This is a genomic window from Limnohabitans sp. (genome assembly GCF_031539105.1).
GTDB lineage: Bacteria > Pseudomonadota > Gammaproteobacteria > Burkholderiales > Burkholderiaceae_C > Limnohabitans.
The window spans coordinates 57,672-114,369 of the sequence record NZ_JAVKLM010000022.1 but is presented as its reverse complement, the minus strand read 5'-3'; the positions used below and the strand labels follow the sequence as shown (position 1 = coordinate 114,369).

The following is a 56,698-nucleotide window of genomic DNA, read 5'->3' as shown; positions in this document are numbered from 1 at the left end:
GCCAAACCCACAACTGCGCCGACTCGCTGCGCATGCTGCGCCAGCTGGTGATGGAACGCTTGGTGGTGCTGGACTGCGAACAAGGTGCCAGCCTCGATGTGATCACCCGCGCGGTGACCAAGCTGGGTGAGTTCACCCTCGACATCGCCTTTCGCGAAGCCCAAGCTCAGCTGGACGTCAGCTTCGGCTCGCCCACCACACCCAGCGGCGAACGGGCGGTGCTGTGGATCATCGGCATGGGCAAATTTGGCGCGCGCGAGCTGAATGTGTCCAGCGACATCGACCTCATTTATGTGTACGACGAAGACGGCGACACCACGGGCCTGCCCGATGGGCGCGGACGCATCAGCAACCACGACTACTTTGCCAAAGCCGTCAAACTGATTTACGCGCTGATTGGCGACACCACAGACCACGGCTTTGTGTTTCGCATGGACTTGGCATTGCGCCCCAACGGCAATTCGGGCCCGAGCGTGGTGTCGCGCCAGGCGTTGGAAGAATATTTTTTGGTTCAGGGGCGCGAATGGGAACGCTTTGCGTGGCTCAAGAGCCGTGTGGTTGCACCCTTCAGCGCGAAGGCCCATGCGTTCGAGTTGCGTGACACCATATTGCCCTTTGTGTTTCGCCGCTATTTGGATTACAGCGTGTTCGAGTCCTTGCGCGGACTGCACCAGCAAATTCGCAAACACTCGGCCTCGCGCAGCGCGGGCCGCCCCGAGCGTGCCAACGATGTGAAGCTGTCGCGCGGTGGCATCCGTGAAATTGAGTTCACGGTGCAGCTGCTGCAAGTGGTGCGTGGTGGCCACTTTCCCGAGCTGCGCACGCGCCCCACCTTGGCCGCTTTGCAGCGCTTGAGCCAAGCCAACCTCATGCCCGCGGCCACCGCCGATGCGCTGGCCAAGGCCTATGTGTTTTTACGCCAAGTCGAGCACCGCATTCAATACTTGGACGACCAACAAACCCATGTGCTGCCCACCAACGACGACGACTTGAACTGGATGGCGCTGACCTTGGGCTTTGGCGACACTTGCGACTTTTTGAGCCAGCTCGACAGCCATCGCGAGCTGGTGGCGCAAGAGTTTGACCGCTTGCTGGGTTTGGGCGACAAGACCGAGCCCAACAGCAATAGCAATGGCAACAACAACGGCGACTGCAAAGGCTGCACGCCCAAACACGACTACGTCGATTTGGCCTCCTTGCTGCCCGACTTGAACCCACGCTTGCGTGAGCGCGTCATGCACTGGTGCGAGCTGCCCCGCATCCGCGCCCTGCGCGATGACAGCGTGCAGCGCTTACTCAAACTTTTGCAACGCACCAACGCGTGGATTGACGCTGGCCGTGTGAGTGAAGAAGCCGCTGTGCGTTGGACTGACTGGATGGAGCCGCTGCTGCGCCGCGAAAGCTATTTGGCCTTGTTGATCGAACGCCCGCGTGTGCACGAACAACTCATGCGACTACTCGGCATGGCACGTTGGCCTGCCAAGTATTTGCAGCAGCACCCTGGCGTGATTGACGAGCTAGCAGGTGAGGCTTTGTTGGCTGAGCGCTTTGTGCCCGAAGAGTTTGAGCAAGAGCTAGAACGTCGCTTGGCCTCGCTCCAATCCACCGGCCAAGCCGACGAAGAAACTCTGCTCAACTTGCTGCGCCGTGCCCACCATGCAGAAGTCTTTCGCACCTTGGCACGTGACGTAGAGGGCCGCATCACGGTGGAGCAAGTGGCCGACGATTTGAGTGCCTTGGCCGATTGCCTGCTGAAAATCACCAGCCGCTGGGTCTGGCAACACTTCAAACAACGCCACCGCGACGAACCGCAGTTCGCCATCCTGGCTTACGGCAAGTTAGGCGGCAAAGAGCTGGGCTACGGCAGCGACCTGGACATTGTGTTTGTGTACGAAGACGCACATGAACGGGCGGGCGAAATCTATGCGGCCTATGTGCGCAAGCTCATCAACTGGCTGACCGTGAAAACCGGTGACGGCGATTTGTACGAGATAGACACCGCGCTGCGCCCCAACGGCAACTCGGGTCTCTTGGTTTCGACCTTCGACGCCTATGCCGACTACCAGGGCCAACGCGGAGAAAACACCGCGTGGACTTGGGAACACCAAGCCATGACGCGTGCGCGTTTTTGCCTAGGCGCACCCGAACTCAAAGCGCGTTTCGACAGCGTGCGTGCCAATGTCATCAATGCCAAACGCGACCTGGCTGCTTTGCGTCAAGAAATTGTGACCATGCGCGACAAGATGCGCGCCGCCCATCCCTTGAAACCAGATTTGTTTGACGTCAAACACAGCGCGGGTGGCATGGTGGATGTGGAGTTTGCCGTTCAATATTTGGTGCTCGCCCACGCAGAGCAACACCCCGACTTGCTAGCCAACGTGGGCAATATTGCTTTGTTGCTGAGCGCTGAAATATCAGGCTTGTTGCCTTCGGGCGTAGGTGCGGCGGCAGGCAGTGCTTACCGTGAACTTCGCCGCGTGCAACACCGTGCCCGATTGGACGAACAGCCGACACAAGTGCCGACGGTTGAACTAGAGAAAGAGTGCGCAGCCATCCAAGCTTTATGGCGCTGCGTGTTTGGCACAACTTAAAACGCAAGCGCTCACGCTGCGGCGTGCCCTTGCTTTTAGCCTTGGCGAATCTTCTTCACCAAGGCCGTGGTCGAGTAACCATCGACAAACGGAATCGCTTGGGCGCGACCACCGTAGGCCAGTACCACTTGCGTCTCAGCGAGTTTGCTCATGTCGTAATCGCCGCCTTTGACCAACACATCGGGGCGCAACTCGGTGATGAGTTCCAGCGGTGTGTCTTCGTCAAACCAAGTCACCAAACTCACAGACTCTAAAGCGGCCATCAACGCCGCGCGGTCTAGCTCGTTGTTCAAGGGGCGGTCTGGGCCTTTGCCCAAACGGCGTGCGGAGGCGTCGCTGTTCAAGGCCACCACCAAACTGCCGCCCACGCTGCGGGCCTGTGCTAAATACGACGCGTGGCCACGGTGCAGCACATCAAAAACGCCATTGGTAAACACCACCGGACCCTGCGCACGCAAAGCGGCCACGCGTTGCACCGCGTCTTGTCGTGAAGAGAGCTTGGAGAGAAAAGCGGGGGGAAGCAAGGTGATGTCGGTCATGGTGGCGCAATTCTAGGCGGCGCCAGCCTAACGGATCAGCTGTGCAGACCCGCAGCGACCTTGCTTTTCGCTTTGGTTTGTGGATGACGCCATTGGTCGACAGCCTCAGAAATTGACGTCAGGCCTTGCAACACCAGCACCTGCTCAATTTGGCGGCGACGCAGCACGGGTGCGCTGCCGCCCGCCCAAACCTTGACCGTCGAAGGCAAGAGTGAATTCAACTCACGCAAGCCATCCACCACATGGTTGGGATTCATGTTGAGGCTGAAGCTCAAGGCCACCACATCGGCGCGGTATGCGATAGCTGCTTGCGCAATGTCGCGCACCGGGGTTTGTGTGCCCAGCGACACACAACGACAGCCCTGCAAAGTCAGCAAACCCTCGACCATCAACAGACCCAAGCCGTGCGACTCTTTGGGGAAGGTGGTCAGCAGCACTGTCGGCCCGCCACCGAGGGCGGATTTGGGAATGGCAGCTATGGCTTGACGCATCAAGGTGCTCACGCACTCGGTGTAGAGATGCTCTTCGTGCACAGCCAAATCACCACGCGCCCAGGTATCACCCACCAGCGTGGTCAAAGGCGCCACCAAATCAGTCACAAACTTTTGCAGTCCATCTTGCGTCAACACGTGCAGCAGTTCACGGCGAATGCCATCGTGGTCTTGGGCTTGAAGCAGGGTGATGTAGGCCGTCAAATCTTCGCGCACAGGCACAGCCATGGACTGGCTTGACTGCAAAGAAGCCTCGCCTCGGCTCAAGTGTTCCAAGGCGTCCATCGATTGCGCCACGATTCGCCCTGGGCGATGGCCTTGGTCCATCAAGCGTTTGATGACGCGTAGCTTCTCGACCTGGGCCATGGGGTACGTGCGCTCGTCGTTGGCATCGCGGGCAGGCGTGGGAAACCCATAGCGGCGCTCCCACACGCGCAGGGTGTCTTTGCCAATGCCGGTGTCACGTTCGACGGCCGAAATAGACAGCGTGATTTGTGAAGGGTCTTCACGTGCGTTCATGGTTAGAAATCCCCCGCAATTGAACGTGGAGAATAGTTGCGTCCTAGACAGTTTTTTCATATTAAGCCATGATTGCCCCTGTTCGAAAAAGGGCTTTCCCGTGATCTACCGTTTTGTATTCGCATCCATTGGGCTATTTTTTGGCCTCAGCCCAGCCTACAGCGCACCCGAAGGCGCGGCCGCATCGGCCGGCTGCCCACGCGTGTTGCAACACACGGTGGCACGGCTACAAGATGAAAAACCGCAAGCCCTGTGCCAATACGCAGGCCAAGTGGTGGTGGTCGTGAACACCGCCAGCTTTTGCGGATTCACACCGCAATACAAAGGCCTAGAAGCCTTGCACGCCAAGTACAAAGACCGTGGCTTGGTGGTGCTGGGTTTTCCGAGCAACGACTTCTCACAAGAGCCCGATAGCAACGCCAAGATTGCTGACTTTTGCGAAAACACCTTTGGCGTGAAATTTCCCATGTTTGTGAAAACCACCGTGCGTGGCCCAGACGCTTTGCCACTGTTCAAACAACTGGCCGAACAAACTGGCACAGCGCCCAAGTGGAACTTTTACAAATACGTGATCAGCCGCGATGGCAAAAGCATCAAGAGCTTCAGCAGCATGACAGGCCCGCAAGACAAAAGTTTTGTGCAAGAGATTGAAAAGCAATTGGCAGAAAAACAAACTGTTTCTAAAGGTGCTGCGCAATGAAGCCACGCATCGCCATCGTAGGGTCGGGCATTTCTGGCCTGTCTGCCGCACACCATTTGCACGGAGCAGCTGACGTCACACTGTTTGAAGCGGGTGACTATTTCGGCGGTCACACCCACACCGTGGACGTGACCTTGCCCACTGCCACTGGCATGCAAACACACGGTGTGGACACGGGCTTTTTGGTTTACAACGAGCGCACATACCCTGGGCTGATTGCCTTGTTTGAAAAGCTGCACGTGGCCACCGTGAAATCTGACATGTCGTTTTCGGTCCAAGTGCCGAACAAAAATGGCAAGGGCGCTTTGGAGTGGAACGGCGCCAACCTCAACACCGTGTTTGCCCAACGCAGCAACCTGTTCAAGCCCAACTTCTTGCTGATGCTGCGCGATGTGATGCGCTTCAACACGCTGGCCACCGAGCTGGCCGAGCGCAACCAAGACCACGAACTCGCGCAGCCGCTGAGCGGTTTTTTGTTCTCGCACAAATTCAGTGAGGCGTTTCGCGATTGGTATTTGCTACCCATGTTGGGCTGCATCTGGAGTTGCCCCACCGACCAAATGCTGAAGTTTCCAGTGGCCACCATGATTCGGTTTTGCCACAACCACGGTCTGATTCAAGTCAACAACCGCCCACAGTGGTACACGGTGGCAGGCGGCGCACGCCACTATGTTGAGAAAATTTTGGCGGGCATTGCAGACAAACGGCTGAACACACCGGTGCTTCGCATTGAACGCGACGCACACAGCGTGACACTGCAAACGCACAACGGCTCAGAGAGGTTTGACCAAGTGATTTTGGCCAGCCACGCCGACCAATCGCTGGCCATGCTGGCAGAGCCCACGCCGCAAGAAGTGGCCACTTTGGGCGCCATTCGTTACCACCCCAACCGCGCCGTGTTGCACACCGACACCTCGGTGATGCCCAAGACAAAACTCGCATGGGCCGCTTGGAACTACGAACGCGCCGCGCACAGCAACACCGAGTCCACACGCGTTTGCTTGCACTACTGGCTCAACCTGTTGCAGCCGTTGCCGTTCACACAAGACGTGATCGTGTCGCTCAACCCTGTGCACGAGATTGACCCCGCCCACATTCTTGGCGAATACGACTACGCCCACCCCGTGTTTGATTTGCCAGCCATTGAGGCGCAAGCCCAAATGCCGCAGCTGCAAGGCCAGCAACACACCTGGTTTGCCGGCGCGTGGATGGGCTACGGGTTCCATGAAGATGGCTTCAAGGCTGGGCGTGATGCCGCACAGACTTTGCTGGCCAAATCGCGCACGCTCAGCGCATGATGTCAAGCGCTGCAACCGCCACCGACCAAGCCAAAGCCATGATTGGCTTTGGCCAAGTGCGTCACACGCGATTGCGCCCCACGCCGCACGCATTCAACTACAGCACCTTCTTTTTGATGTTGCCCATGCGCACGCTGCAAAGCGATAACGATGCCGTGCTGCCCATCAACCGCGCAGGCGCCATCAGCTTTCACGACGTGGACCATGGCGACGGCCGTGACACGAAAGAAGGCGGCGCACTGGCTTGGCTAGACGAGCTGCTACACAGCGAAGGCATCGCCGACGCGACGGGCGAAGTTTGGCTGCACTGCTACCCGCGCGTGCTGGGCTACACCTTCAAGCCCGTGAGCTTTTGGTATTGCCACGCCGCAGACAACAGCTTGCGCGCCATCGTGGTGGAAGTGAACAACACCTTTGGCGAGCGTCATTGCTATTTGCTAGACCGCCCGCACTACGGCGTGGAGCAACGCGCCAACAAGGTGTTTCATGTGTCGCCGTTTTGCGCCGTGCAGGGCGACTACCGCTTTCGCTTCATGCGCACGGCAGACCACACCCTGGCCCGCGTCGACCACGACGATGCCGCTGGCCCCTTGATTGAAACCAGCGTGAGCGGCCAACTCAAACCCATCACCCCATCCGAGTTGCGCCACGCCCTATGGGGCTACCCGCTGATGACGCTGATGGTGATGGCACGCATTCACTGGCAGGCCTTGAAGCTGTGGCTCAAGCGCGTGCCGTTTTTCACCAAGCCCACACCCCCGCAAGATTTTGTGACTCGTTGATGTTGAGACCCGCCCATGAATAGCACGACCTCCACCACTCGCTCCTCTCAGACCGAAGCCATGCCCGCCGCCGCACGCCGCGTGCTGAGCCTGCTGCAACGTTTGCAACACGGCACGCTGCATGTGCAGTGGCCCGATGGCCGTGTGGAGCAATTTGGCTCACCGTCTGCTTCTGGCAAAGAGCTCAATGCCACTTTGCATTTGCACAGCTACGCACCGCTCACACAGGCATTGAAATCCGGCGACATTGGCTTTGCCGAAAGCTACATCGCCGGCGAATGGACCACCAACAACTTGGCCGACTTGCTGCAACTTTTGGTGGCCAACCGCCGCGACATGGACGAGCTGATTTTTGGCAGCTGGCTGGGCCGCTTGTATTACCGCGTGCGCCACCTGTTGCATCGCAACACGCGCAGCAACAGCAAGAAAAACATCCACGCACATTACGACTTGGGCAACGCGTTTTACAAGTTGTGGCTAGACCCCACGATGAACTACTCGTCCGCTTGGTTTGACAACGACCACGCCAAGCCCATGACCGACGCGCAAACCGCCAAAGTGCGGCGCGCCCTGCGCATGGTGAACGCCAAAGCGGGTGATCGCATTCTTGAAATCGGTTGCGGTTGGGGCGCATTGGCCGAGCTCGGCGGCACAGAGTTTGGCGCACACATGAGTGGCGTGACCCTGAGCCACGAACAACTGGCCTTTGCCAACCAGCGTATGCAGCGCTTGGGTTTAGACAGCACCAGCAGCTTGCGTTTGCAAGACTACCGCGACATTGACGATGGCCCGTATGACGCCATTTGCTCCATCGAAATGCTGGAGGCCGTGGGTCAAGAATATTGGGACACGTATTTTGAGAGCGTGGCCCGCTTACTTAAATCGGGCGGCAAAGCCTGTGTGCAAACCATCGTCATCGACGACGCGCTGTTTGAGCGCTACGTGAAAAGTACCGACTTCATTCAACAATACATCTTCCCCGGCGGCTGCTTACCTTGCCCCCGCGCGTTCCGCGCACACGCTGAGCGCGCTGGCCTGAAAGTGGTGGACGAGTTGGCCTTTGGTTTGGACTACGCTGAGACACTGCGCCGCTGGCGTCACCAGTTCATGGCGGACAAAGCACAGGTGTTGCAGCTCGGGTTTGACGAACGCTTCATGCGCATTTGGGAGTTTTACCTCGCTTACTGCGAGGCTGCGTTTGAGCAACACAACACCGACGTGATTCAGTTCACCTTGCTCAAACCATGACCACACGTCGCGCGGCTTTAAGGCTTGGGTTTCACACAGCGCTGGTGGCGACTGCGAGCTTTGGGCCGTTGCGCGTGACGCATGCTCAAACCAACCGCGAACCGTTGCAACCCACGCCCCAGTTGCGCCAGGTGTTGACCGCGCCGCGTTTGGTGGGGCAACAACGCCTCACCTATTGGGGGTTTGACGTGTACGACGCCAGCCTGTGGGCCAGCTCGGCGTTTGTGGCTGAGGACTGGGCCAAACAACTGCTGGTGCTTGAGCTGCGCTATTTGCGCGACTTCAAAGGTACAGACATTGCGCAGCGTTCCATCGACGAGATGCAAGGTCAGCGACCGTTGAGCGCCGTCCAACAAAACACTTGGTCAGCCACATTGCAAGGGATCATTCCCAATGTGCGCGCGGGCGAACGCATCACCGGCATTTACGCCCCCGACAAAGGCATGCAGCTGTTGCACCAAGACCGCTTGTTGGGTGAGCTGCGCGACCTCGACTTGGCGCAGCGTTTCATGGGCATTTGGTTAGCGCCCGAAACCTCACAACGCAAACTTCGTCAGCACCTGTTAGCAGGCGCACAGCCATGACCCATGTACATGGTCGGGATGGTATGGTGATGCCACGCAATGTTCACACGGGTTCTTGATATGCATCTTTTAAAACCTCTCAACCCACCCATCACCGACTGGCATGGCCGCAGCGTGTGGCTGATTGGCGCATCCAGCGGCATTGGCTTGGCCACGGCGAAAGCCTTGCACGCAGCAGGCGCACGTGTGGTGGTGTCGGCGCGCAAGGCCGAGTTGTTACAACAGTTTGTCGATGCGCACCCCGGCGCTCAAGCCGTGGTGCTGGATGTGAGCGATGCCTCGGCCATGGCAGAAGCCGCCAAGTACGTGCAGGCACAACAAGGCTTAGATGTGGTGATGTATTGCGCCGGCTACTACCAGCCCATGCGCGCGGCTAACTTCGCCTTGCCGGAGATACTGCGCCACCTTGACGTCAACTACACAGGCGCACTGCGCGTGCTAGATGCCGTGCTGTCCACACTGGTGGCGCAAGGCTCGGGGCACCTCAGCTTCATTTCCAGCGTCGCAGGCTTTCGCGGCTTGCCACAGAGCTTGGCCTATGGACCCACCAAAGCCGCGCTCATCAATTTGGCCGAGGCTTTGCACTACGACTTGTCACCGCACGGCGTGGGCGTGAGCTTGATCAACCCCGGCTTTGTGGAGACACCGTTGGTGGCGAGCAATGATTTTCCAATGCCAGCACTCATTTCATCTGAAAGGGCTGCAACCGAGATTCTCAAAGGTTGGCGCAAAGGCGAATTTCACATTCACTTTCCTAAACGCTTCACGCGCATGATGATGTTGTTGCGCTTGCTGCCCTACCGCTGGTACTTTGCCTTGGTGCGACGCGGCACTGGCATGTGAACGGAAAACATGTCTTTCAACACCCAATCGTCAGACACGCCTGAAGCTGCCTTGCAGCGTGTGGTTCATTTCTTTGAACATCTCAAGCCCACGGATGTCGCACGCATGGCCGAGCTCTACACAGCCGACGCGCAATTCAAAGACCCGTTCAACGAAGTGCAGGGCTTGGCCGAAATCGAACACATTTTTGTCCACATGTTTGAAGCGCTGGATGCGCCACGCTTTGTGATCACCACCCAAGTACTACAAGGTACGCAGTGCTTTGTGACTTGGGATTTTTTGTTCGCCATGGCGCGCATAGATGGCGGCACAACTCAAACCATTCGCGGGGCCACGCACTTTGTGTTGCGCGAAGAAGCGGGCCTGTGGCGCGTCGCCGTACACCGTGACTACTGGGACGCGGCTGAAGAGTTGTACGAAAAACTGCCCGTGGTGGGGGGCTTGATGCGCTGGTTAAAAAAACGCGCCAACAGTTAAGTCGGCAGCGTGTCTTTGAAACTTTGGCGTTGCGCCAAGCGTTCGTACAAAGCCCCAAGGTTGGGGTGTTGTCCACGCCAATCGATGGCGGGGAAACGGAAGTCCAAATAGCTGACCGCGGTGCCTACCGCAATGTCGGCCAAGCTCAGGTGAATGCCCACGCAGTTGCTGCGTTCGGCCAAGGCACGGTCCATGGCGATCAAGCTGTCGTCAATTTTTTTCATTTGACGGTCAATCCAAGCTTGGCTGCGCTCGCCCTCTTTGCGGCCTGGCCATGAGGCTTCGAGGCGGGCCAGAATGGCTGCGTCCAACAGTCCATCGGCCAAGGCTTCCCAAGTTTTCACTTCGGCGCGCTCGCGGCCACGCTCTGGAATGAGCTTGCCCACGGGCGAGAGTGTGTCTACGTATTCCACGATCACGCGCGAATCAAAAATAGCTTCGCCGCCTTCCATCACCAAGCAGGGCACCTTACCCAAAGGGTTAGACGCAGAGATGTCGGTGTCTGCCGCCCACACGTCTTCGGTCACAAACTGGAAGTCCAGTTTTTTCTCGGCCATGACGATGCGCACTTTACGCACATAGGGGCTGGTGATTGAACCAATCAGTTTCATAAGCTTTTCACAGTTTTATTGGGTGTGTAGTTTATCTGGCTTGCGTATACATCGCCATTGGGCCATGCACCTAAAATTGCTGTATGAGCAATACCCATACATCCCAAGCCACCTCGCAAGCAATCTCCCAAGTCACCGCCCTCTCGCCACTCGATGGTCGCTACGCTGGCAAAGTCGCCGCGCTGCGCCCCTTGATGAGCGAGCAAGGCTATATGCACCGCCGCGTGCAAGTGGAAATTGCATGGTTCATCGCTTTGAGCGATGCGGGCTTTGCCGAATTCAAACCTTTGAGCGCCGCCTCACGCGCCTATCTAATCAGTTTGGTGACGAACTTCAGCACCGAAGATGCGCTGGCCATCAAGGACGAAGAGAAAGTCACTAACCACGACGTGAAAGCGGTGGAGTACTGGATCAAGAAAAAATTCAAAGGCCACACCGAGCTTGAAGCCGCTTCTGAGTTTGTGCACTTTGCGTGCACCAGCGAAGACATCAACAACACAAGCCACGCCCTGCAATTGCAAGCGGGCCGTGATGAAGTCATCTTGCCTGGCCTCGACGGCCTGATTGCCAAGCTGCGCGAGATGGCCCACGCCTTTGCCGACGTGCCCATGCTCAGCCGTACCCACGGCCAGACCGCCAGCCCCACCACGGTGGGCAAAGAAGTGGCCAACGTGGTGGTCCGCTTGAAACAAGTGCGCGAGCGCATTGCAGGCGTACACATCATGGCCAAGATGAACGGTGCCGTGGGCAACTACAACGCACATATGAGCGCTTGGCCCGACTTCGACTGGGAAGCCTTCAGCCGCAAAGTGGTGGAAACGCCTGCGCCTTTGGGCTTGGGCCTGACGTTCCAGCCCTACAGCATTCAAATCGAACACCACGACTACATGGCCGAGTTGTTTGACGCCGTAGCGCGCGCCAACACCATCCTGATCGACTGGTCGCGCGACGTGTGGGGCTATGTGTCGTTGGGCTACTTCAAGCAACGTTTGAAAGCCGGTGAAATTGGCTCGTCCACCATGCCGCACAAAGTCAACCCGATTGACTTTGAAAACGCCGAAGGCAATTTGGGTTTGGCCAACGCCATGCTCAAGCACCTGAGCGAAAAGCTGCCCATCAGCCGCTGGCAACGTGACCTGACTGACTCCACCGTGTTGCGCAACATGGGCGTGGCTTTGGGCTACACCGCATTGGCGTACCAATCGCTCAGCGTCGGCCTGAACAAGCTCGAACTCAACGAAGAAGCGTTGGCCGCCGACCTTGATGCTGCATGGGAAGTATTGGCCGAACCCATCCAAACCGTCATGCGCCGCTATGGTGTGCAAGGCGCTTACGAGCAACTGAAAGAAGTGACGCGCGGCAAAACTGTCACCGCCGAAGCCCTGCATGGTTTGATTGCCTCGTTGCAAATTCCGCAAGCCGACATTGACCGCTTGCTGGCCATGACGCCCGGCAGCTACGTGGGCAAAGCCGCCGAACTGGCGCGTCGCGTTTAAGCAAGATGGCCATCAAATCCACCATCTTCAAAGCGAACGTTCAAATCGCTGACATTGACCACGGCTACTATGCCGACCACGCGCTCACCCTCGCGCGTCATCCCAGCGAAACGGACGAACGCATGATGGTGCGCTTGGTCGCTCTGTCATTGCAAGCGCATTTGCTACAAGACGTGTGCAACGGCGACGGCGTGTTGGCCTTTGGCGCTGGCCTGTCCAATCCCGACGAACCGGATGTGATGTTGACCGATTTCACGGGACGCAAGCGCTTGTGGATTGAGGTGGGGCAACCGGAAGAAAAGCCACTGCTCAAAGCATGTAGCAAAGCTGATCAAGTGATGTTGTATGTGTTTTCCAGCTCAGGTGATGTTTGGTGGAAGAACATGCAAAACAAACTCATCAAGCCCACGTCATTGCAGGTGTGGCGCATCCCTAGCAGCGCCTCGCAAGACTTAGCCAAGCTCGCTGAGCGAAGCATGCAGTTGCAAGCGACAGTTCAAGAAGGTGTGGTGATGATGAGCAACGGCAAGACCACCGTAGACATCGAGTGCGAGCGCTGGAAATAGTGCTGTAAAGAGCGCTGTAAAAACTTACTCGCCCCGCGCCCGCTCAGCGTATTTGTTGAAGCGCCAAGACGTGCCAATCATGGTGATGCGTCGCCAGGTGCTGCGCTTCTCGCCTGGTGACATTTCTGGCCAGTACTGCACTTCTTCAAAGGTACGGCCGCAGCCCTTGCACTCTTCATCGCCTTGGCTAGTCGAGCAAATGGCAATGCAGGGCGCATCCGCTGTGGTGCGGTACCAACCCAGCCATGCCTCATAGGCTTTTTTAGGAAACCCTTGCTCAGCCGCTTCGTCGTGGTGGTAATAAATCATCAAGGCATAGACCTCGGCCAAGGCACGAATTTCGGGCGCGAGTGTGACGCCGTCGGGCGAGGGTTTTTGTTCGCGCCAATAGTTGATGGCCGCCTCAATGTCGGTGATGTGAATGGCAGCCATCGCGTTAGAGTTTGTTACCTAGAAAGCAAGGTGAAAGTGGGCTGTGGATGATAGCGGCAATGCTATGCTGACCATGCAATGAAACTACTTTTAACTTGGGTACTCCACGCCACAGCCTTGATGGCTTTGGCGCATCTCTACAGCGGCGTCGAAGTCACGAGCTTTGGCGCGGCCATGGCCGCTGCGTTGGTGATGGGTATTTTTAACCTCATCGTGCGCCCAGCCCTGGTGGTGTTGACTTTGCCCGTGACGTTTCTCACATTGGGTCTGTTTTTGTTTGTCATCAACGCGTTCATGTTCTGGGCCGCGGCTGGTTTGCTGGATGGCTTTTGGGTACGCGGCTTTGGCTCGGCCCTGTTGGGCTCACTGATTTACTCAGCCTTTGGCGTGTTAATTGATGCCGCGCTCGAGCGCTTGTTCCCGCCGCAGTCGCTCTAACTCACGCAAACGGGCGTCGATGATCGACGCCTCCATGTGGCCCACGCGGTCTAGCTTGCCCTCACTCGCCATTTGATGCGCCAGCGTTTGTGCGGCCTTGAACCGATCTACGGCTGCACCGTAATCCAACTCCATGGCACGCGCTTCGGCTTGTGCACGAATGGCACGCAAGACATCGCCCTGCAACTCGTATGCCGAGGCCTGTAGCAACCACGCCGACGCATCGCGCGGATGCTGGCTGAGCCACCAAGACAAATCACTCGCAGCGGTTTTCCCCTGGGCTGGCTTTTGTGTACCCACGCGGCTGCGTGCCAGCAACATACGCGTGGCGCGATCGTTGTTGGCGATCACCGTGGCTTTGGGTTCCAGCAAAGCCACCGCTTGTGAGGCGTCTCCGGCCGACAAAGCCAACTCGGCCGCCAACAAACGCACGGCACGTGTGGCGTTCAACTCTAGGCCATTCAAACTTTGAAGACGTGCCAGATGTTGACGAGCCGCCGCAAAGTTGCGCTGCTCCATCTCGGCCAAGGTCGCGCCATACAAAACGCCCGCTTGCTTGGGTTTGCTTTCAGCGCCCAACGTCGTGGCATTGGCTAGCCCCGCGATGCTGCGCAGCGCATCCACGCCGGGCTTGGCCAGAACTTGCGCACGCGCAGACATCATGGCGTGTGTGGTTGTGGTGGCCACTGCAGCGCGTGCCGGTAACAACTGCTGACGCGCCTGCGCATCTGAAATACGTTCAGTCGTCATGGGGTGGCTGCGCAGGTAGGGGAATGAGCCGTTGTCGTTCAAACGCGCGGCTTGTTGCAACTTTTCAAACATGGTGACAAAGCCTTGCGGCTCGTAGCCCGCTTCGGTCATGACACCGTAGCCGATGCGGTCGGCTTCGCGTTCCATGTCTCGGGAAAAATTGAGCTGGCTTTGAATGGCTGCGGCTTGACCGCCCATCATCAATGCATTTCCTGCACTGATGCTGCTGCTGTTGACAGACCGGCTGGCCGCCAACATGCCCAAAATCAAGGCGCCCATCACCATCGGGCCTTGGCGGCCTTGCTGCGCAATCATGCGGGCGATGTGGCGCTGCGTGACATGGCTGAGCTCATGCGCCAGCACCGAGGCCAATTCGTCTGCGCTGCTGACCGCCGAAATCAAACCCAGATGGACACCCAAATATCCGCCTGGCAACGCAAACGCGTTGATGCTGCGGTCGCGAATGAGCGAAACCTCCCACGCAAACTGTTGCTCTAGTTCGGGTGTCAATTCCCCACGCTGTCGTGACGAGGCAAGCAAGATTTGCCAAATCGACTGTACGTAGTCGCCCAGCACGGGGTCATCTAAATAATCAGGGTCGCGGTAAATTTCGCGGGCAATGCTCTCACCCAAACGGCGCTCCACGCCCAGCGGCACTTCGGCGCCATCGCCTAAATTGGGCAAGCGGTTGTTGTTAATTTGCGCCTGCGCAGGGGCCACTGGCAGCAGCAAAGCCGTACACACGCCCAGCACGCCCAAGCGGCGTAACAGGTGAGGTGAAAGCAAGGAAGAAAGCATGTGTGCCATGGACCGTATGATGCGGCTTTCATGTTAACCCGTTGTAAATTTCAGCATGTCCACACTCACACATTTTGATGCGCAAGGCCAAGCCCACATGGTGGACGTGGCTGACAAATCCCACACCAAACGCGTGGGCGTGGCCACGGGCCGTATCGCCATGCTGCCCGCCACCTTGGCTTTGATTCAAAGCGGCACGGCCAAGAAAGGGGATGTGTTGGGCATTGCACGTATTGCGGGCATTCAAGCCGCCAAGAGAACCAGCGACTTAATTCCTTTGTGTCACCCGCTTGCTCTTACCCGTGTGGCTGTGGAATTTGCCATTGATGAGGTCACGCACAGTGTGCACTGCACGGCGACCGTTGAAACCGTTGGCCAAACTGGCGTGGAGATGGAAGCCCTCACCGCCGTGCAAGTGGCTTTGCTAACGATTTACGACATGTGCAAAGCGGTGGACCGAGGCATGACGATGACCGACGTGCATTTGCTAGAGAAGCATGGCGGCAAGTCGGGCAGCTACATTGCCCATGCCTAATTTCGAAACAATGCTGGGTTCAAATTAACCCAGTAATTTGTAGTTCTTTTTCGCCAAGCATTCCCTAACTCTGACGCTATTGGTGCTTTCGATTAGCGGGTACTCTGTCGGTGCCAATTCAATGAACGATTTATCTTGGATCGACCTCTTCGGCCAACTGCATGTGCCAGAGCTTCAAATACTTGTAGTAACTGGTCTCGGCATTGGAGATGGACAGCGCCAAGCCGTGTGCGCCGTCTAAGAAGCCACGGCGTATCACATAGGTGCGAAAGAAAGCCCACGCCCCATGGCCCAAGGCACCGGCCACGGATGACCGCTTGCCACGCGCATAGGCTTGCTTGGCTGACGCACTGGAATAAGCATCCACCTTGGACAGCACTTGCGAGAAGTTGAGATAGCTGTAATGCAGCAAATGGTGGCGCAAGGCGACCACTGTTTGCTCACTCAACACGCGCTCATGCACCAAGTCGTCTGAAAACTTGGCTGTGCCGCGTTTGAACAAGCGCAACACGTAATCTGGCTGCCAGCCCGCGTGGTGAATGAACTTACCGCAATAAGACGACAAGCGGGGGAGTTTGTAGGCCGCATCTGCATCACCGGCTTGCAACACGCGTTTGATTTCTGCCGCTAGCTCGGGAGTGACGCGTTCGTCTGCGTCAATAGAGAACACCCAATCACACGTGGCCAAATCAAGCGCACGGTTTTTCTGCGGGCCAAAGCCAGGCCAATCGGCAGGCTGTGCCACTTTGGCGCCGTACTGCTGCGCGATGGCCACGGTGGCATCGGTGCTTTGGCTGTCCACCACGATGATTTCATCGACCAGGCCATGCATGGACTGCAAGCAGTCGTGCAGGTTGTGCGCTTCGTTGCGCGTGATGATGATGGCCGAGAGGGTGGGACGTGTGTGGGTCATATGACGGATGAGTTTAGCGTGGTGTATGTTGTTTCACGTCTTCTAAACGCTCAGTCAACGTTTGCGCTTCTTCGTCATGCCCTAGCAACTTGGCACTGTCGATGACGCGTTGCACCACGCGTGCTTCGGGCGAGTAGTGCATCAAACGCACAGCTTGCGGATACAACTCAGCCGCGTTGTCTGCGGTGATGGTTTGCGTGGTGAGCTCGGCAAAGTCGGCTTGGTTTCTGAATAACCACGATTGTTTGGCGTGGTGCAAAGGGTTGTCACGATACGCGGCATCTCGCGAAGCAGCTTGTCGGTAAATTTGACCCACCCGATTGAAGTCCCACGCGGCATAGAGGCAGCCAATGAACAAAATGGCCGCCACCAGCATGGGGCCTTCTTGTGCTTCTTGCTTGATGTGTGCACTTATTTGCGCGCTGGGAGTCACCCACAACAAACCAATGGCCAAACCCAGGGTCATTTGGAATGGACCGTACCAAAGCGGATATTCCAACAGGCTGTGCAAACCCAACACCGCGAACACACACCAAGCCATCACACGCCATGGATGCTGTTCGCGCCAAGGTGCGCGGCGCAGCACCCACACGCCGACGACCGCGATGACGGTAACGGCAAACGGCACGCCAAACTCCAGCGCCAAGTGCAGCGGGAAATCATGTGCGTTATCGAGCATGTCACAAAAACGCAAGCTGCTGTAACCCGTCATGAAATGAGCGAAGTCGGTCTCGCCCCAACCCCAACCCAGCCATGGGTGCTGCGCAATCAACGCCAACACGTTGGCCCACAACACGCGGCGACCACCGCATGCTGCGTAGTCTTGGGCTTGACCCGTCACACGCAAGATCATGCTCGCGCCCCACTCGCCTGTGGTTTGCAACGCTAACCACGGCATCACCACCGACCACACCACCACCAAGACGGGCGCTGCCAGAGAAAGCCACATCAAGCCCTTGCCAAAACCAGCCTCTCGCTTGGCGCTGCGCCAACCCCATGCGGCCATCAGCACACCTACCAGCACCCACTGCATGGCACCCGTGCGCGACAACGAACACGCCACACCTGCGGCCAGCAGGTTGATCAGCACCCATGCCAACACCCAAGCCAGACGCGACATGCTGTGCGACTTTGCCTGCGCAGCCACACAACCCAGCAAGGCCACCAGCCCCAAGCTGGTGAGCGAGGCAAACTGGTTGCGTTGGCGCAGATTTGCAAAAGCATCGCCCTTCACAGGCTGGTTCACCCAAGGCGATAGCTCTCTCGCCAAGCCTAAATACTGCAGCATGCCCAGTACCGCACTGATGACAGCAGCCAACAACAAACCTGCCACCAAGCAGCGCAACAGTGACTCATCCACAGCCGCACGACGCACGACGGCGGCCATGAGCCACACACACATGAGTGAGGCAACCAGTCCTGCGGTCAAAGCACGATCCACCACCTGTGGCACCCACAACAACGAGGCAACGAGCCACACCGATAGCGCACCGCACACCACCACGTCTAAAGCTGTCCAACGCGGCTTAACCAGCGGCAACTCCACGACGGCTAGCAATGCACATGCAGCTAGCATCCAGCTCACCAATAATGGAATGACGGCTGTGGACGGACTGTTGGCAAATGGGTTAAGCCAGGGCAGTGCAACGCACAAAATGAGGATGACATTGCGCGCCAGAAGGCTTTGAGCTGTAGACGAGTTCATGGATAGATTTTCTATTACTCACACCCCTCAAAACAAAGGCGCCCGCAGGCGCCTTGTTAAAAGTTTGCAGCCCTTATTTGCAATCGCTTGGGACATACTTTTTGTCCAAAGCATCACTGGGCACAGACACATTCACAAATGCTGGCGCATCCTTCGCCATGCACTTCCATTGCACCACGCCATCAATTGAGGCGCTTGTGGCTGTTGGTGCGGGTAACGCTGCTTCTGTGCTGCCGCTCTTCGTGAACGGCACCAGCAACAAACTGCCGCCGCCCGCTGCCGCAGTTGTGGTGATGGTGATCACCCCTGTGCTTGCGGTGATGTCGATTTTGCTGATGTTCTTGGTCGCGCCGCCAAATGTGTAGCCGGTCTTATAGCCATCCGTGCCAATCGTGGCGATGTTTCCGCTGTTGAGCACATCCAACACATTGGTTTTTGCGGCAGACGCCAAGCCCAAGCCCTCGCTCACACGGGCACGGATCATGTAATCTTGGTAAGCGGGCAAAGCCACCGAGGCCAGCACGCCAATGATGGCGACAACAATCATGAGCTCGATCAAAGTGAAGCCGCGTTGCAGGGTGTGTTTCATTGCAAGTCCTTTGGAAGTTGGGCACGGATTCTAGGCAGCACTTGCCTGCGAATGGGCGATGTGCGAGTCCAAAAAAAAGCGAGCGGTGAAAACACCGCTCGCTTCTGAGTTAGTAATTCCCGAAGGAGATTACTTCAACTGAGCTTTGAGCAATTTGCCCAATTCAGAGGGGTTGCGTGTGACGATGAAGCCGCACTCTTCCATGATGGCCAGTTTGGCATCTGCCGCGTCTGCACCGCCAGAGATCAAGGCACCCGCATGGCCCATGCGCTTGCCGGGAGGGGCAGTCACACCCGCGATGAAGCCCACGATTGGCTTCTTCATGTTGGCCTTGCACCACATCGCGGCTTCGGCTTCGTCTGGACCACCGATTTCACCAATCATGATGACGGCGTCGGTGTCTGGATCGTCGTTGAAAGCCTTCATCACGTCGATGTGCTTCAAACCGTTGATGGGGTCACCACCGATACCGACGGCGCTGGATTGGCCCAAGCCCACTTCGGTCAACATCGCCACGGCTTCGTAAGTCAATGTGCCTGAACGAGACACAACACCGATACGACCTTTGCGGTGGATGTGACCGGGCATGATGCCGATCTTGATTTCGTCAGGGGTGATCAAACCAGGGCAGTTAGGGCCGAGCAGCAAAGTCTTCTTGCCGCCAGCAGCTTCCTTGGCTTTCATCTTGTTACGGACTTCAAGCATGTCACGGACGGGAATGCCTTCGGTGATACAGATGGCCAAGTCGAGGTCAGCTTCCACAGCTTCCCAGATGGCAGCAGCTGCACCGGCTGGTGGCACGTAGATCACGGACACGGTCGCGCCTGTGTTGTGAGCCGCTTCTTTGACGGAGGAGAAAATTGGCACGCCGAAGATGGACTCGCCAGCCTTCTTGGGGTTCACACCCGCGACGAAACAGTTTTTGCCGTTTGCGTACTCGATGCACTTTTCAGTGTGGAACTGACCGGTTTTGCCGGTGATACCTTGGGTGATGACCTTGGTGTTTTTATTGATGTAGATTGACATGTGGTGTCCTTACTTAACGGCAGCAACGATGGACGTTGCGGCTTCGGCCATGGTGTCGGCAGAGATGATGGGCAAACCTGATTCGGCCAACATTTTCTTGCCCAGCTCGTCGTTGGTGCCCTTCATGCGCACCACCAATGGCACGGACAGGTTCACGGCTTTACATGCTGTGATCACGCCGCTGGCGATGGTGTCGCACTTCATGATGCCGCCGAAGATGTTGACCAAAATGCCTTTGACATTCTTGTTAGCCAACATGATCTTGAACGCTTCAGTGACTTTTTCAGCTGTAGCACCGCCGCCCACGTCCAAGAAGTTAGCTGGCTCGCCGCCAAACAACTTGATGGTGTCCATGGTGGCCATGGCCAAGCCAGCACCGTTGACCAAGCAACCAATGTTGCCGTCCAAGCTGATGTAAGCCAAGTCAAACTTAGAAGCTTCTACTTCAGCAGGATCCTCTTCGTCCAAATCGCGGTAAGCCACGATTTCTGGGTGACGGAACAAAGCGTTGGCATCGAAGTTGAACTTCGCATCCAAAGCCATCACGTTGCCTTTGCTGTCGCGGTTCAGTGGGTTGATTTCTACCAAAGAAGCGTCAGTTTCCATGTAGCACTGGTACAGCTTCTTGAAGATGTCCACGGCTTGAGCGGTGGAGTCTGCAGGCATGCCGATGGCGTCTGCAATCTTCTTGGCTTGTGCATCGCCCAAACCAGTCAACGGGTCGATGAACTCGGTGATGATTTTTTCTGGCGTGCTGTGGGCCACTTCTTCAATGTCCATGCCGCCTTCGCTGGAGGCGATGAAAGCAATCTTTTGCGTGGCACGGTCAGTCACGACCGACACGTAATATTCTTTGTTGATGTCGGCGCCGTCTTCGATGTAGAGGCGACGCACTTTTTGGCCTTCTGGGCCGGTTTGGTGGGTCTTGAGCTGCATGCCCAAGATCTCTTCGGCCAAACGCTTGACATCATCAATGGTCTTAGCCACTTTGACGCCGCCGCCTTTGCCGCGGCCACCCGCGTGAATTTGAGCTTTCACAACCCAAACTGGGCCGCCCAACTTTTGCGCGGCTTCCACCGCTTCTTGTACCGTGAACGCAGGGATACCGCGTGGCACTGGCACACCAAATTGACGCAAGATTTCCTTGCCTTGGTACTCGTGAATCTTCATGAGATCTCTCTTAGTAATCGGTGGATTTGTAACATTCTGTGTGGTCTACGACACCGAAGAGCCGCACCCCACAAAGCCTTAAGACTGTATCATGCTGCATTGCGTCAATCTTTTAACTGGCTTACAACAGCCTAAGGACGCCCAACATTTTTGTACTTTTTGGCGACAACCATGTCTAAAGTCTTCATCGACGGCGAAGCCGGCACCACAGGCCTTCAAATTCGCGAACGTCTGGCCCTCATGCCAGCCATCGAAGTGGTCAGCATTGACCCCGCCAAACGCAAAGACCCGGAAGCCAAACGCGAGCTCATGGCGGGCGTGGACATGGTCATCTTGTGTTTGCATGACGATCACGCAATTGCTTCCGTTGCCATGATCGACAGCCTCACGGGCCACAAACCCAAAATCATCGATGCCTCCACCGCGCACCGCGTGGCGCCCGGTTGGGTCTATGGCTTTCCAGAATTGGCTGCTGGCCAGCGCGACGCCGTGGTCAACGCCCAACGCGTGGCCAACCCCGGCTGCTATGCCACCGGCGCCATCGCTTTGTTGCGCCCCTTGGTGAATGCAGGCCTGGTACCTGCCGACTTTCCCGTGGCCCTGCCATCGGTCAGCGGCTATTCGGGCGGCGGTCGCGCCATGATTGAAGACTATGAAGCGGGCAAAGCACCGCTGTTTGAAGCTTATGCCTTGGGCCTTGAGCACAAGCACATTCCAGAAATCATGGCCTACACCGGCCTCACACGTCGCCCGTTGTTTGTGCCGTCGGTGGGCAACTTCCGCCAAGGCATGTTGGTGCAACTGCCCATTCATTTAGACATGTTGCCTGGCAAACCCAAAGCCGCTGACCTGCACGACGCACTGGCCCAGCACTACGGCCAACATCCAGGCGGCTGGGTGAGCGTGCACCCCGCCACCGAGAACGGTAAATTTGACGCCACCGCATTGAACAACACCAACCAACTAGAAATTAGCGTCTTCGCGAACGAAACCCATCGCCATGCGGTGCTAATGGCGCGTTTGGACAACTTGGGCAAAGGCGCAAGCGGCGCTGCGGTACAGAACTTGCAATTGATGTTGGGCGTTTAAAAGTCTTCTGCGCCTGACACAACTTTGCGCACCACCTCGGGCGCAAAGCCGCGGCTCACTAAAAACCGCACTTGTTTGACGCGAGCCGCTTGGTCAACAGGCGGCTCACCAAACTTCTTTCGCCAAACTTCGCGGGCCCGCTCTAGCTCGGTGCTGCGCATCGCTTGCACAGCTTCGGCGATGGCCTCGACAGGCAACCCCTTGGCTTGCAACTCTTGACGCACCCGGGATGCACCGAGCTTGCGAGAGCGGCTGTTGACGACAGACTCCACCACGCGCTGCTCGTTGATGAAGTCTTTGGCCTGCAAAAAATCCAAGGCCTCGGCGAGCTCACCTGGCGTTTCTTCAAACGGTTTGAGCTTGCGCTCGAGCTCAAAACGCGAGTGCTCGCGCTGCGACAGCAAGCGCAAGGCTCGGCCCTTGAGCGAGATTTGGAACCCCCTGGCCCTTTTCGCCGGAGGTTTCTCTTCTTCGTTTGAATCGACGTCGTGTGTCACGAGGCTGGTTTTTAACTGGCGTTAAACATCCAACCTTAAGCCACCACGCCGTCGGCATCTGCGTCAGCAGCGCCCTTGACGTCTTTCGCTTCTTTGATCGCCTTGGAGGCCTTCGGCGCTTTTTCTTCTTTGGCTGCAGGCGCTTCCACGCCACCGGCCAACAAAGGAATGCCCAACGATTCACGCACTTTGTTTTCAATCTCAAAGGCGAGAGCTTCGTTTTCGCGCAAGAACTCACGCGCGTTGTCGCGGCCTTGGCCGATTTTTTCGCCTTGGTAGGCGTACCAAGCGCCAGACTTTTCGATGACCTTGGCGTTCACGCCCATGTCGATGATTTCGCCTTGGCGGCTGATGCCTTCACCAAACAAGATGTCGAACTCGGCCGTTTTGAACGGAGGCGCCACTTTGTTTTTCACCACTTTGACTTTGGTTTCATTGCCCACCGCTTCGTCGCCACGCTTGATGGTGCCGGTGCGGCGAATGTCCAAACGCACAGAGGCGTAGAACTTGAGCGCGTTGCCGCCGGTGGTGGTTTCGGGCGAACCAAACATCACGCCAATCTTCATGCGGATTTGGTTGATGAAAATCACCGTGCAGTTGGTCTTCTTAATAGAAGCCGTCAACTTACGCAACGCTTGGCTCATCAGGCGGGCTTGCAAGCCTGGCAATGAATCGCCCATGTCGCCTTCGAGTTCAGCCTTGGGTGTGAGCGCGGCCACCGAGTCGACCACAACCAAATCCACCGCACCTGAGCGCACCAAACTGTCGACCACTTCCAGCGCTTGTTCGCCGGTGTCTGGCTGGCTGATGAGCAAGTCTTGCAAATTCACGCCAAGCTTTTGGGCGTATTGCGAATCCAAAGCGTGCTCGGCATCCACAAAGGCGCAAGTGCCGCCTTGTTTTTGCATCTCGGCGATGACTTGCAAGGTGAGGGTGGTTTTGCCGGATGACTCTGGGCCGTAAATTTCAATCACGCGACCACGAGGCAAACCGCCCACGCCCAAAGCGATGTCCAAACCCAAAGAGCCGGTGGACACGACTTGGATGTCGTCAATCACTTCGCCTTCGCCCAAGCGCATGATGGTGCCCTTGCCGAATTGTTTTTCGATTTGCGCCAAGGCGGCTTGCAGGGCTTTGGCTTTTTCGCTGTCAGCGACGATGGGTTTGTTGTTCATGAGAAATCTCCGTGAAATCAAAGGCTTACCGAGGATGTCCAGTCACTGTGTTTAACAACAACTGGATGCTTGACCAGTACTTTACCGCAAAGTCAAAACTTGTAAACACTTTTTTTGGTCAGTTTGCCTTACTATATGCCAATGGCTTCTGCACCCACCTTTTCCATCCAGCAAGACTGGCGGCAAATTCATCTAGGCCGCCTGCTGGGCCATGCCATGCGCCGCTTTGATGCCCGCGTGTTGCACCTGATGGCACACAACGAAGATGTGCCACTGGCCTTGTCAAATCTCGCGGCTCGATCACAGGTCAGCGCGGCACACATTCACATCACACGCCACTTGAGCCTTGAGGGCTCGCGCCTGATCGACTTGGCAGCCAGCGCCGGCATGACCAAGCAAGCCATGGGCGACCTCGTCACACAATGCGAAGCGTGGGACTTGGTGCAGCGCACACCTGACCCGCAAGACGCACGCGCGCGGCGCATTGTGTTCACCGAAACGGGACTGGCTTGGCTGCGGGCCTTTGAGCAAGCCGTGGCGCAAACCGAGACCGAGTTCAAACAAGAGGTGGGCGCAGACGTGGCCACGGTCGTGAGCTTAGGTCTGGAAGCCTATTCAGGCGGTTACTCCAGCCTAGAATCACATGCCTGACACCTCTAAAAACGCGAACAAAGCTGGAGACAACAACATGCGCATCCTGATTGCAGAAGACGACTTGGTCTTGGCCGATGGCCTGTTGCGCACCTTGCGTGCGTCTGGCGCTGCGGCCGACCACGTGGCCAGCGGCTCTGAAGCTGACGCCGCCTTGATGACCACCGATGAGTTTGACTTGCTCATCCTGGATTTAGGCCTGCCCAAAATGCACGGCCTTGAAGTGCTCAAACGCTTGCGATCACGCGGCTCATCCATTCCTGTGCTCATCCTCACCGCTGCAGACGGCGTGGAAGAGCGCGTCAAAGGTTTGGACTACGGCGCCGACGACTACATGGCCAAGCCCTTCAGCCTGCAAGAACTCGAAGCCCGCGTGCGCGCGCTCACGCGTCGCGGCATGGGCGGCACCTCGTCATCGATCAAACATGGCCCGCTGGTGTATGACCAAACCGGTCGTGTCGCCACCATCGACGGCAAGATGGTGGAATTGTCTGCGCGTGAACTCGGTTTGCTCGAAGTGCTGTTGCAGCGCAGCGGCCGCTTGGTGAGCAAAGACCAGTTGGTAGAGCGCTTGTGCGAGTGGGGCGAAGAGGTGAGCAACAACGCGATTGAGGTGTACATCCACCGCCTGCGCAAGAAGATTGAAAAGGGCCCCATCCGCATCGCCACCGTGCGCGGCTTGGGCTACTGCCTCGAAAAAATTCCGGGCTAAACACACCTCACTTGCATGGCAAAGTTGTTTAGGCGCGAGCAACACTCGCTGTTTGGCGAGATTCTGGATTGGATGCTCACGCCGCTGCTGCTGCTGTGGCCGGTCAGCTTGGCGCTGACCTGGCTGGTGGCACAAAACATTGCGGGCCGTCCGTTTGACCGGGGCTTGGAATACAACGTGCAAGCCCTCGCGCAGCTCGTCAAGAGCGACCAAACGCGTATGTATTTCAACTTGCCTTTGCCCGCACGCGAAATTTTGCGCGCCGACGAAGCCGACTTGATTTATTACCAAGTACTGGGCACGCGCGGCGAGTTTGTCAGCGGCGAGCGCGACTTTCCGCTTCCGCCCGACGAAGAGCAACCTCTGCCAGGCGAAGTACGCATTCGCGACGATGAAATGCGAGGCGCCGATGTGCGCGTGGCCTATACGTGGGTACGCGTGGATATGCCGGGCGCGAAGCCCGTGTTGGTGCAGGTGGGCGAGACCTTAGAAAAGCGCTCGGTACTGGCCACCGAAATTATCAAGGGCGTCATGCTGCCGCAGTTCGTCATCTTGCCGCTTGCCGTGCTGTTGGTGTGGCTGGCTTTGGCGCGTGGCATTCGCCCGCTGAACAAGCTCGAAGAACGCATTCGCTTACGCAAGCCCGATGATTTAAGCCCACTCGACGAGTCAGCTGTGCCGCAAGAAGTCGCACCACTGGTGGCCTCCATCAACGACTTGCTCACGCGGCTCAAAGAATCCATCGCCACCCAAAAACGGTTTTTGGCCGACGCAGCGCACCAGCTTAAAACGCCGCTCGCAGGTTTGCGCATGCAAGCCGATTTGGCGCAACGCGCAGACTCGAGTGCGGATGAGCTCAAGCAATCACTCAAGCTCATTGGCCGCGCCAGCATCAGGGCCACGCACACGGTCAACCAACTGCTATCGCTGGCCCGCGCGGAAAGCGGCAGCACGCACATTGCACGCAGCTCGTGCGATTTGGTGAGCTTGGTGAGCGACGTGATTCAAGACTCGCTGCCCCGCGCCATGGATAAGCACATTGACCTGGGCTACGAAGGCGTGGAATCGGGCAGCACGGGCGTGCGCGTGATGGGCAACCCCACGCTGCTCAAAGAAATGGTGCGCAACTTGGTGGACAACGCCATCAACTACACACCCTCCACCGAGGACAACCCTGGCGTGATCACCGTGCGCTTGCTGGCTGACAAGTTTGGCAAAGTGGTGGTGTTGCAAGTGGAAGACTCGGGCCCCGGCATTCCTGAAGCTGAGCGCGATTTGGTGTTCCAGCCTTTCTACCGTGCCTTGGGCACCGAGGCTGATGGCTCTGGCCTAGGTCTGCCGATCGTGATGGAAATTGCCGACCAGCACGCCGCCGTGGTGACTCTGGAAGATGCAACGCCCGGCAAGGCCATGCCGGGTGCGCGGTTCACGGTTCGCTTCTCAAATACACAGGCGTAAAAAAGCGGCTCGCAAGCCGCTTTTCAGACGCAGGGGATTGGCTTAAGCCGATGACTTTTCGTGAAAGTGAATGGGCTGCACTTGGGCTTGCTCATGCGGCGCTTCGTGCTCGGCACATGGCATGTTGCACAAGTCGTTGCCGTTCACAGGGCAGGCACGGTTGAAGGTGACCACATGGTCCACCTCGGCGCGAATGCCAATCCACTCGCCCAAGGTGTGGTCGTGATGGCTGGGCACATGGGCCATGACCGTTTCGCCGGTCTTCAAACGCAGGGTGTACAAAAACTCCGAGCCGCGAAATGATTTGCGGATGATCTCGGCTTTCACGGGTGCATCGTCGTCGTGCACGATGTCGTCAGCTCGCAGCAGCACATCGCACTCGCCTGATGCAAACGTACAAGGCAGCGGGCACTCGGCCACATCCACCAAATCACCCATCGGCGTGCTGACCACCACTTGGTTGTTCACCTCACGCAAGGTGGCCGGCGTGAACACACCGTGGCCAATGAACTCGGCCACAAAGCGCGTGGCTGGGCGGTGGTACAGCGTGTAGGCGTCATCCCACTGGTGCAGACGGCCTTCAGACATCACGCCAATCACGTCGCCAATGGCAAAGGCTTCCATTTGGTCGTGCGTCACAAACAAGGCCGTGGTTTGCGCCTCTTTCAAAATGCCGCGCACTTCCAAAGCCAAGCGCTCGCGCAGTTCGACGTCGAGGTTGGAGAAGGGTTCGTCGAGCAACAAAAGCTGCGGCTTAGGTGCCAGCGCACGGGCCAAGGCCACGCGTTGCTGCTGGCCACCCGACAACTCATGCGGGTAACGCTGCGCACTGGTGCTCAAGCCCACCAGCGCCAGCACCTCGCGCACACGTGCTTCGCGCTCTATGCGCGGCTGCTTGTGCAGGCCAAAACTGATGTTGTCTTGCACGCTCAAATGGGGGAAGAGGGCGTAGTCTTGAAACACCATGCCAATGCGGCGCGCCTCGGGTGCCGCATGCACGCTGGCACTGCTGACCACCGATTGCGCCAAACGAATTTCGCCTGCGCTGACACGCTCCAGGCCGGCCACTGCTCGCAAGAGCGTTGTTTTGCCGCAGCCCGAGGGGCCAATGAGCACGCCCATTTCGCCAGCACGCAAGCCCAAAGTCACGCGGTCCACCGAGGGACGGGTGCGTTCGGGGTAGCTGACGGAGAGCTGGGCGACATCTAAAAACATACTGCCATTGTAGAGACGGCCTTTAACGCCACACGCTGTGCGGCTACCTACAATGCCGCATGGTTTTTAGCTCCCGCTTGTTTTTACGCTGCGTGTTGGCCGTGCTGGCTTTGCTGTTGGCACTGCCAGTGTTGACCGTGCTGTTTTCATGGGTGCAGTGGAACGGCGCTTCGGCCAGCATCTTGGCCGAGATGGCCAGCACGGTGTTGCCCGATTATGTGGGCACCTCGTTGCTGCTCTGCGTGTTGGTGAGCGTGGGCGTGATCAGCATGGGCACAGTGTCTGCGGCGGCAGTGACGCTGTTTGACTTTCCGATGCGCCGCAGTTTGGAGTGGGCGCTGCTGTTGCCACTGGCCATGCCTGCTTATGTGGTGGCTTATGCCTACACCGACTATTTGCAATTTAGCGGCCCATTGCAAACGACCATTCGCGCTGCATTTGGCATAGAAGGCCGGGTGTTTCCCGAGGTGCGCAATGTGTGGGGTGCGGCGTGTGTGTTCACCCTCGCGCTTTACCCCTATGTGTATTTGCTGGCCCGCACTGCCTTGTCTGAACGCGCCAACCATTTGATGGAAGCGGCCCGCTTGTTAGGTGCACCACTGTCGCGCCGCATCTTGCGCGTGGCCTTGCCACTGGCTCGTCCGGCCATTGCGGCGGGCACGGCTTTGGCCTTGATGGAAACGCTGGCTGACTTTGGCGTGTCGAGCTACTTTGGCATTCAAACCTTCACCGCTGGCATTTACAAAGCGTGGCTGGTGATGGACAACCGCATTGCCGCGGCGCAGCTGGCCACCTTGCTGTTGGTCGTGGTGGTGGTCTTGCTGGCGGCCGAGCAACGCGCGCAATCGCGCTTGCGGTTTTCCAGTGCCCGGGTTGATCGCCATGGCACGGAATCACAACCTTTGAAGCTCCACGGCCTGTCTGCAGCCTTCGTGTCGACGCTGTGTGTGCTGCCCGTGTTGTGCGGTTTTGTATTGCCTGTGCTGTTCATGTTCCGCGCCTTGTTGCAAGGTGACGGCATGATGGATTTGCCTTGGGCGCGCTTTGTGCAATGGTCTGTCACCAGCTTGTCGCTGGGTAGCATGACGGCTTTACTGGCTGTGGGCGCTGCGCTGCTGCTGGCGGCGCAAGCGCGTTTGCACCCCAATTGGCTGACGCGCCAAGTCATGGGCGTGGTGAGCTTGGGCTATGCCGTGCCGGGCGCAGTGATTGTGGTGGGTTTGCTGCTACCCGTGGGTTGGGTGCAAGCCACGTGGCCGCAATCGGGCGTGGGGTTTTGGCTCACGGCCACGGTGTTGGGTTTGGTGTGGGCTTACCTGGTGCGCTTTGTGGCCGTGGCTTTGCAATCGGTGCAAAGCGGCTATGCGCGTGTGCCTGCATCGCTGGACGACAGTGCGCGCATGTTGGGTACATCGGGCTTGTCACTGGTGCACCGCGTGCATTGGCCCTTGCTCAAAAAGCCACTGGCCGCCGCCACGCTGCTGGTGCTGGTCGATGTGATGAAAGAGCTGCCTGCCACCTTGGTGCTGCGCCCCTTCAACACCGACACCTTGGCCGTGATGGCCTACCAACTGGCACGCGACGAACGCTTGGGTGAAGCCGCTTTGCCATCGCTGGCCTTGGTGCTGGTGGGCTTGTTGCCAGTCATCTTGTTGAGCCGCACGCTGCGTCGCAGCTAAGCCACAACCCAGCCGTCGCTAAGCCTTCGCGACAAAACCTGCACATCCAGCGGGGGCATTTGATCTAAATCAAATGATAATGATTCGCATTTGATGTACACTGCGCCCAAGCTTTTAACTTGGAGTCGCTTCATGCGTCGCACACTGTCTGTTTTGTCTTTGGCCTTGTCAGTTGTCACTGGTGGCTTGTTCAGCGCGTCAGCCGTCGCCGATGATCAGGTCATCAACCTGTACTCGGCCCGTCACTACCCGACCGATGAGGCGCTGTACAGTGACTTCACCAAAGCCACGGGCATCAAGATCAATCGCGTCGATTCAGACGACGCAGGCATCATCGCCCGTCTGAAAGCCGAAGGCAGCGCATCGCCCGCCGACGTCATCTTGTTGGTCGATGCCGCACGCTTGTGGAAGGGCGAAGTCGACGGCATGTTCATGCCCATCAAGTCCAAAACATTGGAAACCGCCATTCCCTCGCAGCTGCGCTCAAAACCCACCGACGACGGCGGCACAGCTTGGTTTGGCCTGTCTACCCGCGCTCGCGTCGTGGTGTTCGACAAACTCAAAGTCAAACGCGAAGACGTGGACACCTACGAAGAATTGGCCGACCCAAAAAACAAGGGCAAGCTTTGCATCCGCTCTGGCTCACACCCGTACAACCTGAGTTTGTTTGGCGCAATGACCGAACACCTCGGACCCGTTGCGACTGAAACGTGGCTCAAAGGCATGGTCGACAACATGGCCCGCGCACCCAAGGGCGGCGACACCGACCAAATCAAAGCCGTGGCCAGCGGCGAGTGCGGCATTGCCGTGACCAACACCTATTACTTGGCGCGCTTGATGCGCTCCACCAACCCCGCCGAAAAAGCGGTGGCCGAGCGCGTGGGCGTGGTGTTCCCCAACCAACAAAGCTGGGGCACACATGTGAACGTGGCCGGTGGTGCAGTGGCGCGTTACGCGAAAAACCAAGCCAACGCCGTGAAATTTTTGGAATACCTCGTCAGCCCCGAAGCACAAAACCACTTTGCCAACGGCAACAACGAGTGGCCCGTGGTCAAAGGCATGAAGTTGGACAACCCAGCCCTCAAAGCCATGACGGGCGGCAACTACAAAAGCGAGCTGGTGCCCATCAGCGCGGTGGGCATGAACCAAATCAAGGTGCAACAGATGTTGGACCGCGTGGGCTTCAAGTAAGCGCTCGCACGATGCGCCGTTGACGCAACGGCGCTAGAAAAACCAAGCACCCCAGGCGCACACAGCGCCTGACTTTTCGGCCAGCCAACAAACCCCGTGTTTGTCGCCCTCGGTGCTAGGGCGTGTAGCCAGCCTCTGATCACAACTGCCGACTTGGTTCGGCGACTACTTTCGGAGCTTCTTCCATGGCGACCACTCGTTCGCGGCTCAACCGACGCCGTCTGTCTTTACCTGCGTCTCGCAACACCCGCGTACAAGCCACGCAACACGCCAAACTTTTGCCCTTAGGCGCCATGTTGCTAGCGGCTAGTTTTGCAGGTGCTGTTCACGCGCAGACCGAGAACACACTCAGCACCGTCACCGTGCGTGAAAAAGCTGAAGTGGCCGAAGGCAAAGACAGCTTACGCGCGACAGAAACCCGCATTGGCAAGGGCCAACAAAAGCTGCGCGACATTCCGCAATCCATCACAGTAGTGACGGAGCGCATGATGGATGACCGCAACCTCGACACCGTCAAGGACGCGCTCAAGCAAACCGCAGGCATCACCTTTCAAGCCGCAGAGGGTGGCGAAGAAGACATTCGCTTGCGCGGCTTTGCACTGTCCACCACGGGCGATATTTTTGTGGACGGCATTCGCGACCCCGCGTTTTACGACCGCGACACCTTCAACCTAGACCGTGTTGAACTGTTGCGTGGCTCGGCCTCGATGTTGTTTGGCCGCGGCTCCACAGGTGGCGCCGTCAACATGGTCAACAAAATGCCGCGCTTGATGGATGAAAACCAAATCGACATGACCGTGGGTAGCCACAACCACCGCCGCGTGGTGGGTGACTTCAACCAACAAACCGGTGAAAGCTCGGCCCTGCGCGTGAGCGCCATGAAAACCACCGCCGACAACAACGGCGCGGGCAGCAGCATCGACAAGCAAGGCTTGGCTGGCAGCTACCGATGGGGCATTGGCGAACGTGATGAATTCACCGCCAGCCTCTACCGCTTAGAAAACAACAACGGCATCAATTACGGCATGCCGTGGATCAAGCCCACCAACACCAGTCCAACCAGCGCCACCACGCTTTTGCCCGTGAGCCCAACGAGCAACTATGGCATGGCCAGCGACTACAACAACGGCACCGCCACCTATGCCACGCTCGCACACACGCACCGCTTTGACGGTGAGACCGAACTCACCACGCGCGTGCGTCGAGGTGCTTACACGCGTGACCAACGCGCGAGCACCATTCGACTAACTGCAGGCGAGAACTTGTCCAACTTTGGACCCAACACGGCACTCACACGCGGGACGCAAAACAAGATTCAAGACTTGGACTCGGTGTACATGCAAAGCGACTTGAGTGCGAAGTTTGATGCCCTGGGCATGAGGCATGAATTGCTCAGCGGCATTGATGTGGCTCGCGAACAAAAAACCGTCTATGCCGCACGCACTGCCGCACAAGGCTTGGGCGGCGTTGATCTGAACAAACCCAACACATCCGTCGGCACGCCTGACGATGGCGCTTGGGTCAATGAAGGCGTGCGCGTTTTACGCGTGAACAACCAATACACCTCGACCGCTTGGGGGGTGTACGCACAAGACTTGATGCAAATTGCCCCGCACTGGAAGCTGTTGGGAGGCTTGCGTTACGACAGCCTTAATGGCAACTACAACACGTTTGCTCCACCCGCCGCCAACGCAAGCAACGGCACTTTGAGCAACTACAAAATGAACGTGGGCGAGTGGAGCAAGCGCATAGGCGCATTGTTCCAACCCAGCGAACGTGAGTCGTACCACTTCTCTGCCGCCACCTCATTCAACACCTCAGGCGACGCCTACTCTTTGGGGGCGGGCAACGCCGACGTACCGCCCGAGCAAAGCATCAATTTAGAGCTGGGCGCCAAGATTGACTCGGCCGATAAAAACTTCACCACACGCTACGCGCTGTTTCACTCCACCAAACTCCACGAACGCAACACCGACCCCTTGGTCGACGTCGCCGTGTTGTCGGGCAAGCGCCACGCAATGGGTTTGGAGATGGATTTCACAGGTCGCATCACACCGCGCTGGGAAGCCTATGGCTCGTTCATGTGGATTCCCGATGCACGCATTGACGAAGCCTATAAAGCGCCGGGTGGCAGCGACAACGAGCGCACTGGCGCACGCCCCTCGCTCACGCCACGCGTCAGCGCCACCTTGTGGAACACCTACCAAATCAACGGTCAGTGGCGCGTGGGCGCGGGCCTGAACTATCGAGGCGCGCAAACGCCCAACCGCAACCCTGGCTGGGAAGCCCCCGCCTTCACCACCGCCGATGTGATGGCCGAGTACCGCTACGACGAACAGCTCACCTTCAAGGGCAACGTGAGCAACCTCACCAACAAGCTCTACGCCGACCAGTTGTACAGCGGCCATTACGTGCCGGGTGCTGGGCGCTTGGTGCAGGTAACGGGCTCTTACAAGTTCTGAGTTTCAAAGGAAACAAACATGCTGCTCACCTTGCCCGATGTGTTGTTACCCGAACAGCTGAGCCAAGCCCGTGCTTGGCTCAAAGATGCCCCATGGGAGCCCGGCCTTGGCACGGCGGGCCGGCAAGCGGCGATGGTGAAACACAACGAGCAATTGCCGCAAACCAGTGACGCCGCCGTCAACATTCGAGAGATGGTGCTCAAGGCACTCAACGCGAACCCCACCTTCTTCTCGGCCACCTTGCCTAAGAAGATTTACACGCCACGCATCAACCGCTACGCGGGCGACAGCAATTACTTTGGCAAACACATTGACGGCGCTATTCGCATGTTGAGCCATGAGAAACGCGTGCGCACCGACATTTCGTGCACCGTGTTTTTAAGCGACCCCGACAGCTACGACGGCGGCGAACTGACCATCGCCGACACCTATGGCGAGCAAAGCATCAAGCTGCCCGCAGGCAGCATCGTCATCTACCCAGGAACGAGCTTGCATGAAGTCAAACCCGTCACCCGCGGTGAGCGTTTGGCTTGCTTCTTTTGGATTGAAAGCTTGGTACGCAGCGACGAACAGCGACGCTTGCTGTACGAGCTCGACATGAGCATCTTGAGCTTGCGCGACCAATATGGCGAACTGCCCGAGACGGTGACACAAACCGGCGTGTATCACAACCTCTTGCGCATGTGGGCGGACACCTGATGCTGCAACTCGCCTACGCATCGGCGCAGCCACCCGTGCAACAAACCACCGCCATCGTGGTGCTGTGCGTGGTGGCGTTGCATGTGTTGGCCATCGCCTCTTTTTTGCTATCACACAGCACAACGGACATCGACAACCAACAAAGCATCGCCATGGAAATGGTGTTGGCCCCCGTCAGCAACACACCAGCAAAAGCGCAGCATCAACCAGTTGCCACGCAAACAGCTGCTCCTAAATCAGCCGCGACAAAAGCTGAACAGACCACCCCCAGCAGTGCACCAGCGGCTCCAAGTGCGGACGCCACATCAGCTGCAACGCCCGCTCAATCTGGACAAGCGAAAGGCGCCCCCGCTTTCAGCCTGCCCAGCAGCGAGGCCCATGGCTTGAACAATCCCAAGCCCGCTTACCCAAAACAAAGCCGCCGCTTAAATGAGCAAGGGCAAGTCGTCATTCGGGTGTTTGTCGCTGCTGACGGCTCGCCCCAACAAGGCGAAATCAAAACCAGCAGCGGCTTTGACCGCTTAGACCAAGAAGCCCTACGCACCGTCATGCGCTGGCGGTTTGTGCCAGGTCAACGCTTTGGCACACCCGAGGCGATGTGGTTCAACATCCCCGTTAATTTTGTTTTGGAATGAAGTGATGAGCCCCCACGTTCGACACTTTGTGTACTCACTGCCCCCCGAGGGGGCTCTGCTCTCCTTGGGGCGGCCCTACGGAAAGCATTTTTGGAAACTATCATGGAAAACCAAGCCGGCATTTTGAATTTTTGGCAACAAGGCGACGTCATCACCCACATCGTGGCTTTGCTCTTAGTGGGCATGTCTGTTTTGTCGTGGGTCGTCATCGTCATGAAGGCGCTCGACATCGTGCGCTTGAAGCGCATGGCGCACAACGTGGAATCGTTTTGGCACAGCAGCAATTTGGACGAGGGCTTGGCCGCCTTAGATGGCGCAGCGATGCACACCACCGACGCCAATCCGTTTTACAGCCTGGCCAAACAAGGTCACGAAGCCTCTGCCCACCACCGCGCCACGCAAGAGCAGCTGCACGACAGCTTGGACGTGAGCGATTGGGTGACGCGCAGTTTACGTAACGCCATTGACGATTCCACTGCACACTTGCAAGCAGGCTTAGCCGTATTGGCCTCGATTGGTTCGACAGCGCCGTTCGTCGGTTTGTTCGGCACGGTGTGGGGCATTTATCACGCGCTCATCAGCATTGGTGCTTCGGGCCAAGTGGGCATGGACCGCGTGGCAGGCCCGATTGGCGAAGCACTCATCATGACGGCGCTGGGTTTGGTGGTGGCTGTGCCTGCGGTGTTGGGATACAACGCGTTGGTGCGCGGGAATAAATTCATCTTGGGCCAACTCAACCGCTTCGCACACGACCTGCATGCCTTTCTGGTCACAGGTGCGCGTGTGGGCCAGCGTGACCGCGCAGGAGTTTGAGCATGTCGTTCTTACCCTCCCACGACGATGACGAAGTGATGACCGAAATCAACATGACGCCATTGATTGACGTGATGTTGGTGTTGTTGATTGTGTTCATCTTGGCCGTGCCCGCCGTTCACAGCTCAGTGCCATTGACACTGCCGCGTGCCAGCAGCGCTGCACTACAGCAACCTGCCGAACCCGTGCGCTTGGACATCGACGCGCAAGGCCGCACCTATTGGAATGGCAAGGCAGTTGAGGAGGATGCACTCAAAGCACAAGCCCAGCAAGCCGCCACGCTTGATCCTCAGCCCGTGGTGCGCCTGAGCGGCGACCGCGCTGTGCCTTACGAGCGCGTGCTGCAAACGCTCAGCACCTTACAAGGCGCAGGCTTGGCCAAGGTAAATTTCATCGCGCAAAAACCTTGATGCGCCATCACTAAAGCCATGAGCACTCGCCCACCCGCATCGGCCTCAAAAGCCACATCGGCTCCGCAGCATGTGCCAGCGCCAGCCACGGTGACCGCACCCTTGGCACCGCGGCGCGTAGACAGCGCAGAGCTGATGGGCGGCCAGCGCGTGCTGGAGATCGTGCATCTGGGTGAGGTCTACCGCCTACAGACCACGCGCTTTGGCAAACTTATTTTGACCAAGTGACCTAGCGCACTGACACCGCCACGCAAGGCTGCGTCAATCGGTCTCATTGAGACAAACAATCACCAGCCTGAGAAATTTTGTCTATCATTCACGTCAATGAGTTTTTCTCATTCGATAGTTTTTATCAACCACCCAAAGGAAACCACATGTCTTTGATCAATACCCAAATCCAACCGTTCAAGAACCAAGCCTTCCACAACGGTAAGTTCGTTGAAATCACCGAAGCCACGCTCAAAGGCAAGTGGAACGTGTTCATTTTCATGCCAGCCGCTTTCACCTTCAACTGCCCAACAGAAATCGAAGACGCAGCTGACAACTACGCTGCTTTCCAAAAAGCCGGCGCTGAGGTGTACATCATCACCACCGACACACACTTCTCACACAAAGTGTGGCACGAGACTTCACCTGCTGTGGGCAAAGCTAAGTTCCCATTGATCGGCGACCCCACACACAAGTTGACACGCGCTTTTGGCGTGCACATCGAAGAAGACGGCCTGGCATTGCGCGGCACTTTCGTGATCAACCCAGACGGCGTGATCAAGACCATGGAAATCCATTCCAACGAAATCGCTCGTGACGTGTCTGAGACATTGCGCAAGTTGACTGCCGCTCAGTACACCGCCGCTAACCCAGGCCAAGTGTGCCCAGCAAAGTGGAAAGAAGGCGCGAAGACTTTGGCTCCTTCCATCGACTTGGTCGGCAAGATCTAATTTTTGCCCACTGAATCAAACCCTGCGAAAGCAGGGCGTTCGTAGATCAACACACCTGCTAGCGCAGGTCGTTGAGCGCAGCGCATACTGACCACGAGCCGGCATGCGCTGTACTCAGCGAATCACCCCCAACCTTTTAACCAACAAGGACAGCGCCAAAAGCGCATGACCTTGAGTTAATGCACCCCGAAATAGGAGAACACCATGCTCGACGACACACTCAAAGCCCAACTTCAACAATACCTTGGCATGCTGCGCCAGCCCATCCGGTTGGTCGCCTCACTCGACGACAGCGAGACCGGCAAAGACATGGGCGAGTTGCTCAACACCATCGTGAGCTTGTCTGACAAAGTCACCCTCGACACCTCGGGCAACGATGCACGCAAGCCATCCTTCGCCGTGGTGCGTGAAGGCGAAGCACAGGGCGTGCGCTTTGCAGGCTTGCCACTCGGCCACGAATTCACGTCCTTGGTGTTGGCCCTGTTATGGACCGGCGGCCACCCACCCAAAGTGGAACAAGATGTGATTGACAGCATCAAGGGCCTAGATGGCGACTTCAACTTTGAGGTCTACATGTCCCTGAGCTGCCACAACTGCCCCGACGTGGTGCAGGCGCTCTCGCTCATGGCCATCGTCAACCCCAAGGTCAAGACCGTGGTGATCGAAGGCGGCGCGTTCCAGAAGGAAGTGGAAGACCGTCAAATCATGGCTGTGCCCATGGTGTTCTTGAATGGCCAAGTGTTTGGTTCTGGCCGCATGAGCGTCGAAGAAATCGTGGCCAAGCTTGACACCAACGCCGCCGCTCGCGACGCGGTGAAGATGAGCGAGAAGGCCCCTTACGACGTGTTGATCGTGGGTGGTGGCCCAGCCGGTGCTGCTGCTGCTGTGTATGCCGCTCGCAAAGGTATTCGCGTGGGCATTGCGGCTGAGCGCTTTGGCGGCCAGTTGAACGACACCATGTCGATTGAAAACTACATCTCGGTGCTCGAGACCAACGGCCCCAAGCTCGCCGCTGACCTTGAAGCGCAAGTGCACCACTACGGCGTGGACATCATGGCCATGCAACGCGCCAGCAAAATTGTGTCTGCCGAACAAACCGGCGGCCTGACCGAAGTGCACTTAGAAAACGGCGGCGTGCTCAAGGCCAAAAGCGTCATCTTGTCTACTGGCGCACGTTGGCGCAATGTGAACGTGCCCGGCGAAGCCGAGTACAAAAACAAAGGCGTGGCCTACTGCCCCCATTGCGATGGCCCCTTGTTCAAAGGCAAGCGCGTGTCGGTCATTGGTGGCGGCAACTCAGGCGTGGAAGCAGCCATTGATTTGGCTGGCCTCGTCGAACACGTGACACTGATTGAATTTGCCGACCAGCTCAAAGCCGACGCCGTGTTGGTCAACAAGCTCAAGAGCTTGCCCAATGTGACCATCCATGCCAATGCCCAAACCACCGAAATCACGGGCGAAGGCGGGAAGGTCAATGGCCTGAGCTACAAAGACCGCGCCACGGATGTTGTGCACCACATCGAACTCGAAGGCGTGTTTGTGCAAATCGGCTTGGTGCCCAACACCGAGTTCTTGAAAGGCACGTTGGAGTTGAGCAAGTTTGGCGAGATCGTGATCGATGCCAAAGGCCACACCAGCATGCCTGGCGTGTTTGCAGCGGGCGACTGCACCACCGTGCCGTACAAGCAAATCATCATTGCTGCGGGTGAAGGCTCAAAAGCAGCTTTGTCAGCGTTTGATTATTTGATTCGCCAATAAGCGCCTACGTCTCTGACGCGCCCAACGCATGTGATGTGCGTTGGGCTTTTTTTCTTAAGCTTTAGTGTGAAGCAGACGCAGACGCCACAGGCTTGATGGTCAACAACTCTGGGTCCACTTGGTTTTCTAAGCGATGCGGCTCTTGCACGGGTTTAGGACCAAGGCCTAAGAAACGCAAGCCACCATCGTTCCACAACCAAAATAGCAGGTTGACCGCGGCCAGCACGTAAACCACGTTGCGCAGCAAAAATTTTGATTTCATAAAACCTACCTTTGTTGGTTGAATTGGCACTAAGCCGGCCGCACACTGACCTCTGAGCTGCTGATGGCCTCTTGGCCTTGTTCAGTGTCCACCAGCATTGCGCCAGTGGCGTCTACACCCCTTGCCACACCGTGACGGCCATCGCTCAGGGTGACATTCAGGTTGCGCAGCGCATCACGCGCATTGAAAGCATTTTGCAATGGTGCAAAGCCTGTGCGCTCAAACGCCAGCAAGTTAGCCAACAAGGGCTCGGCCACTTTGGTTAAGGCCTCGGGTGCGGTGATGCCGCTTTGCAGGTCTTGCAGACCCAATGGCGCGGTAGACAAGCCCTCCGCCACGGGCGGGGCGATGTTGATGCCCACACCCACCACGCAATACCTGCCTTGCTCGCGGCCTTGGTCACTGCCGTAACTCATGCCCGTGGGCAAAGCGGTCTCAATCAAGATGCCCGCCAATTTGCCCCAGCCTGTAGGCGTATTTGTGGACGCAAGCGGGCACTTCACCCACAAATCATTGGGCCACTTCAAACGCACGCCCAAGGCGCCTTGGGGGTCCAAGCTGCGCGCCAGCGACAAACCCACGGCCAAGGACAGGCCTGACCAGTCAGCAGGCTTGAGCATGAGGCCCAAGGAGAAGGTCAGAGCATGGCTCGCTTCGCCATGCCAAGGTCGGCCTAAGCGGCCACGGCCAGCGGTTTGGGTTTCGGCCACCAGCAGCACGGGTTCGGTTTGGCCGGCACGGGCGCGGCGCATGAGCTCGGTGTTGGTGGAGTCGATCTCTGGCAACACCTCGACCGTCAAGCCTGGCTGCAAAGCAACCATCGCAAGCCAAAGGTCTTCAGCGGGCCAGATCATGCGGCTCAGCCTTTTTTGGCTTTGGTCTTTTTCTTCTTGTCTGACTTTTTGGCTTTCGCGTCTTTGCCTTTGGGGAATTCAGACGTAGAGGACAGCAGCGTGCCACGGCACTTCTTCGCGCCACACCAGCAGGGGTATTCGAGCTTGAGCTCTTTGGTCATGGGCGCGTCGATGACCAAGCCGTAGTCGTAGTTCAGCTCTTCACCCGCCTTGATATCGCGGATGGCTTTGATGAACACGCGGCCGTTTTCTTCATCGGGCTCACAGCTGGGCTTGCATGAGTGGTTGATCCAACGCGAGGAGTTGCCGCCGTACTTGGCGTCGATCACATGCTTTTCATCGATGTGAAAGTAAAACGTGTGGTTGGGGTCGGTGGGGTCGTGGGGGTGGCGGCGCAGCGCCTCTTTCCAGCTGATGATCTCGCCCACGTACTCAATGATGGTCTCGCCCTTGGCAAAATCCGTCAGCGCAAACACGCCTTTGCCATGCACACCAGAACGACGAGTTTGAATGCGGCGGCCTTGAATGGGCGCGGGGGTTGGGGCGAGAGATTTTTTGAACACTGCGTTTTTCTGTTAACTTTGATACGTACGCATGTGCGTGCGCGCACATGGGCGCGCGTGCGCACGCGAGAGAACGAATTGTAGTGGTCAGTTTTTAAGGAACGTTGAAATGAGCAAAACCCTCGTGATTGCCGAAAAACCTTCGGTCGCGCAAGACATCGTGCGCGCACTCACGCCTGTGGCGGGGAAGTTCGAAAAACACGACGATCACTTTGAGAGCGACACCTACGTCGTCTCCAGTGCCGTGGGCCACTTGGTGGAAATCCAAGCGCCCGAAGAATTTGACGTCAAGCGCGGCAAGTGGAGCTTTGCCAACCTGCCCGTGATTCCTCCCTTCTTCGACTTGAAGCCGGTCGAGAAAACCAAGACGCGCTTGAATGCCGTGGTGAAGTTGGCCAAACGCAAAGACGTGACTTCTCTCATCAACGCCTGTGACGCGGGCCGCGAAGGTGAATTGATCTTCCGCTTGATCGAGCAATACGCGGGAGGCAAAAAGCCGCTCGACAAACCGGTGAAGCGCCTGTGGTTGCAATCGATGACGCCGCAAGCTATTCGTGATGGTTTCGATTCGCTGCGTTCAGAGAAACAAATGCAAGGCTTGGCCGATGCCGCACGCAGCCGCTCTGAAGCCGACTGGCTGGTGGGCATCAACGGCACACGCGCCTTGACCGCGTTCAACTCACGCGAGGGTGGTTTCTTCTTAACCACCGTGGGCCGTGTGCAAACGCCCACCTTGTCGGTGGTGGTGGAGCGCGAAGAACAAATTCGCAAGTTCATCAGCCGCGACTATTGGGAGATTCATGGCAGCTTTCAGGTAGAAGCTGGCAGCTACCCCGCCAAGTGGTTCAACCCCGAGCACAAAAAAGACGCGGAAGACGCCGAGAAAAAGCACGACCGCGTGTGGAGCGAAGCAGAAGCCTTGGCCATTGCTGACGCCGTGCGCAACCAACCAGCGCGCGTGACCGAAGAGAGCAAACCCACCACCAAAGCCAGCCCCGGTTTGTTTGACCTGACCTCGCTGCAACGCGAAGCCAACGGCCGCTTTGGCTTCTCGGCCAAAACCACGTTGGCCCTCGCGCAAAGCTTGTACGAACGCCACAAGGCGCTGACCTACCCACGTACCGACTCACGCCACTTGCCAGAGGACTACGTGCCCGTGGTCAAGCAAACTTTCGAGATGCTCGCCGACAGCGGCATGAAGCATCTCGAACAGCACGCCACCGTGGCGCTGAACAACAACTACGTGCGCAAACTGCCCCGCGTGTTTGACAACAAAAAGGTCAGCGATCACTTTGCGATCATCCCCACCTTGCAAGCGCCCAGCGGTTTGTCTGAAGCCGAGCAAAAGCTGTACGACTTGGTGGTGCGTCGCTTCATGGCGGTGTTCTTCCCGAGCGCCGAATACATGGTGACCACGCGCATCAGCACGGTCAAAGCCGCGGGCAAAGACCACAACTTCCGCACAGAAGGCAAAGTGCTGGTCAACGCCGGTTGGATGGCCGTGTACGGCAAAGACGCCGCGCAAGAAGCCTCTGACAACGAAGAAGACGGCAAGACCCTCGTCGCCTTGAAAGCGGGCGAAGCCGCCAAGAACGAATCAGCCGACGCCAAAGGCCTGAAAACCCGCCCACCCGCACGCTACAGCGAAGCCACGTTGCTGGGCGCGATGGAAGGCGCAGGCAAACTGGTGGAGGACGATGAGTTCCGCGAAGCCATGCAAGAAAAAGGCTTGGGTACGCCCGCCACACGCGCCGCCATCATCGAAGGCTTGCTCAACGAGAAATACCTCATCCGCGATGGCCGCGAGATGATTCCCACCGCCAAAGCCTTTCAGTTGTTCACGCTGCTGCGCGGCTTGGGCGTGGAAGAATTGTCCAAGCCCGAACTCACGGGCGGTTGGGAATACAAACTCTCGCAAATGGAGCAAGGCCAACTGAGCCGCGCCGAGTTCATGCGCGAAATTGCCGAGATGACCGAGCACATCGTCAAGAAAGCCAAAGAGTTTGACCGCGACACCATCCCCGGTGACTACGCCACCCTCACCACACCATGCCCCAAGTGCGGCGGCGTGGTGAAAGAAAACTACCGCCGCTATGCCTGCGTAGGCAAAGACGGCAGCGCGTCTGACTCCGGCGAAAACGGTGCAGGCTGCGGCTTCTCCATCAGCAAAATTCCGGGTGGTCGCACGTTTGATGCAGCCGAAGTTGAACAGTTCTTGACCGACAAAAAGATTGGCCCACTCGACGGTTTCCGCTCCAAAGCGGGCTGGCCGTTCACCGCCGAAATCGCGCTCAAGTACAGCGAAGAAGACCAAAACTGGAAACTCGAATTCGACTTTGGTGACGACGGTGCGGACTCCGGCGAAATCGTGGAATTCAGCGACGCAGCACCTTTGGGCAACTGCCCCAAGTGCGGAAGCCCCGTGCACGAACACGGCAGCAATTACCTGTGTAGCAAAGCCGTGCCCACGCACGCGCAAGCCACACCGAGCTGCGACTTCAAGAGCGGCAAGATCATCTTGCAACAGCCGGTCGAGCGCGAGCAAATGACCAAGCTGTTGAGCGAAGGCAAAACCGATTTGCTCGACAAGTTTGTGTCCATGCGCACGCGCCGCTCGTTCAAGGCCTTTTTGCAGTGGGATGCCGAAGCGGGCAAGGTGAACTTTGCATTTGAGCCCCGTGTAAGCAAGTATCCGCCCAAAGGCGGCAAAACGCCCACCACCAATGCGCTCATCAAAGCCGCTGGCAAAAAAGTACCCGCCAAAACCACCAAAGCGACCAAAGCAACGAAGGCCACCAAGGTCAAGGCTGAAAAAGTGGCCAAGCCCAAAGTGCCTCGCAAAGTCACCGCAGGTTATTTGCCCAGTGCTGATTTGGCCAACGTGATTGGCGCTGAAGCTGTGGCCCGCACCGAAGTGATCAAGAAGCTGTGGGACTACATCAAGGCCAACGGCTTGCAAGACGCCACCAACAAACGCGCCATCAACGCGGACGCCAAGCTCAAGCCCGTGTTTGACAAGGACCAAGTGACCATGTTTGAACTGGCGGGCATTGCAGGCAAACACCTGCGACCCATTGGTGAATAAGTTAGGTGAATCAACAAGAGTGAACGCATGTCTTTGAATGCAGCCCCCACCCCCGCGCCGCTGATCGCCACGCCGCAAGCCATGCACTTCAGCGAAGTGCTGCCCCTGCAAAGCGGCGCCAGCCTGCGCGACTACACCCTCGCCTACGAGACCTACGGCACGCTCAACGCCGACCGCTCCAACGCGGTGCTGGTGTGCCACGCACTGAACGCCTCCCACCATGTGGCGGGCGTGTACGAAGGGCAAGACAAGAGCGAAGGCTGGTGGGACAACATGATTGGCCCAGGCAAGCCCGTGGACACCGATCACTTCTTTGTGATTGGCGTGAACAACCTCGGCTCTTGCTTTGGCTCCACCGGCCCCATGCACACCCACCCAGACACGGGCAAGGTGTACGGCGCGGACTTCCCCGTGGTCACGGTGGAAGACTGGGTGAATGCGCAAGCCTTGCTGCTCGACCGTTTGGGCATCAGCCAACTCGCCGCTGTTTTAGGCGGCAGCTTGGGCGGCATGCAAGCCCTGAGCTGGACGCTGCAATACCCAGACCGCGTGCGTCATGCCGTGGTGGTGGCCAGCGCGCCCAACCTCACGGCTGAGAACATCGCCTTCAACGAAGTCGCGCGTCGCGCCATCGTGACCGATCCCGACTTTCATGGCGGCCACTTTTACGAACACGGCGTCGTGCCACAACGCGGTTTGCGCATCGCCCGCATGGTGGGTCACATCACTTATTTGAGCGACGATGTGATGAACGAGAAGTTTGGGCGCAAGTTACGCCCCTCATCCGTAGCGCAAGCTGCTGGGCTAACGCTGGGTGTCTCTGCATCGGACGGCGACACACGCGATTATCTGTACACCACCCAAGACGTGGAGTTTCAAATCGAAAGCTATCTGCGCTACCAAGGCGACAAGTTCAGCGAGTACTTTGACGCGAACACCTACTTGCTCATCACCCGGGCGCTCGACTACTTTGACCCAGCCCGCACGTATGGCGGCGATTTGTCGGCGGCGTTTGCACGCACGGCGGCTAAGTTTTTGCTGGTGAGCTTCACCACCGATTGGCGCTTCTCACCCGCACGCAGTCGCGAGATGGTGCAGGCCTTGTTAGACAACCAACGCGATGTGAGCTACGCCGAAATTGACGCGCCACATGGCCACGATGCGTTCTTGCTGGACGACGCCCGCTACATGAATGTGGTGCGCTCGTACTTTGCGCGTATCAGCGGCGAATTGACCGGAGATGCCGCATGACCCACGACAACCTGCTCGCCATTGCTGCCCTCGTGCCCCAGGGCAGCCGCGTGCTTGACCTCGGCTGTGGCGACGGCGCTTTGCTGGCCCACTTGCAACAACACAAAGGCTGCACCGGCTATGGTGTGGAGCTAGACGACACCAATGTGCACGCCTGCGTGCAACGCGGCGTGAACGTGCTGCAACTCAATCTCGACTTGGGCCTGAGCGTCTTTGCCGACCAATCGTTTGACGTGGTGCTGCAAATCGACACCTTGCAACACTTGCGCAACGCTGAAACCATGCTGCGCGAAACCGCACGCGTGGGAAAAACCGGCATCGTCGCATTCCCCAACTTTGGCCACTGGCCAAACCGTCTGAGCATTTTGCAAGGCCGCATGCCCGTGACCAAGCGCTTGCCCTACCAGTGGTACGACACGCCCAACATCCGCGTGGGCACGTTCAAAGACTTTGAGGTGTTGGCCGAAAAGAACGGTTTGCAAGTGACACGCGCCTTTGGCCTGCAAGATGGGCAACGTGTGGATGTGTGGCCCAACTTGATGGCGGGCACCGCTGTATTTAAGTTCAACGCATGAAGACGCTCGCGGCCATCGAGGCCACGAGCAACACCGCCATCGTCCAATTGAAGATGCGTCGATAAAGATCAACTTGCAGGTAGTGGCCCATGCGTGCACCCATCATCGCCCACAACGCGATGCTGGGCAAATTAACCAGGCTGAACAGCAACGACGCAGCGGCAATCAACACCAAGCCCGCCTCTTGAGGCAAGTAATTGCTAAAAAAGCCCAGCGTCATTACCCACGCTTTGGGGTTGACCCACTGGAATGCGGCTGCGCCCCAAAACCCAATGGGCTTCGCAGCTTCATTCGCAGCACCCTGTTCTGGCGGTGGGCCACTTCTGACAATGCCAAACGCCAAATAAAGCATGTACGCCATGCCCAGCACCTGCATCACTTGGTAAATCATGGGCACGCGAATGAACAGTTCGCCCAAACCCAAGCCAACGGCCATCAACATGATGAAGTGCCCGCATGAAATACCCAACAGATGCGGCCATGTAGCGCGCACGCCAAAGTTCACTCCAGACGCCAACAACATCATGTTGTTGGGACCCGGCGTGATGGATGTCACAAAAGCAAACGCCGCCATGGACAGCCAAAGTTCAGCATGAAGGTCCATCGCGTGGTTGCCGTTTAGTTCAGCGTGAGCAAAGCCAACGCACCGAGGGCCGCAGTTTCTGCACGCAACACACGCTCACCCAAACTCAAGGCTATAAAACCATTGGCACGTGCGGCCGCGTCTTCTGCATCGGTCAAGCCGCCTTCGGGGCCATTGAGCAGCACCCACGTTTTAGCAGCGGCTACGCCAGCGTCACGCAAGGGTTGCAAATCGCGCACGGCGGTCAAAGCCTGGGTGCTGGCGTGCAACGACAGCACGCCATGCACCACATCGGCCTGCGAAGTTTGACGCGCCAGCCATGCGTCTAAACGCTCAGGCGCATCAATGAGGGGCACGCGGTTGCGTCCGCATTGTTCACTCGCACTCGCCGCCACCGCTTGCCAATGGGCTTGTTTCTTTTCGGCGCGCTCGCCCGTCAGGCGAATGACGCTGCGCTCGGTCATCAAGGGGGTGATGCGGTGCACGCCCAGCTCCGTGGCTTTTTCCACCAGCCAGTCCATGCGCTCGTTGGCAGGCATGCCGACAGCCAAGTGCACCTGCGCTGCCGCTTCGCATTCCACGTTGCGATGTTCGCCCACGACCACGCGCACATCACTGCGGCCCATGTGTTGTACCTCGGCGCTGAACTCTCCGCCTTGGCCGTTGAACAAGGTCAAGCTGTGACCGGGTTGCATGCGCAACACTTGCACATGGCGAGCGGCGGTGGGCGGCAGGTCGACCACTTGACCTGGCACCAAAGGCAGTGGGCAGTAAAAGCGCGCCATCCTTAGCCCCGTACACCGGGCGTGAGCCTTGGGAAAGCCAAGCTGATGGCGGGTTCTGTGCCTTCGATCTTGTCAATCAAACGCAGCAAGGGCGTCAGCTCGCTGTAGCGGCTGGCGGTGGTGCGGATGTAGTTGATGAAACGCGGCGCGTCGGCCAAGTACTTGGGCTTGCCGTCACGCAGGGTCAGGCGCGCAAAGATGCCAGCCACTTTGAGATGGCGTTGCAAGCCCATCCACTCCACCGCGCGGTAGAACGCGCCAAAGTCGTTATGCCAACCGTCAAAGTCCATCAAGCCAAGTTTGCGAGCGCGTTCCCAATAGCGGATGGTGACATCGAGCACAAAGTCTTCTTCCCACGTCAAAAACGCGTCGCGCATGAGGCTGGCAATGTCATAAGTGATGGGGCCATAGACGGCGTCTTGGAAGTCCAACACGCCTAAGCGTGTTTCCACGGCGCTGTCTGCGCGTTGCTCGGTCGGGTCGTGCGGCATCATCAAGTTGCGCGGCATGAAGTCGCGGTGTACGTACACGCTGGGCGCGGCCAAGTTGCGTTGAACGATGTTTTGGAAAGTTTTGTTCAGCATCTCGCGCTGGGTGCTGTCAATTTGTAGCTGGCGATGTTGGGTGAGGTACCAATCGGGGAACAGCGACAGTTCGCGCTGAAGCAGTGCCTCGTCATACACGGGCAGCACGCCAGGGCGACTGCTTTGTTGCAAGGCCAACAAGGCGTCTAGCGCGCGCATGTAAAGGCCGTGGTTGGCTTGCGGGTCGTCGCGGTTGATGACGTCCATCATGGTTTGTGCGCCAATGTCGTCGAGCAACATGAAGCCTTGTGGCTCGTCCCAGGCCAAGATGCGGGGGGCATACAGACCCGCGTCCGCCATCAGGCGGGAGATGCGCACAAAGGGCTCGCAGTTTTCTTTGTCGGGCGGGGCGTCCATGGCGATGCACGAGCCGCTGGCCGTGTCCACGCGGAAATAGCGCCTAAAGCTGGCGTCTGCCGAAGCCGCACGCACCGTCGCGGGCAACACGCCGTGAGCGCTGGCTTGGGCGTTTAGCCACTGGTGAAAAGCCGCTTGGCGCTCGGGCTGCGCCCATTCAATGGGGGCGTAGGTAGACGCGTGGGGCGATGTGCCCGAAGGCTGGGAAATAGGGGGTGTGCTCATGGATAATCTAAATTCTACAAACGGCCCCAAGCAGCCCGACTTTTCGGGCTTTGCATTGGAAGGGGCTGCTCAATTGAAGGTCTTCTCGTTTTCATGCTGTTGCCTCATTTTCACCGCCAAATTCGCGCCTTGTCATGGCTGGTGGTCGGCATGTTCGGCGGCGGCGGTTTCGCGCACGCGCAAAAGCAAAACGAACCTCCCTTGGTCTTGCGCTCTAGCAGCTTGTTGCAAGAAGCCATTTCCTCCGATGCGCGCAAGCAACTGCCCACCTTCCTAGAAAGCAACTCGCTGAGCGAAAACGCCAACCAGCTCACGACGCTTGAAGGTCAAGTGGTGCTGCGTCGCGGGGAGATTTTTCTCAAAGCTGACAAGGTCGACTATGACCCGACCAATGACTTCGCCAAGGCCCGTGGCAATGTGTACATCAACCGCGCGGGCAATGTGTACCAAGGCCCAGCACTCGATTTGCAGATGGATGCGTTTGAAGGTTTCTTCACGCAACCTAGCTACCGGCTGTTAAAAAACAACGCCTACGGCAGCGCTTCTCGCATCGACTTTGTCGACCCTTCGCACACGGTCATGCACAACGCAGGCTTCACCACTTGCCAACGCAAGCCGGGGCCGAACTGGATGCCCGATTGGTTTTTCAGTGGTGACAAAATTTCAACCGATGCAGACCGCCACCTTGGCGTGGTGGAGGGTGGCTCGCTGCATTTCAAGGGTGTGCCGATCCTGCCCTACCCCGAAATTGAGTTCCCACTGGATGACGAACGCAAATCAGGCCTGTTACCACCCAGTTTTGGTGTGGACAACATTGGCGGCTTGGAATACTCACAACCCTATTATTGGAACTTGGCACCCAACCGTGACGTCACCTTCACTCCCACGTATTGGAGCCAACGCGGCATCAAACTCAGCACCGAGTTTCGCTACTTAGAAGGCATGGCTCCCCAGCCGCCATTTCAAGGGCTCATGCGCTTCGATTACATGCAAAGCGACAAACTGCGCGATGACAAGATGCGCTGGGGCATCAACTACGCACACACCGGTTTGCTGAATCCAGCTTACGCGGGTGGCGGGCTTGGCTTTACATTGAACGTGAACCGGGTGAGTGACGACAACTACTGGAAAGATTTCTCACTCGGAAGCACCTTGGGCATTCAAAGGCTGCTGTCCAGCGATGTGGGGATTTCTTGGACAAACGGGTTCATCACCACAGGCATGCGTGCACAAAAGTGGCAAACCTTGCAAGACTTGGCCAATGTCAGCAACCGCATCACACCGCCCTTTGACCGTTTGCCTCAACTCACGGCTCGTATTCAGCGCTACGACGTGACAGGGGGCTTCGATTTCAGCCTAGACGGAGACTTCACGCGGTTCAGCTCTTTACGCGACATTGACTGTACAAATGCTGCAGCGAACAGCTCAAGCAAGCTGTTTTACAACTGCGCACCCAACGCTGACCGCGCGGTGACGTGGGCTCAGCTCAGCCGCCCCTTTGTCACCCCCTATGGTTATGTGACACCCAAAGTGCAATTGCATGGCCGGAGTTACCAATTTGAGGGCGGCTTGCCCAACACCCTGTTCTACAACGGCCATCAAGGGCAAACATCTGCCAGCGTAGCGGTGCCTACCTTCAGCCTAGACGCGGGCATGGCCTTTGAACGCGATAGCCGATTGTTTGACCGTGCTTGGATTCAAACCCTTGAGCCTCGCGTGTTCTATGTGAACACACCCTACCGCGAACAAAACTACCTGCCCAACTACGACTCCGGTGGTAACTCCTTCAACTTCGCCAGCATCTTCACAGAAAACGCGTTTGGTGGTCACGACCGAATTTCAGACAGCAACCTCCTCACCTTTGGCGTGACCTCGCGCTTCATTGACCCCGAGACTGGGGCCGAAGGCGCCCGCTTTGGTCTTGCGCAGCGACTGCGCATGAAAGAGCAACGCGTCACCTTGCCCGATGACCCGACCGCCCAAACCGGCTTGAGCGACATCTTGGCGGGTGCGACCTTGAACCTCTCACGCAGCTGGGCCCTAGATTCCACCGTGCAGTACGACCCGACGACCGACAACTTTCGCCGACGAGTTGTGGGTGGGCGATATAACCCTGGGCCTTATCGGGTGATCAATGCCGCGTGGCGTACAGAAAATGATGCGGCAGGTAACTCTGTGTCTCAGCAGTTAGATCTTGGCTGGCAATGGCCATTGCATGACCTGTGGGGTGGCGCTGACAGCCATGACGGACTCAACAGGGGCTTAGGCGAAGGCCGTTGGTTTAGCGTGGCACGCGTGAACGTGGACATGGCAACCAAGAAGCCCGTTGAATCGATCATTGGTTTCGAATACGATGCAGGCTGCTGGTTGAGTCGCACAGTCATCGAGCGCCAGCTCATTGCGGATGGCTTGGCGCGGCAACGCATCTTGTTCCAGCTTGAGTTTGTGGGGCTGTCACGTTTGGGCACCAATGCCATTGGCTCTCTGCGCACCAACATCCCGCGCTACCAACCCTTGCGCCAACCCGCTATGCCTGCTAGCCGTTTCGGCAATTACGATTGATGGTCACCATGCTTCACCCAAAACCTCGTTCCTATCTCTTGTGGGCCTTCGTGGCATGGGCGCTGTCCGCCACGGCACAAACCACCGACCCAACCCAAGCGAATGGCCGCAACTTCATCGTGGCGGTCGTCGACGCTGAGCCCATCACCAACCACGATGTGGTGTTACGTGCGCCGCTGCTGCGCGAGCAGCTCAAGCAACAAGGCCGTGTTGTTCCAGAAAACGATGCGTTGCTTAAAAGTGCATTGGAGCGCTTGATCGTCGAGAAAGCCCTGCTGCAACACGCCAAAGAGTCGGGCATCACCCTTGAAGACGATGTGGTCAACCAAGCTGAGCAACGCTTGGCGGCACAAAGTCAGATCAGTGTGGATGCACTGCACAAGAAGGTCAAAGCGGAAGGCTCTAGCATTGAGCGGCTACGCCAAAATCTGCGCGAGCAATTAATTTTGCAACGTCTCACAGACCGTAACGTACCAAGCCGCATCAAAGTCAGCGAGGTTGAAATTGACCAAGCTGTGCGCTTGCGTCAAAGCGCCAGCATTGACACCAACCCCGACATCGAACTCGGCCATGTGCTGATTGCCGTGCCTGAAAAAGCCACCGACACCGAGATAGCAGCGCTTCAAGCCAAAGCACAAACCGCATTGGCTAGCTTGAAACGCGGAGACGATTTGGCGCGTGTGGCCAAAGAGTTTTCTAACGGTGTTGAGCGCGACAAAGGCGGCCTGATGGGCTTGCGCCCAGCCAACCGTTATCCCACTTTGTTTGTAGATGCCACAAAAAGCATGAACGAAGGCGACGTGGCCTTGGTTCGCTCTGGCGCTGGTTTTCATGTGCTGAAGTTGGTCACCAAGCGCGCCAGCAATGTGGTGACCGTGACGCAAACCCATCCGCGTCATATTTTGTTGCGTCCGGGTGGCCAACTGAGCCAGACCGCAGCACGCGCCCAGTTGGCGGAATACAAGCGCCAAATTGAAGCGGGTAAGGCCGACTTTGCCAAGCTGGCACGCGAACACTCACAAGACGCCAGCGGACCCGATGGTGGCGACTTGGGCTGGGTCTCTACGGGCATGTTTGTGCCTGAGTTCGAAGAGGTCATGAACAAGCTGCAAATTGGCCAAATTGCCGACCCCACCATTTCGCGCTTTGGTGTTCACCTGATTCAAGTGTTGGAACGCCGCGAAGCGCCCATCAGCGAACGCGAGCTGCGTGACATGGTCCGCAATGGCTTACGAGACAAAAAATTTGATGAGACCTATCAGCTGTGGTCACAAGAAGTGCGTGGCCGCGCCTATGTGGAATACCGCGACGCACCGCAATAAGCAGACCCCACTTTGAAACACATTGCACGCAAACGCTTCGGCCAACACTTCTTAACCGACGGCGCCATCATTGAAGGCATCGTTGACGCCATCAATCCACAGCCGAATGACCCGATGGTCGAAATCGGCCCAGGTTTGGCCGCACTCACACAGCCCTTGGTAGAACGCTTAGGCAAGCTCAACGTCATTGAGCTGGACCGTGATTTGGCGGTGCGTCTGCGCGAGCACCCGCACTTGAACGTGATTGAATCCGACGTGCTGCGCGTGGACTTCACACAGTTGGCCGCAGACTTGAAGGTACCCAAATTGCGCGTGGTGGGCAACCTGCCGTACAACATCTCGTCGCCCATCCTGTTTCACTTGCTCGAACATGTAACCGTGGTGCAAGACCAGCACTTCATGCTGCAAAAAGAGGTGATTGACCGTATGGTGGCCAAGCCCAGCACCAGCGACTACAGCCGCCTGAGCGTGATGCTGCAATGGCGCTACGACATGGAAGATGTGCTGTTTGTGCCGCCCGAATCGTTTGACCCGCCACCGCGTGTAGACAGCGCCGTGGTGCGCATGGTGCCGCTGGCTGAGCCGCCACACATCAACGTCAAGTTGATGGAAGACATGGTGAAGGTAGCCTTTAGCCAGCGCCGCAAGCTGCTGCGCCACACCTTGGGTCGCTGGTTGGAAGGCCGCAACTTTGCGGGCACTTTCGATGTGCAACGGCGTGCCGAAGAAGTGCCAGTGGCTGAATACGTGGCGCTGGTTCAAAGCCTTTAGACGCCAACAAAAAACCCGTCAGCAGTTGCCTGCGACGGGTTTTACTTTGAACGCTGCATTGAAGCAGCCAGTCAATCAAGCCGCTGTTTGCCAGTAGCCTGCGTTGAAGGGACTGCTCATGCGCAACGCCATGGGCGACACGTCCACCAACTTGTCAGTTGGCATTTTTTCGCCTTCTTCCAACAACTCGATGCCTTCAGCGGCCATGCCTGCTTTTTCAGCAGACGGTGCGCGCGCCACCGAGAATGAGTAGAAGCAACGGAAAGCCACTTTGCGGTCAGACCAGTAATCAGCCGCTTCGCGGAAGATGTCCAACAGCTGTTCGCGGGCTTCTTTGTCAAACTTGGCGTGCGCAGGAATGTGCTCCAACACCAAGATAAAGCCAGGCTGTGGGCCCGACTTGTGAAGCGGGTCGGTCATGCCGTCGTACAAAGAATCAAAGTTCTTGCTGGCCGTGACAGCCAAGTTGAACTCTTTGGAAATGATGTCCAAGATGTCTTGCTTGCTTTGGGCTTGGGCCAAGTTGACATACAGAAAGTGGTGGCCAAGGCCTTGGGCGGCCTCTTGCAAGTCAGGCACGCGGAACGCGCGAATGGACTGAACGATATTGGTTTTGACGGTACGTAAAGGCATGGAAATTAGCCGTTCTTAAAGCTTCTAAAGATTCAATGAATCCCCGGGTAAACCCGAAAATTTGGAAGCGCAAGTGTCTTCGAATTGAAACAAAAAAGCAAGGGGCCATCCATTTCTGGAGGCCCCTTGAAGGGTTATTTAACCAAAATTAGTTAATTTCGGAAGAAATAGCCTGTTTTAGCGCACCGCGCTGGCATCTGCCACAGTCAAAGCGGTCATGTTGACGATGCGTCGCACCGTGGTGCTCGCAGTCAAAATGTGCACCGGCTTGGCCGCGCCCAAGAGCACTGGGCCAATGGCAATGTTGCCGCCAGCTGCTGTCTTGAGCAGGTTGTAGGCGATATTGGCCGAGTCCAAATTCGGTAAGACCAGCAAATTGGCATCACCCATCAGCGTGGTGTCAGCCATTTGCGCCTCGCGCACATGGCCGTCTAACGCCACATCGCCGTGCATTTCGCCATCAATTTCCAACCAAGGCGCCTTCTGTTTCACCAACGCCAAGGTTTCGCGCATCTTGATCGCTGACGGCATGTCGCTGCTGCCAAAGTTGGAGTGTGAGAGCAAGGCGGCTTTGGGCTGAATACCAAAACGGCGCATTTCTTCAGCAGCCATCACCGTGATTTCGGCCAACTGCTCTGCCGTGGGGTCGTAGTTGATGTGCGTGTCCACCAAGAACACTTGGCGGTCAGGCAAGATCAATCCGTTCATCGCCGCATAGGTGCTCACACCTTTGCGGTTGCCGATGACTTCGTCCACATACTTCAAGTGGGTCAGTGGCGTGCTCCACGTACCGCAAATCAGGCCGTCGACCTCGCCTTTGTGCAGCATCATCGTGCCAATGAGTGACAAGCGGCGACGCATGTCGATTTTGGCCAACTGCTCCGTCACGCCTTTGCGGGCGGTGAGCTTGTAATAGGTTTGCCAGAAATCACGGTAGCGGTGGTCTTGTTCGACGTTGACCACTTGGTAGTCCACGCCTTCTTTGAGACGCAAGCCAAATTTTTCAATGCGCTGGGCAATCACTGCGGGACGGCCAATCAAAGTGGGCTGGGCCAAGCCCTCGTCCACCACAATTTGCACCGCGCGCAACACGCGTTCTTCTTCACCCTCGGCAAAGCACACGCGCTTTTTGCTGGCTCGCTTAGCGGCCGCGTAAATGGGCTTCATGATGGAGCCCGATGCATACACAAAGCCTTGCAGCTTCTCAATGTAGGCATCCATGTCTTGGATGGGGCGCGTGGCCACACCGCTGTCGGCAGCAGCCTTGGCCACAGCAGGCGCAATCTTCATCATCAAGCGTGGGTCGAACGGCTTGGGGATCAAGTACTCAGGACCAAAAGCCAAGGTCTCGCCCGCGTACGCAGCGGCCACCACTTCGCTTTGCTCAGCTTGCGCCAATTCGGCAATGGCGTACACGGCAGCAATTTCCATCTCGTCGGTGATGGTGGAAGCGCCAGCATCCAAGGCACCGCGGAAGATGTAGGGGAAGCACAGCACGTTGTTCACTTGGTTGTGATAGTCGCTGCGGCCCGTGGCAATGATGGCGTCGTCGCGCACAGCCTTCACTTCTTCGGGCGTGATTTCAGGGTTGGGATTAGCCAAGGCCATGATGATGGGGCTAGCCGCCATCTTCTTGACCATCTCTGGCTTCAACACGCCGCCAGCAGACAAGCCTAAGAACACGTCCGCACCTTCGATGATGTCGCTCAAGGTGCGTGCATCGGTTTTTTGGGCGAACTGAATCTTGTCTTCGTCCATCAACTCGGTGCGACCTTCATAGACCACGCCCGCCAAATCGGTGACGTAAATGTTTTTGCGTGGCATGCCCATCTTGAGCAACAAGCCAAGACAAGCCAAGGCTGCAGCGCCAGCGCCCGAAGTGACGAGCTTGACGGTTTTGATGTCTTTGCCCGCCACCTTGAGACCGTTCAAAATGGCCGCGCCCACCGTGATGGCGGTGCCGTGTTGGTCGTCGTGGAAGACTGGGATCTTCATGCGCTCGCGCAACTTGCGCTCAACGTAGAAGCAATCGGGGGCTTTGATGTCTTCGAGGTTGATGCCGCCAAAAGTGGGCTCCAACGAGGCAATGATGTCCACCAATTTGTCGAGGTTCTTCTCGTCAATCTCCAAGTCGAACACGTCGATGCCGGCAAACTTCTTGAACAGAACGCCTTTGCCCTCCATCACTGGCTTAGACGCCAGCGGGCCAATGTCGCCCAAGCCCAACACGGCGGTGCCGTTGGTGATGACGGCCACCAAGTTGCCACGGCTGGTGTACTTGAAGGCGTTGTTGGGGTCTTTGACAATTTCTTCACAAGGTGCAGCCACACCAGGCGAGTAAGCCAGCGCCAAATCGTGTTGGTTCACCAACTGCTTGGTGGCTTGAATCGACACTTTGCCAGGGGTGGGGAACTCGTGGTACTCAAGGGCGGCGCGGCGTAATTCGGCGCGCGCTTCAGGGCTGTTGTGAGAGGCGTTGGAACTCATTGAAATCTCCTTGTGATGCAAAAGGCGGCGTGCTTTTGCAAAGCATGCCGCCTTAGCTTGTGATTTCATTTTAGGCCTCTGTCTAGGGCACTTTGTGCGTGGATGTGCTTATGCAGGTGGCAATGGTTTTTACTTATTCGCAAAAGCAAACTTTAGCGGTCAGGTGGTTGCGTTTTTGTTTGTCTAGATGCCACTTGGTTGTGGGGAGGTATGCGCTAGGACTTACTGTCGCTTCGCGCCAGAATATCGCCTACGCGCACACCGCCCCACAGCCAAGCTAGACACTGGCCACAAAAATATTTCGCGCCAACTAGAGGTGTGGGTGCCGTGAGCTCGCCCGACGCAATCGAGGCGTGAGACTCTGAGGAGGGCGGGCTCACGGCACCCGCACCTCGATGCCCCGCCAAAGAAATTAACCGCGCATCAACGCTTCAATTTCAGAAGCAATCACAGGCACGCCACGAGAAATCAACTCGCAGCCACCCGACGTGACGATAGCGTCGTCCTCAATACGAATGCCAATGTTCCAAAACGCTTCTGGCACATCATCTGCAGGACGCACATACAAGCCCGGCTCAATCGTCAGCACCATGCCCTCACGCAAGATACGGCTGGGGCGGTTGACGATGGTTTCGCCAGACAACGGGTCTTTGCGGTTACTGGTTTGACTCAGCTCGGTGGGCTCCACGTAGCTGCCGCAGTCGTGCACATCCATGCCCAGCCAATGGCTGGTGCGGTGCATGTAAAACGGGAAGTAGGCACGCTTTTCAATCACGTCTTGCGCATTGCCGTGTTTGGCTTTGCTCAACAAACCGAGGTCCAACAAACCTTGCGCCAGCACTTTGACGGTGGCGTCGTGCGGGTCCACAAACCGCGCACCGGCTTTGGTAGCGGCCACGGCTGCGTCTTGGCTGGCAAGCACCAAGTTGTAAAGGTCCAGCTGTGGGCCGCTGAACTTGCCATTGGCGGGGAAGGTGCGCGTGATGTCTGAGGCATAGCCATCTAACTCGCAACCCGCATCAATCAACACTAACTCGCCATCGCGCACGGGCGCTGCGTCAGCGCGGTAGTGCAACACGCAAGCATTCGCGCCTGCGGCCACGATGGAGGTGTAGGCGGGGAACTGCGAGCCATGCATGCGGAACTCGTGCAGCAACTCGGCGTCTAAGTGGTATTCGCGCACGTCTTGGCCCGCACGCAACATGCGTGCACTGGTTTGCATGGCGCGGATATGGGCTTGGGCGCTGATCTGCGCGGCGCGGCGCATCACGTCTTGCTCGTGTGCATCTTTGATGAGGCGCATTTCATCGAGTGGG

53 protein-coding genes and 1 pseudogene (2 of these 54 only partly in view) are annotated in these 56,698 nt (G+C 57.5%); 32 read left to right on the top strand and 22 right to left on the bottom strand.

All coding sequences use genetic code 11. From position 1 onward, the window contains the following. Positions 1 to 2,591 carry the 3' portion of a bifunctional [glutamate--ammonia ligase]-adenylyl-L-tyrosine phosphorylase/[glutamate--ammonia-ligase] adenylyltransferase gene (gene glnE / locus RMR24_RS06335; RefSeq protein ID WP_405023313.1) on the top strand. Its footprint begins 172 nt before the window's first position, so the window shows 2,591 of its 2,763 coding nt (coding positions 173-2,763); its start codon lies beyond the left edge, outside the window; it ends in the stop codon at positions 2,589 to 2,591. Positions 2,592 to 2,626: 35 nt separating this feature from the next. Here the strand turns inward: glnE and rfaE2 are convergent, their stop codons facing one another. Continuing rightward, the gene (gene rfaE2 / locus RMR24_RS06330) at positions 2,627 to 3,130 is read right to left on the bottom strand and encodes a D-glycero-beta-D-manno-heptose 1-phosphate adenylyltransferase (RefSeq protein WP_310614234.1); all 504 of its coding nucleotides are present in this window, start codon (positions 3,128 to 3,130) and stop codon (positions 2,627 to 2,629) included. 35 nt (positions 3,131 to 3,165) lie between these two features. After that, complete coding sequence (locus tag RMR24_RS06325) at positions 3,166 to 4,140, bottom strand: cobalamin-dependent protein (protein WP_310614233.1); 975 nt, start codon at positions 4,138 to 4,140, stop codon at positions 3,166 to 3,168. Between the two features lie 100 nt (positions 4,141 to 4,240). Between RMR24_RS06325 and RMR24_RS06320 the strand changes: the two genes are divergently transcribed. From RMR24_RS06320 to RMR24_RS06290, 7 genes are read left to right on the top strand one after another with little or no spacing between them, the layout of a single operon-like run. Then, complete coding sequence (locus RMR24_RS06320; RefSeq protein WP_405023312.1) at positions 4,241 to 4,840, top strand: glutathione peroxidase; 600 nt, start codon at positions 4,241 to 4,243, stop codon at positions 4,838 to 4,840. Beyond that, a complete protein-coding gene (locus RMR24_RS06315) occupies positions 4,837 to 6,138 on the top strand; it encodes an FAD-dependent oxidoreductase (RefSeq protein WP_310614232.1) in 1,302 nt (433 codons plus the stop codon). Before RMR24_RS06320 ends, RMR24_RS06315 begins: the two co-directional genes overlap by 4 nt. Continuing rightward, positions 6,138 to 6,920 (top strand): DUF1365 domain-containing protein, encoded by a 783-nt coding sequence (locus RMR24_RS06310; protein ID WP_310614231.1) that lies wholly within the window; start codon positions 6,138 to 6,140, stop codon positions 6,918 to 6,920. The genes RMR24_RS06315 and RMR24_RS06310 overlap by 1 nt, the downstream gene beginning before the upstream one ends. Positions 6,921 to 6,935: 15 nt before the next feature. Continuing rightward, positions 6,936 to 8,168 (top strand): cyclopropane-fatty-acyl-phospholipid synthase family protein, encoded by a 1,233-nt coding sequence (locus RMR24_RS06305; protein WP_310614230.1) that lies wholly within the window; start codon positions 6,936 to 6,938, stop codon positions 8,166 to 8,168. Beyond that, the gene (locus RMR24_RS06300) at positions 8,165 to 8,752 is read left to right on the top strand and encodes a chalcone isomerase family protein (protein WP_310614229.1); all 588 of its coding nucleotides are present in this window, start codon (positions 8,165 to 8,167) and stop codon (positions 8,750 to 8,752) included. The genes RMR24_RS06305 and RMR24_RS06300 overlap by 4 nt, the downstream gene beginning before the upstream one ends. Before the next feature lie 60 nt (positions 8,753 to 8,812). Beyond that, positions 8,813 to 9,595, top strand: a complete 783-nt coding sequence (locus RMR24_RS06295; protein ID WP_310614228.1) for an SDR family NAD(P)-dependent oxidoreductase — start codon at positions 8,813 to 8,815, stop codon at positions 9,593 to 9,595. A gap of 9 nt (positions 9,596 to 9,604) precedes the next feature. Beyond that, a complete protein-coding gene (locus RMR24_RS06290) occupies positions 9,605 to 10,072 on the top strand; it encodes a nuclear transport factor 2 family protein (protein WP_310614227.1) in 468 nt (155 codons plus the stop codon). On the opposite strand, the gene RMR24_RS06285 is transcribed toward RMR24_RS06290, so the two are convergent. Further along, on the bottom strand, positions 10,069 to 10,683 hold the full coding sequence (locus tag RMR24_RS06285) for a glutathione S-transferase N-terminal domain-containing protein (protein ID WP_310614226.1): 615 nt from the start codon (positions 10,681 to 10,683) through the stop codon (positions 10,069 to 10,071). The genes RMR24_RS06290 and RMR24_RS06285 overlap by 4 nt on opposite strands. A gap of 83 nt (positions 10,684 to 10,766) precedes the next feature. Between RMR24_RS06285 and purB the strand changes: the two genes are divergently transcribed. Together purB and RMR24_RS06275 are read left to right on the top strand one after the other, a co-directional pair. After that, the gene (purB, locus tag RMR24_RS06280) at positions 10,767 to 12,179 is read left to right on the top strand and encodes an adenylosuccinate lyase (RefSeq protein WP_310614225.1); all 1,413 of its coding nucleotides are present in this window, start codon (positions 10,767 to 10,769) and stop codon (positions 12,177 to 12,179) included. A 5-nt stretch (positions 12,180 to 12,184) separates the two neighbouring features. Continuing rightward, on the top strand, positions 12,185 to 12,745 hold the full coding sequence (locus RMR24_RS06275) for a YaeQ family protein (RefSeq protein ID WP_310614224.1): 561 nt from the start codon (positions 12,185 to 12,187) through the stop codon (positions 12,743 to 12,745). A gap of 24 nt (positions 12,746 to 12,769) precedes the next feature. On the opposite strand, the gene RMR24_RS06270 is transcribed toward RMR24_RS06275, so the two are convergent. Continuing rightward, a complete protein-coding gene (locus RMR24_RS06270) occupies positions 12,770 to 13,177 on the bottom strand; it encodes a DUF3717 domain-containing protein (RefSeq protein WP_310614223.1) in 408 nt (135 codons plus the stop codon). A 78-nt stretch (positions 13,178 to 13,255) separates the two neighbouring features. Here RMR24_RS06270 and RMR24_RS06265 point away from each other — a divergent pair, with 78 nt between their 5' ends. Beyond that, positions 13,256 to 13,615: a phage holin family protein gene (locus RMR24_RS06265; protein WP_310614222.1), complete on the top strand. Its 360-nt coding sequence runs from the start codon at positions 13,256 to 13,258 to the stop codon at positions 13,613 to 13,615. Here the strand turns inward: RMR24_RS06265 and RMR24_RS06260 are convergent. Further along, positions 13,568 to 15,172, bottom strand: a complete 1,605-nt coding sequence (locus RMR24_RS06260) for a M48 family metalloprotease (RefSeq protein WP_310614221.1) — start codon at positions 15,170 to 15,172, stop codon at positions 13,568 to 13,570. The two genes, RMR24_RS06265 and RMR24_RS06260, sit on opposite strands and share 48 nt — an antisense overlap. Before the next feature lie 46 nt (positions 15,173 to 15,218). Here RMR24_RS06260 and moaC point away from each other — a divergent pair, with 46 nt between their 5' ends. After that, positions 15,219 to 15,698, top strand: a complete 480-nt coding sequence (gene moaC, locus RMR24_RS06255; RefSeq protein WP_310614220.1) for a cyclic pyranopterin monophosphate synthase MoaC — start codon at positions 15,219 to 15,221, stop codon at positions 15,696 to 15,698. Between the two features lie 130 nt (positions 15,699 to 15,828). Here moaC and RMR24_RS06250 read toward each other — a convergent pair whose 3' ends face one another. The 5 genes from RMR24_RS06250 to sucC form a co-directional block, all read right to left on the bottom strand. Next, positions 15,829 to 16,611: a glycosyltransferase family 2 protein gene (locus tag RMR24_RS06250; protein ID WP_310614219.1), complete on the bottom strand. Its 783-nt coding sequence runs from the start codon at positions 16,609 to 16,611 to the stop codon at positions 15,829 to 15,831. 13 nt (positions 16,612 to 16,624) lie between these two features. Next, the gene (locus tag RMR24_RS06245; RefSeq protein ID WP_310614218.1) at positions 16,625 to 18,316 is read right to left on the bottom strand and encodes a Wzy polymerase domain-containing protein; all 1,692 of its coding nucleotides are present in this window, start codon (positions 18,314 to 18,316) and stop codon (positions 16,625 to 16,627) included. A 73-nt stretch (positions 18,317 to 18,389) separates the two neighbouring features. Beyond that, a complete protein-coding gene (locus RMR24_RS06240) occupies positions 18,390 to 18,905 on the bottom strand; it encodes a pilin (protein WP_310614217.1) in 516 nt (171 codons plus the stop codon). Between the two features lie 129 nt (positions 18,906 to 19,034). Then, positions 19,035 to 19,931: a succinate--CoA ligase subunit alpha gene (sucD, locus tag RMR24_RS06235; RefSeq protein ID WP_310614216.1), complete on the bottom strand. Its 897-nt coding sequence runs from the start codon at positions 19,929 to 19,931 to the stop codon at positions 19,035 to 19,037. 9 nt (positions 19,932 to 19,940) lie between these two features. Continuing rightward, positions 19,941 to 21,101, bottom strand: coding sequence for an ADP-forming succinate--CoA ligase subunit beta (gene sucC / locus RMR24_RS06230; RefSeq protein ID WP_104801911.1), 1,161 nt, complete (start codon positions 21,099 to 21,101; stop codon positions 19,941 to 19,943). Positions 21,102 to 21,272: 171 nt separating this feature from the next. On the opposite strand from sucC, the gene argC reads away from it, so the two are divergent. Then, positions 21,273 to 22,190: an N-acetyl-gamma-glutamyl-phosphate reductase gene (gene argC / locus RMR24_RS06225; RefSeq protein WP_310614215.1), complete on the top strand. Its 918-nt coding sequence runs from the start codon at positions 21,273 to 21,275 to the stop codon at positions 22,188 to 22,190. On the opposite strand, the gene recX is transcribed toward argC, so the two are convergent. Together recX and recA are read right to left on the bottom strand one after the other, a co-directional pair. Next, positions 22,187 to 22,621 (bottom strand): recombination regulator RecX, encoded by a 435-nt coding sequence (gene recX, locus RMR24_RS06220; protein ID WP_405023316.1) that lies wholly within the window; start codon positions 22,619 to 22,621, stop codon positions 22,187 to 22,189. The genes argC and recX overlap by 4 nt on opposite strands. 101 nt (positions 22,622 to 22,722) lie before the next feature. Further along, positions 22,723 to 23,862: a recombinase RecA gene (gene recA, locus RMR24_RS06215; protein ID WP_310614213.1), complete on the bottom strand. Its 1,140-nt coding sequence runs from the start codon at positions 23,860 to 23,862 to the stop codon at positions 22,723 to 22,725. A gap of 141 nt (positions 23,863 to 24,003) precedes the next feature. Here recA and RMR24_RS06210 point away from each other — a divergent pair, with 141 nt between their 5' ends. The 3 genes from RMR24_RS06210 to RMR24_RS06200 are packed head-to-tail and all read left to right on the top strand — an operon-like array spanning position 24,004 to position 26,683. Next, the gene (locus RMR24_RS06210; RefSeq protein WP_310614336.1) at positions 24,004 to 24,513 is read left to right on the top strand and encodes a MarR family winged helix-turn-helix transcriptional regulator; all 510 of its coding nucleotides are present in this window, start codon (positions 24,004 to 24,006) and stop codon (positions 24,511 to 24,513) included. Positions 24,514 to 24,550: 37 nt separating this feature from the next. Beyond that, positions 24,551 to 25,225, top strand: a complete 675-nt coding sequence (locus RMR24_RS06205; protein WP_108283676.1) for a response regulator transcription factor — start codon at positions 24,551 to 24,553, stop codon at positions 25,223 to 25,225. A 15-nt stretch (positions 25,226 to 25,240) separates the two neighbouring features. Then, positions 25,241 to 26,683 (top strand): sensor histidine kinase N-terminal domain-containing protein, encoded by a 1,443-nt coding sequence (locus tag RMR24_RS06200; protein ID WP_310614212.1) that lies wholly within the window; start codon positions 25,241 to 25,243, stop codon positions 26,681 to 26,683. A gap of 42 nt (positions 26,684 to 26,725) precedes the next feature. Here the strand turns inward: RMR24_RS06200 and RMR24_RS06195 are convergent, their stop codons facing one another. Then, complete coding sequence (locus tag RMR24_RS06195; RefSeq protein WP_310614211.1) at positions 26,726 to 27,898, bottom strand: ABC transporter ATP-binding protein; 1,173 nt, start codon at positions 27,896 to 27,898, stop codon at positions 26,726 to 26,728. Between the two features lie 59 nt (positions 27,899 to 27,957). On the opposite strand from RMR24_RS06195, the gene RMR24_RS06190 reads away from it, so the two are divergent. From RMR24_RS06190 to ahpF, 10 genes are all read left to right on the top strand, one after another. After that, positions 27,958 to 29,577 carry an iron ABC transporter permease gene (locus tag RMR24_RS06190; RefSeq protein WP_310614210.1) on the top strand — a complete coding sequence of 540 codons (1,620 nt, stop codon included), beginning with the start codon at positions 27,958 to 27,960 and terminating at the stop codon, positions 29,575 to 29,577. A gap of 132 nt (positions 29,578 to 29,709) precedes the next feature. Further along, positions 29,710 to 30,768: an extracellular solute-binding protein gene (locus tag RMR24_RS06185; protein WP_310614209.1), complete on the top strand. Its 1,059-nt coding sequence runs from the start codon at positions 29,710 to 29,712 to the stop codon at positions 30,766 to 30,768. Between the two features lie 185 nt (positions 30,769 to 30,953). After that, positions 30,954 to 33,230 carry a TonB-dependent siderophore receptor gene (locus RMR24_RS06180; RefSeq protein WP_310614208.1) on the top strand — a complete coding sequence of 759 codons (2,277 nt, stop codon included), beginning with the start codon at positions 30,954 to 30,956 and terminating at the stop codon, positions 33,228 to 33,230. 18 nt (positions 33,231 to 33,248) lie between these two features. Then, positions 33,249 to 33,929, top strand: coding sequence for a Fe2+-dependent dioxygenase (locus RMR24_RS06175; RefSeq protein WP_310614207.1), 681 nt, complete (start codon positions 33,249 to 33,251; stop codon positions 33,927 to 33,929). Further along, the gene (locus RMR24_RS06170) at positions 33,929 to 34,564 is read left to right on the top strand and encodes an energy transducer TonB (RefSeq protein ID WP_310614206.1); all 636 of its coding nucleotides are present in this window, start codon (positions 33,929 to 33,931) and stop codon (positions 34,562 to 34,564) included. The genes RMR24_RS06175 and RMR24_RS06170 overlap by 1 nt, the downstream gene beginning before the upstream one ends. Before the next feature lie 102 nt (positions 34,565 to 34,666). Further along, positions 34,667 to 35,377, top strand: a complete 711-nt coding sequence (locus tag RMR24_RS06165; protein WP_310614205.1) for a MotA/TolQ/ExbB proton channel family protein — start codon at positions 34,667 to 34,669, stop codon at positions 35,375 to 35,377. Between the two features lie 2 nt (positions 35,378 to 35,379). Then, on the top strand, positions 35,380 to 35,787 hold the full coding sequence (locus RMR24_RS06160; protein ID WP_310614204.1) for a biopolymer transporter ExbD: 408 nt from the start codon (positions 35,380 to 35,382) through the stop codon (positions 35,785 to 35,787). An 18-nt stretch (positions 35,788 to 35,805) separates the two neighbouring features. After that, positions 35,806 to 36,015: a hemin uptake protein HemP gene (hemP, locus tag RMR24_RS06155; RefSeq protein ID WP_310614203.1), complete on the top strand. Its 210-nt coding sequence runs from the start codon at positions 35,806 to 35,808 to the stop codon at positions 36,013 to 36,015. A 146-nt stretch (positions 36,016 to 36,161) separates the two neighbouring features. Further along, positions 36,162 to 36,725: an alkyl hydroperoxide reductase subunit C gene (ahpC, locus tag RMR24_RS06150; RefSeq protein WP_310614202.1), complete on the top strand. Its 564-nt coding sequence runs from the start codon at positions 36,162 to 36,164 to the stop codon at positions 36,723 to 36,725. 204 nt (positions 36,726 to 36,929) lie between these two features. After that, positions 36,930 to 38,483 carry an alkyl hydroperoxide reductase subunit F gene (gene ahpF, locus RMR24_RS06145; protein WP_310614201.1) on the top strand — a complete coding sequence of 518 codons (1,554 nt, stop codon included), beginning with the start codon at positions 36,930 to 36,932 and terminating at the stop codon, positions 38,481 to 38,483. 61 nt (positions 38,484 to 38,544) lie between these two features. Here the strand turns inward: ahpF and RMR24_RS06140 are convergent, their stop codons facing one another. Genes RMR24_RS06140 through RMR24_RS06130 form a run of 3 tightly spaced genes read right to left on the bottom strand, consistent with a single transcriptional unit; the run spans position 38,545 to position 40,162 of the window. Next, positions 38,545 to 38,745, bottom strand: a complete 201-nt coding sequence (locus RMR24_RS06140; RefSeq protein WP_310614200.1) for a hypothetical protein — start codon at positions 38,743 to 38,745, stop codon at positions 38,545 to 38,547. A gap of 29 nt (positions 38,746 to 38,774) precedes the next feature. Continuing rightward, a complete protein-coding gene (locus RMR24_RS06135; RefSeq protein ID WP_310614199.1) occupies positions 38,775 to 39,599 on the bottom strand; it encodes a biotin--[acetyl-CoA-carboxylase] ligase in 825 nt (274 codons plus the stop codon). Positions 39,600 to 39,604: 5 nt separating this feature from the next. Further along, complete coding sequence (locus RMR24_RS06130) at positions 39,605 to 40,162, bottom strand: SET domain-containing protein-lysine N-methyltransferase (protein ID WP_310614198.1); 558 nt, start codon at positions 40,160 to 40,162, stop codon at positions 39,605 to 39,607. 109 nt (positions 40,163 to 40,271) lie between these two features. On the opposite strand from RMR24_RS06130, the gene RMR24_RS06125 reads away from it, so the two are divergent. From RMR24_RS06125 to metW, 3 genes are read left to right on the top strand one after another with little or no spacing between them, the layout of a single operon-like run. After that, the gene (locus tag RMR24_RS06125) at positions 40,272 to 43,247 is read left to right on the top strand and encodes a DNA topoisomerase III (RefSeq protein ID WP_310614197.1); all 2,976 of its coding nucleotides are present in this window, start codon (positions 40,272 to 40,274) and stop codon (positions 43,245 to 43,247) included. A 27-nt stretch (positions 43,248 to 43,274) separates the two neighbouring features. Further along, complete coding sequence (locus tag RMR24_RS06120; protein WP_310614196.1) at positions 43,275 to 44,498, top strand: homoserine O-acetyltransferase; 1,224 nt, start codon at positions 43,275 to 43,277, stop codon at positions 44,496 to 44,498. Continuing rightward, on the top strand, positions 44,495 to 45,073 hold the full coding sequence (gene metW / locus RMR24_RS06115) for a methionine biosynthesis protein MetW (RefSeq protein ID WP_310614195.1): 579 nt from the start codon (positions 44,495 to 44,497) through the stop codon (positions 45,071 to 45,073). Before RMR24_RS06120 ends, metW begins: the two co-directional genes overlap by 4 nt. On the opposite strand, the gene RMR24_RS06110 is transcribed toward metW, so the two are convergent. From RMR24_RS06110 to RMR24_RS06100, 3 genes are read right to left on the bottom strand one after another with little or no spacing between them, the layout of a single operon-like run. Continuing rightward, positions 45,063 to 45,677 (bottom strand): LysE family translocator, encoded by a 615-nt coding sequence (locus tag RMR24_RS06110; RefSeq protein WP_310614194.1) that lies wholly within the window; start codon positions 45,675 to 45,677, stop codon positions 45,063 to 45,065. The genes metW and RMR24_RS06110 overlap by 11 nt on opposite strands. A 14-nt stretch (positions 45,678 to 45,691) precedes the next feature. Further along, positions 45,692 to 46,441 carry a 16S rRNA (uracil(1498)-N(3))-methyltransferase gene (locus RMR24_RS06105; protein ID WP_310614193.1) on the bottom strand — a complete coding sequence of 250 codons (750 nt, stop codon included), beginning with the start codon at positions 46,439 to 46,441 and terminating at the stop codon, positions 45,692 to 45,694. Between the two features lie 2 nt (positions 46,442 to 46,443). Then, positions 46,444 to 47,607, bottom strand: coding sequence for a phosphotransferase (locus RMR24_RS06100; RefSeq protein ID WP_310614192.1), 1,164 nt, complete (start codon positions 47,605 to 47,607; stop codon positions 46,444 to 46,446). Positions 47,608 to 47,700: 93 nt separating this feature from the next. On the opposite strand from RMR24_RS06100, the gene RMR24_RS06095 reads away from it, so the two are divergent. The 3 genes from RMR24_RS06095 to rsmA are packed head-to-tail and all read left to right on the top strand — an operon-like array spanning position 47,701 to position 52,262. Beyond that, a complete protein-coding gene (locus tag RMR24_RS06095; RefSeq protein ID WP_310614191.1) occupies positions 47,701 to 50,169 on the top strand; it encodes an LPS-assembly protein LptD in 2,469 nt (822 codons plus the stop codon). An 8-nt stretch (positions 50,170 to 50,177) separates the two neighbouring features. Continuing rightward, positions 50,178 to 51,491, top strand: coding sequence for a peptidylprolyl isomerase (locus RMR24_RS06090; RefSeq protein ID WP_310614190.1), 1,314 nt, complete (start codon positions 50,178 to 50,180; stop codon positions 51,489 to 51,491). 12 nt (positions 51,492 to 51,503) lie between these two features. Continuing rightward, positions 51,504 to 52,262 (top strand): 16S rRNA (adenine(1518)-N(6)/adenine(1519)-N(6))-dimethyltransferase RsmA, encoded by a 759-nt coding sequence (gene rsmA, locus RMR24_RS06085; protein WP_310614189.1) that lies wholly within the window; start codon positions 51,504 to 51,506, stop codon positions 52,260 to 52,262. A 243-nt stretch (positions 52,263 to 52,505) separates the two neighbouring features. On the opposite strand, the pseudogene RMR24_RS06080 reads toward rsmA, so the two are convergent. From RMR24_RS06080 to RMR24_RS06070, 3 genes and pseudogenes are all read right to left on the bottom strand, one after another. Next, positions 52,506 to 52,895, bottom strand: a pseudogene (locus tag RMR24_RS06080) (barstar family protein); the annotation flags it as partial. A 177-nt stretch (positions 52,896 to 53,072) separates the two neighbouring features. After that, on the bottom strand, positions 53,073 to 55,382 hold the full coding sequence (locus RMR24_RS06075) for an NADP-dependent malic enzyme (RefSeq protein WP_310614188.1): 2,310 nt from the start codon (positions 55,380 to 55,382) through the stop codon (positions 53,073 to 53,075). 412 nt (positions 55,383 to 55,794) lie between these two features. Beyond that, on the bottom strand, positions 55,795 to 56,698 hold the 3' portion of the coding sequence (locus RMR24_RS06070; RefSeq protein WP_310614187.1) for an aminopeptidase P N-terminal domain-containing protein. The gene runs 497 nt beyond the window's last position; only the last 904 of its 1,401 coding nucleotides appear in the window; its start codon lies beyond the right edge, outside the window; it ends in the stop codon at positions 55,795 to 55,797.

Bases quoted from the DNA above. Each gene is read 5' to 3' on its own strand.
- rfaE2 (WP_310614234.1), bottom strand. From the start codon at position 3,130: ATGACCGACATCACCTTGCTTCCCCCCGCTTTTCTCTCCAAGCTCTCT.
- RMR24_RS06325 (WP_310614233.1), bottom strand. From the start codon at position 4,140: ATGAACGCACGTGAAGACCCTTCACAAATCACGCTGTCTATTTCGGCC.
- RMR24_RS06315 (WP_310614232.1), top strand. From the start codon at position 4,837: ATGAAGCCACGCATCGCCATCGTAGGGTCGGGCATTTCTGGCCTGTCT.
- RMR24_RS06310 (WP_310614231.1), top strand. From the start codon at position 6,138: ATGTCAAGCGCTGCAACCGCCACCGACCAAGCCAAAGCCATGATTGGC.
- RMR24_RS06305 (WP_310614230.1), top strand. From the start codon at position 6,936: ATGAATAGCACGACCTCCACCACTCGCTCCTCTCAGACCGAAGCCATG.
- RMR24_RS06300 (WP_310614229.1), top strand. From the start codon at position 8,165: ATGACCACACGTCGCGCGGCTTTAAGGCTTGGGTTTCACACAGCGCTG.
- RMR24_RS06295 (WP_310614228.1), top strand. From the start codon at position 8,813: ATGCATCTTTTAAAACCTCTCAACCCACCCATCACCGACTGGCATGGC.
- RMR24_RS06290 (WP_310614227.1), top strand. From the start codon at position 9,605: ATGTCTTTCAACACCCAATCGTCAGACACGCCTGAAGCTGCCTTGCAG.
- RMR24_RS06285 (WP_310614226.1), bottom strand. From the start codon at position 10,683: ATGAAACTGATTGGTTCAATCACCAGCCCCTATGTGCGTAAAGTGCGC.
- purB (WP_310614225.1), top strand. From the start codon at position 10,767: ATGAGCAATACCCATACATCCCAAGCCACCTCGCAAGCAATCTCCCAA.
- RMR24_RS06275 (WP_310614224.1), top strand. From the start codon at position 12,185: ATGGCCATCAAATCCACCATCTTCAAAGCGAACGTTCAAATCGCTGAC.
- RMR24_RS06270 (WP_310614223.1), bottom strand. From the start codon at position 13,177: ATGGCTGCCATTCACATCACCGACATTGAGGCGGCCATCAACTATTGG.
- RMR24_RS06265 (WP_310614222.1), top strand. From the start codon at position 13,256: ATGAAACTACTTTTAACTTGGGTACTCCACGCCACAGCCTTGATGGCT.
- RMR24_RS06260 (WP_310614221.1), bottom strand. From the start codon at position 15,172: ATGGCACACATGCTTTCTTCCTTGCTTTCACCTCACCTGTTACGCCGC.
- moaC (WP_310614220.1), top strand. From the start codon at position 15,219: ATGTCCACACTCACACATTTTGATGCGCAAGGCCAAGCCCACATGGTG.
- RMR24_RS06250 (WP_310614219.1), bottom strand. From the start codon at position 16,611: ATGACCCACACACGTCCCACCCTCTCGGCCATCATCATCACGCGCAAC.
- RMR24_RS06245 (WP_310614218.1), bottom strand. From the start codon at position 18,316: ATGAACTCGTCTACAGCTCAAAGCCTTCTGGCGCGCAATGTCATCCTC.
- RMR24_RS06240 (WP_310614217.1), bottom strand. From the start codon at position 18,905: ATGAAACACACCCTGCAACGCGGCTTCACTTTGATCGAGCTCATGATT.
- sucD (WP_310614216.1), bottom strand. From the start codon at position 19,931: ATGTCAATCTACATCAATAAAAACACCAAGGTCATCACCCAAGGTATC.
- sucC (WP_104801911.1), bottom strand. From the start codon at position 21,101: ATGAAGATTCACGAGTACCAAGGCAAGGAAATCTTGCGTCAATTTGGT.
- argC (WP_310614215.1), top strand. From the start codon at position 21,273: ATGTCTAAAGTCTTCATCGACGGCGAAGCCGGCACCACAGGCCTTCAA.
- recA (WP_310614213.1), bottom strand. From the start codon at position 23,862: ATGAACAACAAACCCATCGTCGCTGACAGCGAAAAAGCCAAAGCCCTG.
- RMR24_RS06210 (WP_310614336.1), top strand. From the start codon at position 24,004: ATGGCTTCTGCACCCACCTTTTCCATCCAGCAAGACTGGCGGCAAATT.
- RMR24_RS06205 (WP_108283676.1), top strand. From the start codon at position 24,551: ATGCGCATCCTGATTGCAGAAGACGACTTGGTCTTGGCCGATGGCCTG.
- RMR24_RS06200 (WP_310614212.1), top strand. From the start codon at position 25,241: ATGGCAAAGTTGTTTAGGCGCGAGCAACACTCGCTGTTTGGCGAGATT.
- RMR24_RS06195 (WP_310614211.1), bottom strand. From the start codon at position 27,898: ATGTTTTTAGATGTCGCCCAGCTCTCCGTCAGCTACCCCGAACGCACC.
- RMR24_RS06190 (WP_310614210.1), top strand. From the start codon at position 27,958: ATGGTTTTTAGCTCCCGCTTGTTTTTACGCTGCGTGTTGGCCGTGCTG.
- RMR24_RS06185 (WP_310614209.1), top strand. From the start codon at position 29,710: ATGCGTCGCACACTGTCTGTTTTGTCTTTGGCCTTGTCAGTTGTCACT.
- RMR24_RS06180 (WP_310614208.1), top strand. From the start codon at position 30,954: ATGGCGACCACTCGTTCGCGGCTCAACCGACGCCGTCTGTCTTTACCT.
- RMR24_RS06175 (WP_310614207.1), top strand. From the start codon at position 33,249: ATGCTGCTCACCTTGCCCGATGTGTTGTTACCCGAACAGCTGAGCCAA.
- RMR24_RS06170 (WP_310614206.1), top strand. From the start codon at position 33,929: ATGCTGCAACTCGCCTACGCATCGGCGCAGCCACCCGTGCAACAAACC.
- RMR24_RS06165 (WP_310614205.1), top strand. From the start codon at position 34,667: ATGGAAAACCAAGCCGGCATTTTGAATTTTTGGCAACAAGGCGACGTC.
- RMR24_RS06160 (WP_310614204.1), top strand. From the start codon at position 35,380: ATGTCGTTCTTACCCTCCCACGACGATGACGAAGTGATGACCGAAATC.
- hemP (WP_310614203.1), top strand. From the start codon at position 35,806: ATGAGCACTCGCCCACCCGCATCGGCCTCAAAAGCCACATCGGCTCCG.
- ahpC (WP_310614202.1), top strand. From the start codon at position 36,162: ATGTCTTTGATCAATACCCAAATCCAACCGTTCAAGAACCAAGCCTTC.
- ahpF (WP_310614201.1), top strand. From the start codon at position 36,930: ATGCTCGACGACACACTCAAAGCCCAACTTCAACAATACCTTGGCATG.
- RMR24_RS06140 (WP_310614200.1), bottom strand. From the start codon at position 38,745: ATGAAATCAAAATTTTTGCTGCGCAACGTGGTTTACGTGCTGGCCGCG.
- RMR24_RS06135 (WP_310614199.1), bottom strand. From the start codon at position 39,599: ATGATCTGGCCCGCTGAAGACCTTTGGCTTGCGATGGTTGCTTTGCAG.
- RMR24_RS06125 (WP_310614197.1), top strand. From the start codon at position 40,272: ATGAGCAAAACCCTCGTGATTGCCGAAAAACCTTCGGTCGCGCAAGAC.
- RMR24_RS06120 (WP_310614196.1), top strand. From the start codon at position 43,275: ATGTCTTTGAATGCAGCCCCCACCCCCGCGCCGCTGATCGCCACGCCG.
- metW (WP_310614195.1), top strand. From the start codon at position 44,495: ATGACCCACGACAACCTGCTCGCCATTGCTGCCCTCGTGCCCCAGGGC.
- RMR24_RS06110 (WP_310614194.1), bottom strand. From the start codon at position 45,677: ATGGACCTTCATGCTGAACTTTGGCTGTCCATGGCGGCGTTTGCTTTT.
- RMR24_RS06105 (WP_310614193.1), bottom strand. From the start codon at position 46,441: ATGGCGCGCTTTTACTGCCCACTGCCTTTGGTGCCAGGTCAAGTGGTC.
- RMR24_RS06100 (WP_310614192.1), bottom strand. From the start codon at position 47,607: ATGAGCACACCCCCTATTTCCCAGCCTTCGGGCACATCGCCCCACGCG.
- RMR24_RS06095 (WP_310614191.1), top strand. From the start codon at position 47,701: ATGCTGTTGCCTCATTTTCACCGCCAAATTCGCGCCTTGTCATGGCTG.
- RMR24_RS06090 (WP_310614190.1), top strand. From the start codon at position 50,178: ATGCTTCACCCAAAACCTCGTTCCTATCTCTTGTGGGCCTTCGTGGCA.
- RMR24_RS06075 (WP_310614188.1), bottom strand. From the start codon at position 55,382: ATGAGTTCCAACGCCTCTCACAACAGCCCTGAAGCGCGCGCCGAATTA.